This is a genomic window from Halorubrum wangae (assembly GCF_051194135.1).
Lineage (GTDB): Archaea > Halobacteriota > Halobacteria > Halobacteriales > Haloferacaceae > Halorubrum.
Map to the genome: position 1 here is coordinate 111,298 of NZ_JBLZNH010000004.1, position 53,735 is coordinate 165,032.

Here is a 53,735-nt window from a genome sequence, read left to right on the forward strand (position 1 = left end):
GGTGACGTTACGTGTACGCTCTGTGGCGAGTCCTGTGCAACTTGCGGGAGCTACAACTGCGATCGCCATCTCGTGGTGTGTGCGACCGGGGAGACGCGACACTGTCACACCCATACGGACCGGTGTGATTACTGTAACGACACCATCTGTACCGACCATATTGAGTCGTGTCTCGTCTGTGATGGAGGCTTCTGCGTTGACGACCGCGTTGCGTCGGCAACCGAAGACGGGACGCTCTGTCTCCCCCACGCCGGCTACTGTAAGCACTGTGACGGTCACCATCGTGCTGACTCGCTCGTGACGTGTGAGATCTGCACTGAAACAGTGTGTGAATCACACTCTGCTGTGTGTGCGATCGGTGATCGCTTGATCTGTGAAACCCATCACGCCCAGTGTAAGACATGCGGTGATCACGTCTGTACCGACCATTCCGAACCGTGTGTCTCGTGTGACGGCGCTCACTGTGAGGCGCATGTGACCACCTGTGGGGTGTGCAACGAGAGTGTCGGAACGGCTCACGTCGAGACGTGTACTGCCTGTGATGCGGAGGTCTGTCCAACTCACCAACACACATGTGGCGACTGTGATCTGTTGTACTGCACTGATGACGTGGACACCTGTACCGACTGTGGATCGACGTTTTGCGCGTCTGATCTCAGGCACTGTCAGACCTGTGAGGAATCCGTGTGTGTGGCCGATCTCGTTGAGTGTTCCGTCTGTGAGACGACCCACTGTTCCACCCACGCGACGGCGTGTGCCGACTGCGGTGACAGGCTCTGCCCCGACCACGCGACCGCCTGTGCATACGGTGACGAGGACTACTGCACCGAACACATCCACGAGTGTGCGATCGACGATGCGCCGATCTGTGCCGACCATCTCCGGTCGTGTGACGCCTGTGGCGATGCCGTCTGCCCGATCCATTCAGCTGCGTGTGCGCACTGCGAAGAGGTTCACTGTGTCGCCCACATCACTGAATGTGCGAAGTGTGACGACCAATTCTGTGACGCGCATACTACTGCGTGTCACGCCTGTGGCGATGCCGTCTGTCCGGCCCATACCCATACCTGTGACGAGTGTAATGCAGGTCTCTGTGCGAATCACGTCACTACTTGCACCGCATGTGATAGCGAGTACTGTGACAACCACATCGCCCCGTGTAGCGAGTGTGGGGATCCGCTGTGCGCGACGCATGCGGATACCTGCGAAACATGTGCGTCGGTCCTCTGTGGCACCCACTCAACGACCTGTTCGATCTGTGAAAGCCACTCCTGTGAGACCCATACCGCTCGGTGTCACGAGTGCAGTGACGCCGTTTGTGAAACGCATACGGTGGACTGTGAGGGATGTCTCGGGACCGTCTGTACCGACCACGGCGTGGAGTGTGCAGCCTGTGGCGACCGCTTCGGGGAGAGCCATATCGCAGCATGTACGATCTGTGGCACACAGCTGTGTCAAGCTCACCGAGAGACCTGTGAGACATGCGGTGAGAGTCTCTGTACGGAGCATGCAGTTGCCTGCGATCATGGAGGAGATACACACTGTGCGGACCACCTGGAGCCCTGTGACGTCTGTCCTGATGCGTCCGATCAACGCGGCGGCATCTGTCAACGGCACCGGTTACAGTGTATTGTCGATGAGAAGACGCTCTGTTGGTCTCACACTGAACTCGGTCCGATCAGCGGTGACCCGATCTGTCAGGACCACATGGTGCAGTGCTCGTTCTGTCACCAGTCCTATGCACCACATGCAATTGAAGAAGGTACCTGCAAGACGTGTCACGAGTTGGCCGAAAGTGAGACTGCACCGCCAGACCACATCGGCGATGAGTTCCGCACCGCTCGGGTAGCCGCCAACGACGACTACATCGTGATTTACGGCGCCCGGTTGTTCGGTTCGGACCAGCTCATCGTGCTTGAGCGCGGCGATAACGACGAGATCCTGCATCGAAACGTCAGCATGATAGAGCGGCTCCGGAGGTGGCTCAAATGAGCGATCAGACGGGCCCGTCGTGGTATACGCCCGGCGATATCCCAGCTTCCATTGAAGCCGCCACAACCGACTCGGAGGTCTATCTCGAGCACATCATCGACGTGTTGCAGGCACACGAGATCGATGCCCCACGGAGCCGTATCCGAACGCTGGTTGAGTCGACCCGCGAGCGGATCACCGAGCGCAACGCCACACGCAGAAAACGTGATGACACTCTCGCGGAGCCACGATCGGTGCAGGCTCGCGTCTTCGACGTCAGTGACGCTACCTATCTGGGGCATCGAGATCTCGCGACGATCCTCGGCATCACACTCAGTCGCTACTCAGGGAGTTTTTCCGTGGCTGATCCGGACGCCGACAGTGTCATCGACCTGCTGTGGAACAAACAACATACGACTGTCGGCTTACATGTGGTGCCGCGCCCGACACGAGAGCCACTCGCTGTTGAGCACGTAAACTCGCTCATCGAAGGAAACACCGAGACAGGATCCGGGCGATCGCTGTCACAACTTGCGGTGGTCGGGCCGGCAAAGGTCACTGCCACGGCACGCTCGCTCGCTGCGGATCACGACATTGCCGTTGTTGACGCTGATCTCCTCCGCCGATGGTTCCACGATGTTCAACTCTCGCCGGAATTAGTAGGCCGAGTCTTAGAGGCGGAAAGTGCTGCGTACAACGAGCTCGAGCATCTCATTTCAGAACTGGAGCCGATGCCGGACGTCGTTGCAAACCGAGACCCACTAGACGTGAGCCGCCAGCTGTCCTCGATCGATGCGGACACCACGGCCGATCTGACCGGCCACATCAAACAGGCGATGCCGATCCGCGATGAGATGCCACAGCCTGGCAAGCAGGGGACGCTGTACGCTGATCCGAGCGATGATGGCGACTTCGGCGCGTTCGATCGCTTTGCGAGCAACCTCGAGGAAGATGACTCATGAACTTCGAATTTATTGACGACCCCGCGGAAGTGCCGATCGCCGGCAACCAATCAGTCACCGTCGAACGCAACCAGCCTTGGCCGTCCGCGTATCGGGGATCGCGATACAGCATCGTCATGGACGACAGTTTCGATGACCATGCTGTCTTGAAATGGAAGCACCGCGATCTCTCGATTTTTGCGGCGGCACCGAACAAGCTGCGGCAAGCGATGGTGCTTGTCGGAAAGAGCCAGGGGCTTGGGAGCTTCCGGATCACAGCGGATGGAGAGGTCCTCACGAAAGTTGAGGCGAGCGCGTACGACAACATCGATAGCGCGCCCGTCTCAGAGGGATGGGTGCCAGTGTACCTGGGGAAATGTCGCGGGGAGATTGATTTCGGAAGCGTGGATATCGATCCCAAACCACCAACAAACGGAGTGAAAGTGTGGACCAGCTTCCCGTTTAGTCACGGCGAGCGGTGGTCCGTCAGTAGTGACGGTGAGCTGGTGTGGAACTGGCGTGACTACCGATTTGCGTCGGCCTTCGATCACTCTGACCTGGTAGAGCAGTACGCAGCATACCGACCAAACCCGGGCCGCCTGTACATCACTGAACACGGTCACGTGTGGGTCAACGTGCCGCACAATGACGTGTTACCAGACAGACAAGCCGAAATCGGCGAGGCGATCACAACGTGGAAATCGAACGCCGAATCACGCGGCGACGCAACGACCCTCCGTCTGGTTAATCGACGGTTAGTCGCGACCAGCCAGAGTGAGGATCCAGCTGATGGCCACTTACCGATCCATCTTGGTCACCTTCGTGACTTCGATGACGGGGTGATTCCCAAGCCGATAGTCGACGATCAGGCGTATTTCCTCGCTGTGGGGCAGTATGAACAAGTCTGGGAATAAGATCAGGGTCAGGTAACCATGTTGTTCCAGGCGACAGACTCGGTGAAGCGTCTGAGAATGATTTGTAGTCTCGGTCACTGCGTGAGTTGTTCAAGAGCCAAAGAGAGCTCGTCGACGAGCGGTAGCGATCGATGTCAGCGACATCACTCTATATGTGAGCCTGAGCTTCTGCTATAAATCACGGGCAATGAATTTTGTCTGGTGGTGCCAATGGTATTTTGTCAGCAAGATTATCAAATCAACAAGTATCTGAGGATCAGACCGTCCAGCAGCCGCTCGAGGTCGAGGCCGGTCTCCGCGATGTTCGGTTCGATGAGATCGATGACGCCCGACTGGTCGCCGATCGTGGTGTGAACTGCCTGTGCCCAAACAATACTCACAACGAACGGACCTGTATTCTCTGAAACGTCCTCGGTCAGGTACCCGTTCGAGTCAATCGTGCTCATGTCGATTCCCCACCGCTTGATGCCGGTATCGTCAACTGCTGGCGTCCGGTACCAACGCGTCTCAGAGCTCATGCTGAAACGGCCGGATAGATTGGCGGTGTGTATTGTGGGGTATCCGTGTGCCCACCAGGCGTCGATACGGTGCGGAACAAGTCGAAGTACGTATACTCGGAGTTGTTCCCGTGATTGTCAGAGCCAAACGCGATGCCTCCCTGATTGAGGTTGTCGCCGGCCGTGTCCGTCGCTGTGAGGCTCAGGTACTGAGTCCACTCGGAGTTACCGTCGTCCCACTGATAAATCGCGATATCGCTCACCGCTTCGTCGTTAGTCTCTCGAAAAGTGACTGCGACATCGTATAGGTTTCGCTCGGTGAGGATCGTGGATGATTCAGCGAGCAGCGTTTTGGACCCACCGCTGTATTTGACGACGGCAGTGTTGCCCGTCGATGAGCCGTCATCAGCTTGTGGCCCACCCTCGAGTTTGTACGAGTTGGTGTTCGGATCCGTATCGGCCGAATCCATCCCCCACCAGAGTCTGAACAACCCACTTGAACTATCCGTCACCTGATATGCGGCAACGCGGTACGTGCAGTCGTTGGCCGGGTACGTGGGAAGCCCGTCCCCAGGACGGGAGTAGTTATAAACGGAGAAGCCGTTGCCGGCGATCTCAACCGAGAGGCTGCCGTCGGCCGCCCAGTCAGTATCGTACTCCGGGCGACTCGAGTTGCCGTCCCAGTTGATGCTGTTATTACTGAGACTGTTCTCACCCGTTCCGTCCTCGAAGTCCTCGATCGTAGTATAATCGAGGACAGGCGGTGTCGTTCTGTTCACGCCGCCGCTCGTGAGGACGATCCCGCTAGTGGTCTGGCGAAACCCCGGCATCTTAGGAACCGATGTAGCCGTCGATGGTCGGCGCCGCGTTCATGACACCGCCGGTGCTGTTGCTCATCCGGACGAGCACCGTGTTGCCCTGCCCGGCGGTGTGAGTCGTGCGGTCAGCGCTGCCGAGCGTGATCTGATTGACGACTGCCGACGCGTCCACGTCGTAGACGTCAAGCGTTACGCTCGTCGACGACCCGCCGCCCTGCTCGCGGAACTGCATCGTCGTGATGGTGACGGTACCGCCGGTCGGCGGGACAAGCCGGTGATATTCGACATCGTCCTGGCCGTCGGGGATCTCCGTGTGTCCGGGTTCGTAGTGGACGCGCTCTTGGACACCAAGGTTGTCACTCTCATCGTCGGTGACGCCGGCGCCCGCGAAGTCCGCCGGCTCAATATCAAACGTGCCGCTGGCGTCGATGAGCCCGTCGCCCGCCGTAGGGCGCGTGTGGTGGATATCCGAGCTGCCGGCGTGGTTGTTGAGCTCGGTTTGTGTCGTCAGATCTTCGACCACGATGTCGGCCTGAAGCGCGCGAACACGCCGGTCGCGTAGGTCCGATGAGGTGACTGACGTGGCGCCCGCCGGTATCCACACCTCTGCGAGGACGCATGCCACCGTGCCGTCAAGGGCTGCCGGCGCCGGTCGGAAGTACTCGAACCGGGAGAGGTTCTCGTTGTCGGGGTCGCGCGGCTCCGGCGTGCCGTTAACGACTTGGATGGTCCCCGATGTGTCGACGTAGATGACATCGCGGCGCGGATCCGTCCCGTTCGCGCCGTCGATACCGATGGTCTGGGAGGTGATCGTGTGGGTCGTCCCTTGGATGTAGGCGTCGCCGGCCGCCACCGACAGCGTGTCGGTGCTCCCGAGTGCTCCCGTGTTGACCGAAACAGCGAGGTCGCCCCCGTCCGGGTCGAGCACACCGACGCCGTCGCCGCGATACTGCTGCTGGTTCTCGTCGAGTGCTGCGCCGCCGGTGCCATCGCCGATGGTGAAGCTAGTCATGCCTGGAGTGTGTTAGGGTTGATTCAGTTGCGCCGTCTCGCGACGCAAGTCGACAATCGTGTCGATGACGCCGCTGCCACTGTCGTTCACTTCCAGCGTCGCGCGCGCCTCGCCTTGCGCCTCTCGCAGCCGGGTCTGTTCGACCGGGAGTTCCGGCGCGCCGTCGCCAGTGTCGAACTCGTCGATAGTGTAGTGATATCCGGGGAGAACGACCTGCGGAATGATCTCGACCGACCCCGACAAGTCGTCCTCGGCCAATCGATCTGTGAGTTCGCTATCGGCCCGCGCCTGGCAGTCCGCGTCCGTCGTGAGCGTCGCGTCGTCGATGCGGACGAGCACCTCGTTACCGAGACGGTCGATCTCGTCCTGGTCGGCCGCACGGGCAAAGGCTCGCGAGCCGTCGCTGGTCTCGCCACCGTAGACTTCCACGGCGTTCGCGTAGTCCGTTGCATCGAGGCTGCTGTCCCAGTCGGTCGACGCCCAGTCACCACTCTTGACGTGTTCCTCAGGCACGTAGGACTCGACGCGCGGTCCGGTCTGCTGATGGCTAACCGTGAAGCGCATCCCCGCCAATTCATGCAGGTCTTGGAGGACCTCCATCGGCGTCCCGTCGGGACTGTACTCCGAGAGTGACGTCGGCGAGTCGGGCACTAGGACCGTCGCATCGAAGCGCGTGTACTGATTCCACACGCTGGCGATCGCCTCGTACGCGTAACCGCTGAACGGTCCCGCGGACATAGCGCCTCGGGTGAGTGTGCGCGCCGGGCCGGAGATCTCGATGGTCGCGGTGTCACCGGTCGTTGGGCCGGGCAGACCGAGGATCCGACCACGGAACAGCCGCTCGCCGCGGAATTCCAGCACGGCGTGGCCGAGGATGAAGTCCTCCAGTCGGTCGAACGGCGGAATCTCGGTCGTCAGCGTCGACACGGCCGAGTGTTCCAGCGTGACGTCGACCGACAGCAACGCGGTCGTGAGGATCTGCCGGCCGTTGGGCGCCCGCAAGCGGAGGCGATACTGGCTCTCCGGGACGGCGCCGTAGGTGCCGGGGAGCGTGCCACCGTACGTTGCCGGACGCGTCGCGCCGTAGATAAACGTGAGACTCGCGTCGGGCATGAACTCAGGAAGTCCTCCAGCTTAGTCGAGCGAGTGCAGGTAGTCGATACCCCCACTGCCGACGACGGCCAACCCGACACCGCGGCCCTGGTGGGTGGTGTCCGCGTCCGGCGACGAGATACTCGCTAGCTCCGTGTCGCGTGTCCCAGGGTCCGTCGACGTATCGGTCGAGTAGATGCGCGTCGGATGAACGCCCGTTCCGCCGCCGTCGTAGTCGGCTTCGATGATGTACCACGTGTCGAGTGTAAGGCTGACGCTTGTCGACCCGAGCGTGCGTGAGACGCCGTCGTCGTCCGTCGACAGCAGCGTAAGTTCGTTATTCGGCACGTCGACCCGGGCCCGGTTGTCGCCGGTGTAGTCGTCGACGTCTTTTCCGAACGCCATATCGATGCGGTCGTTCCCTGATTCGGCGTAGACAGCCACCGCGACCGTGTCGCCCGACTCCGGATAGTAGTCCAGCCCATCACCCGGCAGCGAGTAGTCCGTCGTTCGCGTGGACTTGTCCCAGAAGGCGGCCGTGCTGGCCTCGAACGCAGGTGTGGTGTACGTGAACTCGGAGTCACCGCCACGCCAGTTGTCCTTGATCGAGTTCTCGAAGTCCTCGACGAGGCGGGTGGTCGCCCCCGAGAACGAGGTCACGATCGACGTGGAAAACGAGACGATGGCGTCGGCATCATCCACGTAGGCGCGGAACTCGCCGGCGTTAGTGTTGCGCCACAGTCGCGTCTGCGTCAGGTCCTCTTCGGGCGGGTCCGCCGATAACACGGGGACGATGCCGAGGCCGCCGACGTCCGACACGCGGGTGTCGTTGAGGTCGCCCGGGTCGAGTTCGTCGCTGCCGGTCGTCTCCGGCGGAATCCATACCTCCGCGAGCGGGACACCGTCCAGCGCCTGTGCGCTCGGCGGTGCCGGTACCGGATTCTGGAACCGGTCGTTGGGCGTGAGTTCCGGCACGGTCTCGGCTGGCTCGCCCTGGATAAAGCCGGCCTGCCCGCGATGATCGACGTAGACGAGGTCGCGCCGCGGGTTGTTCGGCGCGCCATCCGGGAGCGTGAGCGTCGCCTGCGGGAAATCGACGCGTGCCCCGTCGACGCGGACCGTTCCCGAGTTGACGGTCACGTCGATGCTCGAGCTCGACGACGCGAGCGTGACGCCACCGCCCGAGAGCCAGCCATACCCTTCGCCGAGGCGGAAGAGGGCGTTCAACGGCAGTGCAGTTGCTCCGTCGTCCAGACTGAGTCGCTGTGGCATGAATGTGAATTATAACCCGTTGACCTCGCGGGCGGCCCGCACCGCGGTCCGAGTCGTGAACGCGCTCGCCGGCGCGATCGTCGTCGTTTCAAGCGTAAGTGTGGCGCGCGTCGTCTGGTCGGCCGGTTGCGGGCTGGCGGCCTCACCGCCCGTCACGACCGCCCAGCGCGGCTCGTGCAGTGAGTCACGGCCGGGTGGCGCCTCGCCTGCCGGCGCGCCGGCATCACTCGTCGATTCAAGTGGACCGATGCGGACGAGTTGCGTGCCATCCGGGCCGCCGTGCTGCTCGCGATACCGGACCGTGTCGCCAGGGACGTCGCCGTAGACGACGACGTCGTCAGACCGGACGAGGAGCTTCCGGGCGCGCCGGAAGCGCTCGACGTGTTCGCTGACGCGGAAGCCCCGACCCGTCTGCGGCTGGAAAACGAACGTGTAAGTGACCTCCCGACCGGGCTGGATCGGCGACGGGCGCGTGTCCGTGGTGAGCGCCTCGGCACGGATGTTCGCGCCCAGGCTGCCGTCGACTGTGAGATACCACGGGACGTTGCTGTTCGTGTAGGTCGGATCGCCCTTGCCGTAGCGATGGTGCCCGTGGCGGACGAAGCCGTGTCGATAGGTCATGAATTAGCGTGTGAGCAGGCGTTCGAGCTGGCGGTCGAGTTCCTCGGCGACAGTCTGTGCGTCGGCGCCCTGCGCATCGATCTGGATGGCGTTCTCCTCGATGATGACCGTCTCGCCGCCGCCGTCGTCCAGTTCGGCAAGCGTGTCGGCCATCATCTCCGGCAGGCGGTCAAGCGGCATGACGGCCTCTCGGCCGTGGAGTTCCGCGGGCATCCCCGACTGTGGCGCGTCGACGATCCCGCCGGAGGCGAAGCCGGTTGAGGTGGTGGGGCCGCCGACGTAGCCACTACTAACGCTTCCACCGCCACCGCTGCCATCGCCACCGCCGTCACCGCCGTCATCATCGTCGCCGCCACCACCACTGCTACCGCCGCCGAAGTCGATGTCCGGCACATCGGGCACGTCAGGGATAGAGCCGATCTTGTCGATCGCCGCCCCCGCTTTGTCGATGATGTCCTGAATCGCTGAGGTTGCACCCGACACGTCGATACTATTCAGTACGCTTTCGATCCCGTCGACGATGCTGTCGAACGCACCTGTGACGAGCGACTTCCCGGTGTTTTCCAGCCAGTTGGCGACTGCGTTGATGAGGTCTGGGAAGAACGAGTTGCCGATGAGCCAGTCGTAGAAGGCGTTGAAGATGCTCTTCGCCGCGTCGATAATGATGTTCAACGCTCCCGAGAGGAGCTGTTTCCCATCGGTTTTCGCCCAGTCGACGATGCGATTCCACGTGCGCTGGAAGAAGTCCTTGATGTTGGTCCAGGCGCCTTCCCAGTCGCCACTGATGAGGTCCAGGATAACGTTGACCGTCGTCAGCAGTAGGTCGAGTCCTGTCTCACTAATGAGATTGATCGTCCCGAGGACGCCGTCGAAGATGCGGATGAGGTCGTCGCCGAACACCTTCCACGCGGACTGAATGAGATCGAGCGTCGGCTTGATGATGTTGTTCCACAGCGAGTTGAACGCCGTCCGTGCGTTCGCGAGGATGCCGTTCGACCCCGAGAGGTTAGCCTTCCAGATACGCCTGATCGCGTTGAGGCGCTCCCGGATATTGGTGAGGACGACCCCCATCACGCGCCTGATGACATCTCGGATCATCCGGAAGGTCTGGCGTCCCTCCGTCAACATTTGGTAGATGCTGCGACCGAACTCCGATCTCGCGTTCCTCGCGGGCTGGATGATCTGCTCCTTGAACGACTGCATCGTCGTTCGAGCGATGTCAGTGATGACGTTCAACGCCGTTCGGACCGTCCGCTTGATCTCGTTCCAATTGCGCTTGAACGCTTCGACGATGAGTCCTAGCGGACCGGGGATGATAACCGTCGCGAGCGTGGCCAGCGTCTCCCGCGGATTCTGTTTGATGAATCCAGTCAGGTCGCGGATGGTGTCTTTGACACGGCCGCTGTGTCGATCCCAGATCTTCGACGCCGTCAGCAGTGCGCCTCGAACGGTGGCCCCGATGGCCCGGATACCCGCGACAAACTGGCCGGAGATGTAGCGGATAATCCCGCTGAGGTTGGTCTGAGCTTTGGTGACGAACCCGCGGATGGTGTTGCCGACACGGCCAAGCGCGCCGTTCGTGGCGGAGTCGAGTGTTCGGAATGTCTTGGTGAGCTCTGTTTGGATCGCGCCGAAGACGTGCGTCGTCGCCTCGCGCATGCCGCCGATGTCGGCGACCCACGCCCCGACGAGCGTCGAGACCGCGATGACGAGAGCTCCCAGCGGGCCGAGCAGCGCCGAGACGGCGCCGGCGATCGCTGTGATCGCGGGTACGGCGACGACGAAGGCCGAGCCGAGCAGCCCGGCCGCGACGGCGCCGCGCCGCAGTGGCTCGGGGAGTTGGTTGAATCGCTCGACCGCCCGACCTAGGGCCCCGATGATGTCCGCAACTGCCGGGACGAGCACCTGCGTGACGGTGTTCCCCAGGCGCAGCAGCGGTGGGAGTGCCGAAAAAGTCGCGCCCAGCAGGAGGCGAAACTCGTCGCGGGCCACACGGAACGACTCGACGAGGAGGTCGAACGCGGCCGGCCCCTGTGTCGCGAGGAACGACGTTAGGTGCTCGAACACCGGAAGCGCGCGGCGGGCGAGGTCGAACAGTGCACCCGTGATCTGCGGGATGACGCGCATCGCCGTCTGTCCCATCGACCGGAGAGTCTGCGCGAACTGATCGAGCGGGCCGAGACTGTTGACGACTGACTGTACCAGCCCCGGCAGGGCGTTCAAGACGTCACGTATCAACGGAACAAACTGCTGGCCCAGCGGCGCGATGATGTTGGCAATCCGCGTCCGGAGTTGGGCGAACCGCTTGGCGAGTGCCTCTGTCGGCTTTTCGATATCGTCCATCCTGGTGGCGAGCTGGCGGCCGTAGGCGAGGAACCCGCTCGCGACGACGGTGCCGAATGCGGCCGCCAGCGCCCCTGCGCCGACGGCGACGGCGCCGATCGTCGCGACGAGCGGCCCGAGCGTGAGCGACAGCGCGCCCAGCGCTGGGATGAGCGACGCCGACATGACTGCCGACCACGTCGCCGACGACCCCGCCGCCGCCGAGGACGCTGACGAGTAACCGACAACCCCAGCCGTCGCGGCGACCGCCTTCCTTCCAGTCTGGTTGAGTTGGTCACCGAGGTTGTCGACGCGGTTACTCGCCAGCGTCGCCGGCGCGACCAAATCCGACATCTGCTCGGCGACGCGACCGAGCCGGGCGGACAGCCCCGTCGCGTCGTCGCCGGCACTCTCCATCGACTCGCCGGCGCGCTTGACAGCGGCGCGAAACTTCTGGTCGCCCTCGAGGACGATCTCGGCGAGGATCTCACCCTGCGCCATCTACGACCACCCTCCTGGCGGGTTGGCAGCGCCGGTGCCGCCGCTGTCCGACTTGTCCTGCTGGATCTGATTGTATGCCTCGTACATATATCGTCGTTCCGCAGACCCGCGGGGCGGGAGGTCGTGAGGGAGACACCCCCAGAACTGGCAGAACTGCGCGAATGCCTTGCCGTCCTTACTCCTGCCGAAACTTCTGGGCGTTGCGCGCCTCCTCTTCGTAGCGGAAGAACACCTCCGATAGGAGCTCCTGTCGCGTGCCCGACCGGAGGCGATGGCCGGTCCGGAAGCGATCGTCGTCGAAGGTCTCCTCGGTGGTGACGTCCGCGAGGAACGCAAACAGCCAGCGCTCGAACTGGGCGAGCGAGTCGAAGAACTCGCTGTCGAAGGTGACGTCATCGATGTCGTCGACGTCGGCGGCCTGCTCGTCGAGCGCGGCCATCAGCCGGAAGCCATCGGTCATGATGTCCTGCTCCTGGTCGGAGAGCTCGCGACACTCGATGGGCACCGTCGGCACGTCATCGGTGTGTGCCCACAGATCGGCCGTCCACGTCTGGTCGAGCGCCGCCTGCATCGCCGCCTCGGCCTCGGACAACTCCTCGGTGTCCAGCTCGGCGCCCGGACCGGTGCGACCCTCGATGGCGTCAAGCGTCTCGCGCTTCGCGCGGGCAGACAAGTGTCGCCAGTGGCCCTCGCCGTGGTCACCCGCAAGGTCGGCGAGTGCCTCGTCCAGGATATCGCTCTGTTCCTCGCGGTCGAGGTCGCTCCAGGCGTCGGCGTCCTGCATTGGGTCGGCAGTGTCGCCGTCGACAGCGGTACTCTCGGACATGGATTACAGCGAGCCTCCGGCGTCAAGGCGGACCGGACGCCGCCGGCTGTGAATGACGAACTCGCGGGTCGAGTAGTCCTCCGTCGCAACCTCGCCGGAGTCGACGACGATCACGTAGTCGTCGGTGGCAACTTCCCACTTGACGGTGCCGGCGTCGCGGTCAGCCTCGGTGTCGTAGACGGTGATCGACACCGCGTCGTTCGCGTTGCCGGTCTCGTCGCTGTCGACGTGGCCGCGGAGTTCGTAGGTGTTCGTGTCGATAAGTCCCAGCGTCTCCAGCTGTGCCGTGCCGGTGACGATGTCCGCCGAGAAGGAGAGCTCCCACGCCTCGCTGGTCGCGGTCTTGTCGCGGTGGAACGCCTCGTGGTGACGGGCATCCGTCACCTCTGTCTCAGCGGACATCTCGACAGTGTCCTTGGTCTTCCCGACGAGGTTCCACGTCGGGCTCGATGCGGTGTGATCGTCCGTATGTTCGATCTCGATGATGTCGCCAACGATGCTGTCTGGCATGGATGTGTGTGGGTGTGAGGATGGGTCTGCGTGCGGTCAGTGAGCGAGACGGCGAACGGAGGCGTTATTCGAGTAGGCGAGCCTCTTTCGTGATGGTGAGCTGCAGGTTGCCGACGAGTTCGCGACCGATGTTGGTCTCCAACTCGAATGCGTCGGCCTGGTCGATGCTGGTATGCTCGACGGTGCCGCCGAGCGTCCGGTCGGCATCCAGCGCCGACTCGACGGCAGCCATCTCCTCTAGTGTCGACAGGAGCATCTCTTCGGGTTCGAGCGCGTCACCCTGCTGAAAGACGGCAATATCCGTGTCGATGCGGTGGAGTTCGTGTGAACGTGACGACTCGACGGCGTCGCGCCGCCGCGAGAACGACAGCACCATCGCGTGTGGGTACTCGATCCCGCTGGGGCGCTTTTGCCCGAGGATGATCCACGGGTCGCGCTGGCTGTTGGTCGCCCAGTCGACGGCAGCGGCTTCCAGCGTCGCCGTGAGTCCGTCGAGTGTCTCTCGATACCACGGCCCCCACTCGATGCTCATCTGTCGAACACCCCGCAGCGTTCGAGCACGCACTCGCCGATGGTGCCGGCCTGTGCCTGTGTCTGAGTGACCGGCTCGGTCACGAAGTCGTGGGGTTCGGTGCCGTAGTGATAGATCGACCAGTAGATGGATTCGAACCCGCCGGGGTAGCCGTTCCGGCGCGCCCACCGCGCCAGCGAGTTCTGACTCGCGTCATATGGCCCGGGGGCGTGCGGCTCCGCCCCCTCGAGCAGTGGCTTGATGTAGTCGACGCCGCGCTTCCCACCGGCGACGACGCGTCCCGGTCCCGGGCCCTCAGTGTCGATAGTGCGGACTGTGGACTTGGCCGTGCCCGACGAGGTGGGGATCTCGCGTTTAATGTTGCCGACGAGGTCCTCACCCAGCGCCCGGAGGATCGCACTCCGGTGGCGCGGCCAGTTCTCGTCAATCCGCTCGAATTTCTGCTGGAGGTCCTCATCGAGACGGAATCCGCCGCTGATGCCGGCCATCTTAGATCACTCCGGCCGTCCGCCCGGACTCGCGGTGGGCTTTGAGCATCCCCCGCACCTCGCTGGTCATGGTCGACGGGAGTTGGACCGTCACATCGACGTCGTCCTGCTGGACGATGACGCCCTCGCGCATCTGCGCGAGTCCCGACAGCGTGTGGTTGACGAGTTTCTTCTCAGCTTCGGCGACATCGGCAGGCGGCGTCTGATACCCCCAGTCGAGATCGACCACCACGTTGTCGTAGCCACCTGGCCAGTGCTCGGGATCGCCGTCGGCGGCGGCGAGGCGAACGAGCTGGCCGTCGCGGACGAGGTACTGGTCGGCCGGGAGCGCCTCGCCGTCGACGCGCACCTCCGACACCGTGCGGATGGGCGTCGGCAGCGAGAGGAAGCGTGTGCTCGTCGGCCCGACATCCAGGGCGATCGTATCGCCGGGGTGGTCCTCGAAGTCGCGGCCGACGTACTCGTCGATTCGGGCCTTCGCTTCGACCTGCCGCGCCTCCAAGAAGGTGCGCCACTCGGTCGGGTCGTCAAAGCTATCGGACAAACCGAACGTGTCGGGGTCCTGCTGGACGTATGCCTCCAGTGCCTCGGGTTCGGCGTACACCGTCGCGCCACTACTGGTCGTGGGCATCGGGTTAGTTCAGGTCATTGACGACCTGTACCGTGAAGTAGTCGTCCTGCGGAGCGATCTCAACCGAGCCGTCCGAGTAGTTGACATGGAACTCGGCGTTGTGCGAGCCAGACTGACTCAGGTCGCCCGCCGCGAACGTGTAACTCACCGTGTCCGCGTCAACGACCGTCGCGGCCGCGCCCGAGACGGCGATCGAGCCGTCCGGCGCTTCCACGTAGAGATCGATCCCCGAGACAGTCGTCAGGTCGGCATCGACATCATCGAGCGTCTGCGTCCACGTCGCGTGGTCGTCATCGACCTTGCGGGTATGATCCGGCATCACTCCTTACCTCGGGCGGCGTCGATCACGTCCAGCGCTCCGGTGCGGTCCTTCCCGTCGGCTTCAGCGTCGTAGAGGGCGTCCAAGGCGGCGGCGTCGTACTCGGCGTCGGCCAATGCGGCTGTGAGCTCGTCGATGGTGTACTCGCCGGGGTCGAACGGTGGTGTCTCCGCACCCTGTCGATAGGCTGTTGCCTCGTCGACGTCGGAGGGGCGGAGTGCCCAGTTTGACCCCACCAGCGACTCCGCGCGCTCCGCGGAGAGCCCGGTCAGAAACGGCTCGTCGGGCGTGAGTCGCGGACCGTCGACCTCGCGCCAGCCTGCCGCATCTTCGCGGAGGCGGATGACGTGCGGCTCGACCGAGTCACCCATTCACGACCGCCCCCGCACCTCGATGTCGACCGTCTCCGTCGAGACGTCAGTGGCGTCGGCCACCTCTGCGAGCGGGCCGGCGCTGGCATCCTCCTCGAACAGCAACACCGTATCGGTGTCGTGGTCATACCGAACCACGTAGCCCGACTCCGTAGCGGGCGAGAGTACCGAGACGGACTCGATGTGGTCCAGCCCTGCATCGGCCGGTGTGAGCGGCTCACCGCCGCCGGTGTAGGAGCTGTCGAAGGCACCGGTCAGACGCTCGCGGCGCTGGTGGCCGCCGTCCCAGTCACTCTCGTCGCGGGTCCATGAGATTCCCATGTCAGGTCACCTCAGGGGGCCGCGATGTTCGAGGCGGTGACCACGCCAGTCTTCTCCATGACCTCGTAGTCGATCTTCGCGAGCATGTTGTAGATGGTCTCGATGTCGTTGAGGACGTTCCGCTCGGCGTCCTCGGTGCGCTTGACGCGCAGCGAGTCCTGCACGATGTACAGGAGGTTCTCCATGCTCGTGAGCATCGCGCGGTCGTCGGGCCACCCCAGCGGCGTCGCGATCTCGAAGCCGTAGGGCGTCGGTTCGTCGCCGTTCATCAGCATGGCATCACCGCCGTCCGTCGAACGGTCGGTCAGGTACTCCTGGTAGGCGTCCTTCTGCTCGTAGGAGGTCAGGAAAACCAGGTTCTGCGTCTTCTTGTACCGCTCGGGCATCGTGGTGCGCATCTGTTCGAACAGCGACTTGTCGATCGAGGCGCCGCTGTGGTCGTAGGTGCCCGGGTCCGAGGAGTCGTCACACACCTTGAGCCAGCCGTCCTCGATGGCGGAAAAGCCCGAGGTGGTGGTGTCGCCGACGGAGGCGAGGATCTCGAGGTCGCGGCCGAACTGTCGGACGAACAGCTGCCGGATGGTCTGCTCGGGGTTGGCGATAATCTCGTTGTTCGCTTCCCAGGTCTGCTCGAACGGCAGCGAGACCTTGGTGGTCGAGAACGGGACGTCCTGCGAGTCGATGTTCTGAAGCGAGACGCTGTTGCCCTCGCCGACCTGCTGGAACAGCTCCGTGCCGACGCCCAGCCGCGGGATGTTCCCCGACTCAGCCGTGGGCGTGAGCTGGTTGGCACGCTGGAGGACGCTCGACTGGTTTTCGACATTGAGCATGAACTCCTCAAACTGCTCGGGGTCGAGCTGCGAGCCCGCCGCGAAGTCGCTCTCGGAGACCTTTTCGAGCGCGGTCGCGTTCTGCTGGCGTGCGGACATCAGCTACCACCCCGCCGGTGCGAAAGGGCTGTTGGCCCACGTGCTCTCTTTCTCGTCAGCGCTCTCGCCGGGGTCGGCCTGCTGGCTGACGCCCTGCGCGTTCGCCATCTGTTCAACCTGCTCGCCCATCTGGGCGATGGCGCCCGCGAGTTCGTCGACTTTCTCCTCGGTGGACGGACCGTCGTCGATGTCGCCGTCGTCAGTCGTCTTTTCCTCGGTCTCGGCGTCGGCGTCACCGTCGTCGAGCTGTGCTTCGATGTCGTCGAGCCGCTCGGTGATCTCACCCAGCGTCTCCTCGATGTTGTCGCTCATTGTCGTAGTCTCTGTCGTAGAATTTGAATCGTCGTTGTCTGCGTCAGACGGGTCGGTAGTCGAGTTGTCTGTGGTGTCGGTCCCGGCGTCGGACTCCACTGGGCCTCCAGCACTGGATTCGACGTCCCGGCCGTAGGCCCCGATGGAGAACTCGTCGGTACGATCATCCGTGAACCGGCGTCGGCCGTGATCGACGTCCGACCGGTTCAGCAGGTCCAGCGCGGCGTCATGAACGGCCTTCGCGCTCTCGACATTCTCCGCCGAGAGCGTCCGACCGTCCTTGGTGGTGGACGCATCGGTCGGTTCGTCACGCCCGCCACCCAGCCACGACCGTGCCTTGCCGAGAAATCCCGACGGCGCGTCAGCCTCCGTAGCCTTGTGGGTCTGAAGGAACTCCGCGAGTCGCTTGGCGTCATCTGGGTCGTGCCCGCGCGCCTCCAGGTAGAGTCGTGCCTGGACGATGTTTTCTGTTAGGGCGGGCGCCGCTTTCGCGAGCCCCTTCGTCTCAGCATGCACGGCCAGTGGCACGGCGGGCCTGTCCACGGTCGATGTCTCCATGATGCGCCCCGACGTGATCTCCCGAGCGCGAATCTCGTCGCGGGTGACGTCCGCCTCGTCAAGCTCGGCCTGCACTTCGTCGGGAATGGAGACATCGTCAGGGAGTTCGCCGGCCTCGTAGACGCGGCCCTTCGCCGTGCCGCCGATAGAGAACCCGCCAAGGACGCCGTCGGCGACCAACTCCCAGAGCTTCTCGTCATCATACCGCCAGCCCTGTATCCACGTGCCGGCGGGGAGGGTCTTGTCGCCGATCGTTTCGGGCGCGTCGAGCTGGCGGTCCTCGACGAGGTTCATTGCGTCCCGTGGGAAGACGGCATGCATGACACCCGGGAGCGCATCGCCGGATTCAACGCGCTGCGTCCAGTTCTCCCGGAGGTCGCTGATGGTGTCGGCGCGGAGGAAATCTCCTTGATGGTCCAGTTTGTCAGGGGCTAAAACCGCCCCGCGGGCGATCTGCTCGGTGTCATCTTTTTCGAGGACTTCAACCCGCTTCTCGAAGTCACCGTCCTCGGACGATGCATCTCTTGGTAGTGCTGTTTCTGACATGGCTCTCGTAAATTACAACTTCCACACAGGCGCCGAACCGCAACGGCAGTTGGCCCGTTCGCTAATGGGCAGCCGCGGGTCGCCCGGCCAGCGGGCAGCGTGCCCATCCACCTCGAAGCTCGCGCCGACCGGGACGACCTGGCCATCCGCTTCGCGATGCGAGGTGCGTGTTCGCGTGTCGTCCTCGGCTAACCACCGCTTCCCCGGCACGCCGGCGTCTTGGAACGAGGACACCTGCCCGCGGCCGGCCGCCGCCGTTCCCTCAGTTCGGGCCGCCCGTTCGGCTTCCCACGACTCCATTTGGGGAAACACTTCTTTCGAGAGGATGCGCTCGATCTCGGGTTGGCCGAGGCCGTCGTCCCACGCCTCCCGCAGCGCCGTCGCGATGTCGTCGGTCATGCGCTGGCCGACCTCGTCGCTGGCGTCGACGGCGTACTCGTAGAGCTCCCGCGTGACGCGATCGCTCACTCTCGGGCCGACGTCGAGGTCGTACCGGCGGATCGCGGCCGCGCGGCCAGCCTCGGCGCCGTCCTGATACAGCGTGTCGAACGCCGCCGTGACGGCGTCGCGATGCTCGTCGAGCACGCGGGCGATAGTGCGCCGAGTCGCCGCTTCGCTTGCCCGGGCGATGTCACCCGTGCGGAGCCCACCGAGGATGTCAGCGTGCCACCGCCGAAGGACGGTGACAAACTCCTCGATGAAGGTCTCGATAACGGACCGCTCTTTCGGCGAGTCCTTCGCCAAGAGTACTGAGCGGCCGCCGTCGGGGCAGCAGCGACACATCAGTCGTCGGCGTCAGCGCTGACACGGTCCGTAATGCTGTAGCCGTAGGCCTTGGCCCGCTCAGCACGCCGTGCTGCCGCCACGTCACCAGCCTCGCCGCCACCTGACGACGGTCCGCCGGCGCCGCCCGCACCGGACATCTGGGATAACTCGGCGATGAGCATGTTGCCCTCCGGCCCTTCCAGCGGGTCGAGCCCCACCTTCTCGCGTGCCTCATTGACGGTGAGGACGCCCGCCGTGCCTTCGATCTCCAACTTCGCGATCTCGGCCTGTCGCTTCTCGTTTTCGGCGCCACGCAAGCGGAACTCGATTGCCCAGTCGTCGACGTCGAGCATCGTCTGATGGACGAGACTGCGTAGCCGCGCGGCGAACTTCTCCTGTTTGGGCTGGATCGTCTCGCTGGCGAAGTGGCGGCGCTGGGCGTCGGCGTTCGCCCGATTGATCTTCTTCGTGCGGCTGTAGATGACCGGTGGAACGCTGTGAGCTTTGGCGATGTCATGCTCATTTTCGCGCCGATACTCGATAAACGAGGCATCCTCTTCGACCCCGACCGTCAGCGGCTCGATACGGAGCGAGACGTCGTGGGCGTCCTCGAATGACGAGGCGATGCCGGAGACCGCCTCCAGAATTACGCCCCGATGCGACTCGTCGTTGTCCTTGAGCTCGGCGAACTTCTCTTCGAGTTCCGTCCACGCTTGGTCGGTGAGCTCCCCGCCTTCGACGATGACGGCGAAGCGCGGGACAGCATCGTTCTCGAAGAATCTCCTATTGTAGGTGCGCGAGGCGACGTCGCCAGTCAGCGTCTCCATCGCGGGGATGATATCCGGGATGCCGTAGTGCGGAGCGAGCGCCGAGTAGTTGCGGATGACGAGCAACTCGTTGGCGGGCGTGTCGACGCCGGCCATCGAGTCAGCGACGGTGCCGTCCTCGGAGTCGACGAACGTCTGGTCGTCACCGTAACGGTCGCCGGCCGCGCCGTAGTAGCCCTCAATAATGTTCGTGCCGGGGTCGATCTGGATGTAGCCCGCCCGATCCGTCCGCTTCCGAATTGAGTGGGCAGGAACGTGCGCTATCCCGGTCGGCTCGCCCGTCATGTCGTTGACGAGGATCTCGATCGCGAGCCAGCCGATGCCCTCGTAGTCGTCCCACGCCGTCTCTAGCACCTCGGCGGGGGTCGCGGGGAGCCGATCCGGGCCGAGCTGCCACGTCGAATCAGCGCCGAACCAAAAGTCGCGGACGGTGTCCTCGCCGGGCGGGGTGTCGCTGTCGGCGTCCTCCGCCGGGACGAGATCGAAGCCATGCCCGGCGACGGCCTGGGACTTCGCGTGGACACAGGCGGCGTGTGTCTCCGATCGCTCCTGAAGGAGTGCGAGGTTCGAGGGGTTGTATGGCGGGTCGTAGTAATCGGGCTCGCCGTGCGGGTCGTCGAGGTCGTGCTGCTGGCTGCCCTCTGCCTTCTCGATGTTCGTACTGGTGCGGTCCCCGCCGAAGCCGTCGTCGTTGAGCGCGTCCCAGGCGTCGCCGCCGTCGCTGCCGCCGACGGTGCCGATCACCTCAGAGTCTTCGGGTACGCTGGCGTCGAGCGTGGGATCGGGAGTGCCATCGTCAGGCATCTACTTACTCACCTCGCTGGTGTCACAGTTGCGATGCTGACCACGCGCCTTCGCGAGCGGGTTGTCGAGTGGTTCCCCGCATTCTGAGCAACTGTGTTCGGTCTGGATCATGAGTCAGAAACTCCGGGCGAACGAGCTGCCGCCACCGTCGCCGGAGCGGACCGACTCGGTGAAGACGGCATAGCGCAACGCGTCGAGTGCGTGATCGTCGACGTCGCTCCCGCCGACATCGTCCTCCTTGTATGAGAGGAATTCCTGAATCAGCGGGACGCACGACTCGGCGACGAGCAGGCCTGGCCGCCCATCGTCCGTCTCCAGGCGCTCGCGGACGTGGTCGATCCCCCCATCGATGTCCTTCTCGGCCTTGACCGCCGGCCAGCCCGCCTTGCGGAACGCGTCGATGTCCGCCGGCGCGTGCTCGCAGTAAACCTTCCCATTGGGCCGGCCGACCAGCCAGTCAAGCGCGGTACCCTTGTTAGGGTCCGCCGGGTCACCGACGTGGATGCCCGACTGATAGAGCATGTCGACGACAACGAGCTGGCCGTGTGGGGTGCGCCCAATATCTAGTAGGACGCGCGGATCCTTCCACCCGGCGTCGTATCCGTACATGCGCCAGTCGTCGACACGGTCGTGCGCCTCGCCGTCGGGGATGACGTGCTGCTGACGTGTGATGCCCTCGTACACCAGCCCTTCGGCCGCTGCGAACCCACCGTGAAGGCCCTGATCCTCGCGTGCCGTCCCCTTGAACTGACGCCGGATCTTATCGAGACCGTCTGGCGGGAGCAGCGTGTTGTGCTCCGTGGACGCGACGATCACCTCCATGCGGTCGGCCCACGGGAGAGGCTGCTCGTCGGCGTCGACTTGGCGCTCGGTAATGTCGTAGAACTGGTTAAACCCGTTGCCCGTTGACGTCCACAGTGTCGTGTTCGGGCCGATTTCGGTTCGCTGCCGCGTGATCAGCATCTCGTGGAGGTCATAGAGGTCGGTGTTCGGCGGGTAGTGGCCGACCTCGTCACACCAGATTCGACAGTACTCGCCCCCGGCGAACCGGTTCCACTTGTCCGCGCCACCGAGCCACGCGACATGCCCCGTGACGTACACGAGGCGCTTGTCGTTCGAGTGCCACGTGTCGACGATCGGGCTGTTTTCCGGGTCGCCGTCCTTAAACGGATTCGTATCTTGGCCGGGGAGGATCTTGAAAAAGACCGAGTACGTCGTCGACTTCCCCTTCTGGTAGTCCTGAGCGAGGACGAGGCTTTCACCGACGCCCTCGGTATCGGCGATGGCCCCGCGGTGGATCCATTGTCCGCCACAGCGGGACTTCCCACCGCCGTAGCCCGTGCGAAGGACGACGAGATCGACATCACCCGCCTCGAGCGTATCGCGGACGTGCGCCTGGTAGTTCGTCCACTGGTACTCGACGGTGGTCGATGCAGCTGCGCTCATTCGGTATCCTCGTCAGGGTTCCATGGCGTCTCGACGATCTCCTCGTCGAAGGTGACCTCAACCGGCCCGCCACCGTCGCCAGTGACCTCTCGCGTCTCTGTCGGCCCGTGATCAGTACGATCGAGAATGTTCGTCGTCAGCTGGCGGACCTCGCGGAGTAACTTCACGAACTGATCGTGGTCCTCGGCCTCGTCGAGACGGCCGAAGACGCCGTCGAGGCGCGACTGGAGCTTGGCGGTCGTCGCGTCGGCCATCTCGTCGAGCCGTTCCTGAGCCTTCTTTTGGACTTGCTCCGCGGACCCACCGTGGAAGCGGCAGACGTTCCCACCTGGGACCGCCGGCTGCTTGCATCGGTCACCCGTTGACTTCGCGGTCGCAGTACACCGGTCTGAATCCGCCTTGGGGTCTGCGTCCGCCGTGGGGTCGTCGCTCATGGTGTAGAATAGATCAGACAGTCAGCGCACGTCGCAAATCGCCATTACTCCTCGTCGTTAGAGTCGACCTGGACCTCTTTGTACGCCTGAAGAAGTGCTGCGTAGTCGGAGAGTTCGAGCCCGTTGTACGCGCCGAGAACACCAAGCGCCAGCCCGCCGAGGACCGTCGGGTCACCACCGCGGGAGATGGAGTACAACCCGATTCCGATCACGCCAACGTTGACGATGATCGCGCGGATGATCTTGAGCGTCTTCAGCATCGGGAGTCTCTCACCATCATCCTGGAGGGTGGTTTTGTACTCGTCGACAACTCCGTCGCGACAGTACCACGGTCGCGAGTGTTGCGCAGTCATCATGAGACATCCATGAGGGACTGGCAGTCACACTGTCGCTCGGAGTCGAGTCGGCACCGCCACTCAGGGCAGCGATTTGGACGGTACGTCGACGGTCGTGGGACGGCGTTGTCTGTGTAGCTCATGGGCTATGGTACTCGCGGAGACGAGGTGTGTCGGCGAGGTCAGATGTATTTGATTCGATCTGGAGTGGAAACGGAGGGGTGTGTCAGTGTGTCGCAAGGCCGTGCGGGGAGTCGAACCCCGGACAGGATGGCCCCGTAGAGGGCTTGGATCTCGCCACTCCCAATAGAGGCGTCTGTCACCTCCACAGGCACGGCAAGGCGGCCGGACTTGACAAGGGTCGAACCACAGGAACGATCGACACGAGGCTCCTCACGCTTGGGACGTGGCATATCACAGTGGGGAGTGCCGGCCGCTCGTGAGTCGGTGCTCTCCCTCGGGCGCTTGTGATCCCCGAAGAAAGCGGAGAGATCACGCCGTTGGGAGATGAACCAGCGCGGATTCGAACCGCGGCACGCGACGGCGTCAGTGTCGCGTACTCCCACCGAGCTACTGGTCCAACCGCTCAGCATCGGACTCCGCCACACGGTACTCGAGGCCGTTGACGTCCACGATCAGGAGGCCATCGGGCCCGGAGACGTCGCCAGCAGGAACGAAGTCGACGGCGTCTCCGACGAGATGTTGGTCCCCGAACGCGAACTGGACTCGGTCGTATTGCGAGAGGCTCATACTGTTGCCTCCCGCCGCCCCTCCTGATCAGCGTCGGTCCGGTTGATTGCGGCGACGATCGCCGCCTCAGTCGCGGCGCCGAGGCAGTCGTCCACGTGGTTGCCGTCGAGGCGGTGCTGGAGGGCGTGCTGCGCGAAGTCCTCGCGGGAAATGGTGACGCCCTTGAACTCGAGCGTCCGAATGGTCGCCTGAATGATCTCGCGAAAGCGCTCGTAGGAGATGTCTTTCTCAGCATCGTCCCAGATGCGATCGTAAGGCGACTCGGTGCCACACCGGTCGCAGAACACACCCTTCTCCTCACTCACAGAACGAGCGGGCCCGTAGCCGATCTCAGTGGTCTCCCGTCGGCGCTCGTACACTGACTCGAACTCCCGACCGAGCCCCTCTCGTGTCGGCTCGATTCGCTCCACGCGGATGATTCTGTGACAGGAGTTGCACACGTCGGATGCATCGAGCAGGTGCTCGTGGTAAGCGGGTGTCTCAGGCATGGTTGCAACAGACTCCTCGGCGGCCGTCTCTCCGGCCCGGTCGTCTCGACCTCCGCATGCGAGGCGTGAGGCCGCCGGTCGCCCGGTGTCGTCACCCGACCCTTGCTTGGCTGTACGCTTAAGTCATCGTGAGATTCCCATTTTGGGAGTTGGATTTCGCTAAGGTTCACCCAGATTTTAGCGCGGAAATTTGGTACAAAACTTCGGTAGCTCTCAAGTAGTATGCTGCATACAGGGCGCGAGTCTTGCAGGAGTCGGTTAAGCAGAAGGCATGGAGATGATTCTGAAAAAATATAACCCATGCGGAGACCTGATGGGTGTATGTCTGACCCGCCGCTCAATATTGCATACTGGGCCTCCCTATATCCCGTCTATACGGACTATGCTGACGAATACGAGCAGGCGATGAACGCCACTCGCCTAGTAGATCGAGCAGAACGGTTCTGGGACTGGAAGGGACTGAACAGAAGTATCCCATTCGAAACAATTGCCCCCGTACTCAAGCAACTCGATCGAGATGACTACATTACTCTGGAGCCACAAGAGGCGATTGAAACGCTATCAGACCATTTACTCGAAGAAGAGGTCGTCGAATCGAGCAGCGTCGTCACGTCAGCTTTTCTGCTCCATCTGATGGCAAGTGGGCCGGACCAGTATTCGGTGACATTCCCGATTTACGACCGCAGAGTGTGGAATGCGTACATCTATCTCTGGAGAATCCGGGGAAAAGGCCAACAGCTGTACAGACAGGCGAGCCAGAGTTCAGCTCAGTACGCCGAATTCTGTCATCGATTCGAACAAACCTGTCCCGATGGGGTGGCTCGTGAGTACGAACGCGCACTCTTCATGTTTGGTGGGTTCGTGATGAAGATCCCACCAAAAGACGCCCCCACACCGATCGAACGAATTGATGAGGTCATCAATCATCAAGAAGAGGCGCTAAATCGTATGCAAAACACACGAAACAATTCGCTAATCGATCGCAGTAGAATACTCAATGTAGGTCAATAGAGACATTCGATCATCTGATGAATGTAAGCTCTGTATGCAGCACGGTAGATCTGAGTAAAATCTAGTAGTTCTACAAGCGACTGCTGGATGCGGGGCCCGTCCCAGTCAAGGCCCGTGAATGCCGATGCCCGAACGGCGTTTCCTGATTGATCGAAGTGGAATACAATATGCAGGGTACTGAAAATCACGCCTACAGGCCAACTATTCAATTATTTTTCACCCATACCGCTAACTACCAGCCCTCTCATATTTCCCTTAATGCGTGATACCGTGAAGGAATCGGAGTGGGAGATACTCGATCCTTGGTGGACCACTTTCGCGAACCGAACGATGCCGCATGGCATTAGCGTGCGCAACACGGTTCTGAATACAGCACGGCTGGCGCAGGTGTGGCGGGAGCTTGACGCGTGGTGGGATGTTTATACTGAGACAGGCCACGAGACGGCCATTGCGATACGTGACCTTATCGAAGCGTCGAACGAGCGCTGGGCTACCGGACGAGGTCCATTCAATACTGATCCGCTTGCGACCGACGTCGCGACGGAGCGGTCGCTTCTCGGACCACTCCAACCCACTAACGAGCTTCAGTGGTCGTACTGGCTCGCGGAACTCCTACGCGTACCTGCGTTCGCAGAGCGAGTATTCGGACGCACGTTCTCCGACGAGCACATCAGGGTAGCTCGCGAGGAAAGCTACGACCGGGAAAACACAGATGGCAGCCGTCGAGCTGACATTGTGCTCCGACAAAGTGGAATTGGTGCCTCGATTGAGGTCAAGCTGCTCGACACCAATTACAGAAAAACCGCGGAGACGGCTGGGCTTGTCGAAGATGACGCCCCGCATCTTGAGTGGTCCCACTCTCTTGTCCTGCCGAAGTCACAGCGGGGGGCGCTCGTGGCTGGCGTCGATGTCCCAATTGAGCCGGTCGATTGTGGTTTCGAATATCTCATGTGGGACAAATCACAGCCAGTTCAAGTCATCTACTGGCGAGATATCACGACTGCGGCACGGCAGCTGCTTCGAGACGGTCTCATTAAGGACGACCAGTGGAACGCAGCGGCATATTTGTTCTGTGGGCTCGTCGAACAGCGACTACTGAATTTTCAACCGTTACCTGTGATCCAACGCATGGCTGACGCAGAACGGGTCACGGACACCACTCGTCCGATTCAATTAGGGGCGACACTGGACGAACAGCTAACACACTTGAAGCTAACAGTGGACACATGACCGAGGACTTCCTGACGATGGGGTTGCGCAAGGACCGCTATCTGAAGGCGATAGAGCTGCTTGAGCAGTTCGACGAGGAGATCAAGGCGACCATCCGAGACATCGGCCAACGGATGATGAAATGCCAGCCCGATTTATTCATAGAGGGTGTCGAGGGGGACGTGAGACTCAGACGGAAGCCATTCTCGTCCAAGAGCTGGGCCCGCGTGGACTACGAGATGGATCCCAACCGGACCCCCGCCGGTCAACAGCAGCACCTGAACGTCCACCTATACTGGATCTCTCCCACCGAATACGACCGTCACGACGTGGATGGGGCACTTCGAGCGTTCGGATACAAAATCAAGGGCGCGTCCACAGAAACGGACACCGAGGTGATTCAAGCGATGGGTGACAATTCGATGCTCGACACGGCTCCTGACCCGTTCGGTGACAACACAGTATTCTATCGCCACGTGAGCTCAAAGACAGAAATCGAGGAGACTGCGGAGGCGATGATCAACCATTTTGAAACTTTCGGCAATCGCTACAGCGGAGAGTAGAAAGGGTACGCGAGTGTCGTGGTATGGTCGCGCGTGTCCCGTAATTACGTGAGCACTTTCTGAATACATCCTCTGTACTGCAGCACGCGGGTTCTGACAGCAACTCGGTAGCTCACAGAAGCCTTGTTGCATACAAGGCGCGAATCTCCGAGAGAACTGTAGTAGAATCCGCGATTAGCAGTTACCTGAAATATCAAGACCAATAGAGATATATCCACATATAATGACTGCTTCTTATGAGTGATAATGTAAATCGTCGGACAGTCCTCGCTGCCACGGTCACGATGATTCTGGGAGCAGGCTGTATGGGGAATCCAGACAATGAGGCTGTGGATGTTATTGTACACAACCTCGATAGTACTCGCTATCGAACTATCGTCTCGGTGATTGGTGACGACATTGGCGGTCATGCGGGGACACAATCTCTCTCTCCGGGGTTAGAGGCGACTTTTGAAGAGTTAATCCCGACTATCGACTACGCTCCCGATTTTGTCATTGAGATTGTGCTCAACGGTGAAGTGAAATATTCAGAAACAAAGCAGTTGGATGACGGCTTTGAGCCTCGGTTCACGATCAGAGACGGTGAGATCACGATGGGCCGCTAAAGCGAATCGTAGAGGTAACTGATGTAGAGGCCCGTCGATAGCCCATCTAATTCAGCACAAACCAACCGAAACGGAAAATTCGCAGTGATAACTACATCCTCTGTATCTCGCACGTCATTTTTGACATTATATCGGTAAGTGGCGCTCGAAGTCGGTATGTGGGTTGCCTGTATTGACCGCAACCGGGTCAGGACCTATTACCGGGTGAAGGATTCAATAGAGCCAGTATGTAATATTGTAAGGAAACAACTTTCAGAGAATGGTCAGATCGTGTTTCGATAAATTAGCGAGTAGTAGAAAACCCGAGTTACCCGTCAAAACCCCATTCTGACTGGGAGGGATCAGTAGGTCGCGGCGAGCACGAGACAAGCTTCGCATCGTGGAGTTGGCGAAGCGCTCGGTGGATAGATGTCTCCGGACGAGCCATGCGATGGGTCAGTTGACGAAGGGTTCGCGACCCGTCGGTGTTTCGGAGCTCCAGAAAGACGAGCGACGCCGTCGGCGGGAGGTCGGCGAGTCGTTCACGAGTGCGCCGATCAAGATCGCCGAGCGTGGTGTCAGTCATCGTCACCTCCGTTTGCGTACCCCAGCGGGTTCGCGCTGGGATTCGACCCGTTGTCGCAGTGATCACGATGGTCGGTGAAGCCGGCGTGAACGTAGTAGGCCTCGCCGCAGAACGGGCACCGCCGTGGTGTGCGGTGGTGTGAATACACCGGATCCCAGAGCGCTCCACGGCCGTAGGCGTACTCGTCCAGGAGGGTGGCAGCTGCAACGCCGCCAACGAGGTTCGTGGCGAGTTCAGACTCAGATAGATCAGTGGTGTCGTTCATAGGTCTCGTGCCCCGTGCGCAGTTCATGCTGCATCGCAAGCCCGGCGATCATCCCGTTGCGCTGACAGTCGCGACAATGGTAGATCATCGTGCCCATCTTAGATCACCTCGATTCGATCGGCCGCCGTGTCAACGACGTGGTCGGTCTCCTCGAGGTCGACGAGAACGCGCGTCGCGAGGGTCTCCTCGTCCAGCTGGACATCGTGTGTGCCGCGGACGATCCCCGGCGTCTCGGTGCCGTCGACACGGGGGAGGCCGACCGCTATCCCGGCCAGCCCCGTATCGTCCCTGTAGCCGTCCGTGCTGTCCGTCTCGTCCGTACCGTGTGTGTTGTGCATCTGATCTGAGCCGTTGAACTTGTTCATCAACGGATTCGGCCGCGTTGAACCGCCGCGAGCGCCGTCGATCACGTCGCTTCGCGTCGCTTCAGCGAACGTACCCGTTGCTAACGCGTCCTTGCTTACACCACCTCCCACAACCGAAGTTTAGACGACAACAACGGGGGTGGTTTTGGGGGATGGAAGATCATCGTCAGCGACCCCCCTCAGCGGCAGTTCCGTTGATGAACTTGTTCAACGCCTCCGTATCCTCGTGAAGTCGATCAAAGTCGACGATGAGGCCACGTCCTGGAGCATCCTTATCGACCGACGTCTGGGCGGCAGCATCGAGCGCCCACGGATAGCCGTCATCGTGGAGTGAGCCGTCCTCGCCATCTCCGTTGACGATATCGTCGATGAGGTCGTACGCGTAGCGCTCAGAGACGTTCGCGACGCCGGCGATCTCCTTCGGCTTCACGACCGTCCCCTTCATCCCGGAATCCTTCTGGGAGGCGTAGGTGACGATCGCGGCGACCTTCTGCTCCTTGTTGGTCTTCTCGGTGCCGATGTCGCCGATCATCTCGAGGCGCTGCTCGAGGTCGTCAACGCGCTCCTGGAGCTCGCGGTGCTCCTCGATCGCGGCCTGGACACCGTCGACGATGGTCTCGTAGTCTTCGGGCTCGCCGGGGGCGAGCGCCCAGACAAGCTGCTTGAACGCAGCGTGATCCAGCGCCTCGGATGCCTCGCTCATCGCGACGACACCCCCAGTGACCGCTTCGCAACGACGAACGGGTCAGGCGCGACGCTGCCGCAGGTGACACACTCGATGGCACCGTCGGCGAGCTCACGCCCGGCGATAGCGCCACAATGGCGGCATGGCTCGTCGCGGTCAACGATCCCCGTCATGGGAGACGCACCTCCGCGTCGGCGCCGTCACCGACATGATACACCTGCCCTCGCCGGTCAAGTGAGTCGAGCTGCTCGACAACGCGCTCTTGGTCGATGCCGAGTTCAAGCGTGGCGCTCTCAATGAGTTCGGCACGGGTGACGGCGCCGTCGGTCCGCCGGGCGATTTCCTTGAGAGTCGTCCGAACCTGTCCGGCGTAGACGACCGCCATCTCACGCGCTCACCCCCGTTTCCGCGGCTACTTGTGGGGTCGCTATTGCGGAATACGGTGTAACACTCTGACTTTCGACAGAAATCTGAGACCCTACGTCCGGTGATCCGGCGTTGGATTGTTCAGATTTTTGATAGAGCCAGGGCAGGGATTTGAACCCCGGAAGTCTCGATTACAAGTCGAGTGCATGAACCGCCCATGCTCCCCTGGCGCACGCTGGGTTACTCGGGCCTCATATGAGTGCGTGTCGCTTTCGGCGAGGCTGACGCCTGTCGGTTTCTCAGAAAAGCGCGCCGGTCATTCGGGCTCAGTCGAACTCGCCCGCCGGTCCGTCGTCGGGCTCGTCTGCCGCGGAATCGGGTAGCGATTTCGTCAGTTCGACGCGGTGGAGGTCGTATCCCCGCTCCGCATAAAAGGCGCGTGCCCGCTCGTTGTCGGCGAGCGCCTCCAGCGCGACGCGTTCGGCGCCTGCCGCCGCGAGTTCGCCTTCGGCCGCGTCCAGCAGGTCGGCACCGATCCCCTCTCCGCGGCGGTCGGGGATCACGAAGAGGTTACTCACCGTACCGCGGACGCAGTCGCGCTCGTACCCCTCCCGATCGAGCGCGAAGCCGACGAAGCCGACCGGGTCCCCGTCGGCCTCGCGGGCGACGAGTAGCTCCCCGGTGACGACCGACCGAGCGACCCACTCGCGCACGGTTGCACGATTTTGCGCCGCCAGCAGCGTCGATCCGTGTCGGCGCTGTCCCGCAGCGAGCGCGACCCACAGGTCGGTGACGTCGTCGATGTCGTCGACTACCGCCGCCTCGACCGTCGGCCGCTCACCGTCGGGCATGTCGGTCGGTCGTTCGACGCCACGAAGCAAGAGGGTACCGACGGGAGAGATCCGCCCCCGACGAGGGCGAGAACTCTCGGAGCGTGGACGCGAACCTGCCGGCAGTCGGCGTCACACCTCGCGACATTCCGGACAGACGGCCTGCCCGTTCGCGCTCACCAGGTCCGGGACGAGCGCCCCGCAGCTCTCGCACACTCCCTGCGTCGTCGACTCGGGCGCCTCCGTCGTGACGGCTTCGCTCGCGGGGTTGACGCCGCCGTCGGACCCCACCAGTCCCTCGTTTCCGCGTCGCGCTCCGCGGATAGAATCCTCGTCGAGCGGCTCTCGAACGCCGTCGCCGCTACGCGGCGCACCCGCGGCGAGCGCGTCGCCGGCGGTGACGACGCCGACCGCCTCGCCGCCCTCGACCGCCACGACGCTGTCGACCCCTTCGGAGACGAGACGCTCTTCGACGGCCGCGAGCGAGTCCTCCGGCGTCACGGTCGGGAGGGGCGGTGACATCACCGAACCGACCGTCGGACCGTCGTCGCCGGGGGTCCAGCCGTCCGCGTCGAGGAGCGCCCCGAGTGCGCTCCGGCAGTCGAGCCGTCCGACCGGCTCGCCACCCCGGAGGACGACGAGACAGGTGGTCCCCTCGTCGACCAGCAGACTGGCCGCGTCCGCCAGCGGGTCCGACTCGCTCACGCCGAGGAACTCGCGATGCATCACGTCACGAACCGTGGTGTCTGTTCGCATAACACGTGGATCTGCAGGGACAGCCTAAAAGATGCCCCCGGTACCGTTATACCGACTCCGAGCGTAGCCAAGCGATCGGTTCCGAAACGAGGGGGTTCGAGGCGAGAGCAAGGCCCGCGCCGGACCGATCCGGACGCGAAAAGGAGGGTTCAAACCCTCCGGCGTTCGAGCGAACGTATGACCATTCCCTCGTTCGTGATCGGGATCGCGGGAGGGACCGGCGCGGGGAAGACGACCGTCTCCCGGCTCGTCACCCGCGACCTCGGTGACAGCGTCACCCGCATCCCGCTGGACAACTACTACGAGGACCTCTCGCATTTGGACTTCGAGGAGCGACAGTCGGTCAACTACGACCACCCCTCGGCGTTCGAGTGGGAACTCCTCCGCGAGCACCTCGAAGCGCTGCTGGAGGGCCAGACGGTCCAGATGCCGCAGTACGATTTCGAGATCCACAACCGGAAGGCGGAGCGCGTGACGGTGGAGCCCACCGACGTCATCGTGCTCGAAGGGATCCTCGCGCTGTACGACGAGGAGATAAACGACATGATGGATCTCCGGCTGTTCGTCGAAACCGACGCCGACGTCCGCATCCTCCGCCGGATCCGTCGAGACGTCATCGAACGCGGCCGCGACCTGGAAGGGGTCATCGACCAGTACCTCTCGACGGTGAAGCCGATGCACGAGCAGTTCATCGAACCCTCGAAGAAGCACGCTGACGTGATCATCCCCGAGGGCGCCAACAGCGTCGCCGTGAACCTCCTCGAAGAGAAACTCCGCGCCGAGGTCGAGGGTGAAGCGGTCCGGAGCTGGGAACGCGGCAGCTTAGAGGAGGAACTCGGGGAGAAGCGCTCGCTCGATATGGACGACGACGATTGAATCAGCCGGTGCAGTAGGTGCACCCACCCGAGTACCGCTCGTGCACCGGTACCCGCGCGGATTTATAAGCGAACGCCGCGGTCGTTCGGACTGAGGATCACTGTCGTCTGTCAAGAACCCTCGATATCAGCGCCGCCGACTCGCCACCCGCTCTTCCGCCGTTTCCGTGCTGACGACCTCGTAGAGGATCGCTCGCCCGCCGTCTTCTTTGGGACGCAACACCCGTCCGAGCCGCTGGGTAAACTCTCGCTCGCTCCCCGACCCCGAGAGTACGACCGCCACGTTCGCGTCCGGCACGTCGACGCCCTCGTCGAGGACGTTCGCGGCGACGACCCGGCCGTACGTCCCGTCGCGGAAGCGTTCCAGTATCTCGCGGCGCTCCTCCACTCCCGTCTCGGCGGTGATAGCGGGCAGGAGGAAGCGTTCGGAGAGCCGGTAGACGAGATCGGTGTGAGCGGTGAACACGATCACGCGGTCCTCCCGGTGACGGTCGAGGATCGACTCCAAGCGATCGACCTTCCGACGCGCGTTCATCATGATCTCGCGGGCCTCCTGTTTCGCCAGGAGGGCCTCGCGGGCGGCCGGGTCGTTGCCCGAGCGTTTGACCAGTTCCCGGTAGTCGCTCCCGCTCGTGAACGTGATCCCCGCGTCGCGGACGTACTCGACGAAGGTGCCCTGCTTCTGGTCGTACCGCTCGCGCTCGTCGGGGGTCAGTTCGACCTCGATTCGCCGGATGTCGTAGGGGGCGAGGTGGTCCCCGGCGAGGTCGTCGACGTCGAGCGCGTAGACGCGGTCGCCGATCAGTTCTGCGACCGTCTCGTGAGCGCCGTCGGGCCGCTCGAAGGTGGCGGTCAGCCCCAGTCGCGCGGGCGCTGCAAGCAGTCGCGCGACGTCGCGGTACCCCTCCCCGCCGAGGTGGTGGACCTCGTCGAAGATCACGAATTCGAAGGCGTCGCCCACGCCGTCGGCTTTCAGGTACGCCGAGTCGTACGTCGACACCGTGATCGCCTCGCGGCGCTGCTCGCCCCCGCCGAACCGACCGATCGGAACGTCGAACTCGCGCTCTAACTCCCGCTGCCACTGGTCGAGGAGGTCGACCGTGGGGACGACCACGAGCGTCGGGACGCCTAGTTCGACCATCGCGCGGATCGCGATCACGGTCTTGCCAGCCCCGGTGGGGAGTTCGAGCACCCCTCGGTCGCCTGCGTCGCGCCACGCGTCGAGCGCCGTCCGCTGGTACTCCCGCAGGTCGTAGTCGGTCCCGAGCGCGTTCGGAAGCCCGGCCTCGCGCGCGGCGCGGTCGCTCGCGTCCAACACGCGGTCCTCGACGCTCGCGCCCGCGACTTCCAGCGCCCGCCGGATGTCGGCGTAGCGGTAGGCGGGAGCCCGGCCGGTCCCCGATCGGGGATCGAACTCGACCCCCGGCAGCGGCGGGAGCGACGCCTCGGCGTCGGCCGACCCGTCCCCGTCGACAACAGACCCCGCAGCGTCGACGCGGATGGTACCGTTTTCGTAGGTCAGCCGGACGTTCATCGCCGGACGTTGCCGACCGACTTACAAAGGGGCACCGCCTCCGCCCGCTATGCGCACTGACGAACTCGACCCCGAACTCGCTGCCGTCGTCGAGGAGGTCGACGCGCTCGGGCTCCCCGAGTGGCACGAACTCTCGGTCGACGCCGCGCGACGCGTCGAAGATGAGGTGTTCTCCGGCGATCGGACGCCCGCCGTCGCCGACGTTCGGAACCTCACGTTCGACGGCCCCCACGGCGAGGTCCCGGTGCGCGTGTACCGACCGAAGCCTGCGGTCGAGGCCGCCAGCGGCGGCGCCGACGGCGTCCGCACCCTCGTCCACTTCCACGGGGGCGGTTGGACGCTCGGCACGCTCGACTCCATCGACGGACCGTGCCGCGAACTGGCGACTCGCGCCGACGCGGTCGTCGTTTCCGTGGACTATCGGCTCGCGCCCGACCACCCGTTCCCCGTCGCGGTCGACGAGGCGGCCGCGACCGTCGCGTGGGTCGCGGAGACCGCCTCGGCCTTCGGCGGCGACCCGAGTCGAGTGGGCGTGTCCGGCACCAGCGCGGGGGCGACGCTCGCGCTCGCCGCGTGTCTGCACGGACGCGAGATAGAGCCCGCCGCAGCCGAAATCGCCGCTCAGTTCCTCCTGTATCCGATCGCTGGCGACGACTTCGAGACCGAGTCGTACCGCGAGAACGCCGACGGCCCCCTGCTCACCCGCGCCGACATGCGATGGTTCTTCGACCGGTACCTCCGGAGTCCGGTGGACGCGCACAACCCGTTCGCGGTGCCGCTCCGCGCGAGCGACCTCGGTGGACTCCCACCCGCGACGGTCGTCACCGCCGGGTTCGACCCGCTTCGAGACGACGGCGTCGCGCTCGCGAAGCGGTTCGCGGACGAGGGAACGCCGGTCGAACACCGGCACTACCCGGCCATGGCCCACGGGTTCTGCAGCCTCAGCGACCGCGTCGCCGACGCGGAGGAGGCACTCTCGGCGGTCGCGGACGACGTTCGCGAGCGACTGTAGCGGGTCGGTCGCCTCGCGTCGCCCGGCGACGCCTCCAAGTGGATCGCCGAGAAATGATCTGTATGACACTTATCGGCTCCGCGGTAACCTTCGTCGTCGGTCTGCTCGTCGGCGGACTGGCGATTTTCGTCGCCGCCGCGGTCGTTACCGGAACGCGCGACTACGGGCACGCCGTGTTCACGGCACTGTTCGGCGCCATCGTCTGGGCGCTCGCGGCCTTCTTCCTCTCGTGGCTCCCGCTGATCGGCGATTTCATGCCGCTTCTCGCCTGGGTGTGGCTGATTCGTCGGCGCTACGACGTCTCGTGGGTACACGCGGGGGTCATCGGCTTCGTCGCATGGGCCGCGGCGATATTCGTGCTCGCCGTGCTGCCGTTCGCCGGCGTGACCGACGCCGTCGGGATTCCGTTCGTCCGATCGCTCTGACTGCTCTAACCGCGCTAACCGCGCTAACCGCGCTAACCGCGTTAACTGCGCCGATTACTCCGATCGCTCATCGAGCGATCAACGCCCCGCCGATCACCCCGAGACGGTGGTTTTCACGATGCTGACCGGCGAGACGGACCGACGGGAGACGCGCTCCGTGACCGATCCGAGCATCCGCCGGTAGTTTCCGGAGCGCCTCTTCGACCCCATCACGGTCAGGTCGATGTCCTCCTCGTCGATGTACCGGAGGATCTCCTCGTGGGGAACTCCGTACACGAGAGTGGTGACGGTGTCGACGCCGGCGTCGGCGGCGTGTGCCGCCACCGCGTCGAGCGCGTCTCGGCCCCGATCCTCGAGGGTCTCCGCGGCGCCCTCCGACCCGTCGACGAACTCGTCGCCGGAGTACGCGTTGACGATGTCGCTGTCGACGACGTACAGCACGTGGAGGGTCGCGTCGTATCGGTCCGCGGCGTCGACGGCGTGATCGATAGCGCGGTCGACGCCTTCGGTTCCGTCCGTGGGGAGGAGTATTCGGTCGTACATACCGCACGATTCGGGAGGTCACCGAATAAATTGGTCGACGGTTCTCACGGGATCGGTCACCGTTTCCCGAACGATTAACACGCTGCCACGCGCCGAACTGTCCATGACCGAGGCTGCGGACCGACTGTTCGTGAACGGGGAGATCCACACGCTCGCGGCGCCCGACGAGACGTACGAGGCGGTCGCGGTCCGGGACGGCGCGATCGTCCGGCTCGACAGCACTCGCGAGGTCGAGTTCCTCGAGGGAGTCGACACCGACGTCGTCGACCTCGACGGTCGCGTCCTCCTGCCCGGATTCGTCGACGCGCACACGCACCTGACGACGGTCGGGCGCTACCTCGTCCACGCAGACCTCTCGACCGCCGATTCGCCGGACGAGGCGGTGAATCTGTTGGCTGAACGGGCCACGGAATTGGCGGACGAGCGCGCCGGGGCGGCAGGGTCGGCGACCTCCGACGACCCCGTTCTCGGCTACGGTTACGACGAGTCGACGTGGGAGGAGGAGCGGTATCTGACGCGGGCGGACCTCGACCGCGTCTCGACGGAACGGCCCGTCGCCGCGTTCCGCGAGGATATGCACGTCGCGGCCGTCAACGGGGTCGCGCTCGATCGGTTCGCCGACGCGCTCGCCGCGGCGCCGGACGAGACGGTACCGACCGACGAGAGCGGCGACCCGACCGGCGTCCTGTTGGAGAGCGCGATCGACCCGATCTACGAGGCGTTCGAGTCCGGTCCGGCCGAGACGCGGGACATCGTCGAGGCCGCGCTGGCCGACTGCGCCGCGAAGGGGATCACCGGCTTCCACGACATGGTGCGGAACTCGCACGCACCGCGAGCCTACCGAGAACTCGACGCCGAGGGGGAGCTGACCGCGCGCGTCCGGATCAACTACTGGAGCGACCACCTCGACGCGCTGCGCGAGGTCGGCCTCGGCACTGGCCACGGGAACGACATGGTCGAAGCGGGCGCGATCAAGTCGTACACGGACGGGAGCTTCGGGGGGCGGACCGCGCGGCTCTCCGAGCCGTACGCGGACGACCCGGAGGAGCGAGGCCAGTGGGTCGTCGGTCCCGAGGAACTGGCGGAGACGGTCGCGGCGGCGACCGAGGCGGGCTACCAGTTCACCGCGCACGCCATCGGCGACGAGGCCGTCGAGGCCGTTCTCGACGCTTACGAGGGAGACTCCCGGAACGATCCCGGCGAGGCGCGTCACCGGGTCGAACACGTCGAACTCGCCGACGACGCGGCGATCGAACGACTCGCCGAGTCGGGGGTCGTCGCCAGCGTCCAGCCGAACTTCCTCAAGTGGGCGGGCGAAGAGGGGCTCTACGAGGCGCGACTTGGGGACGAGCGGACCGCCGCGACGAACCGCTATCGAGACATGCTCGACGCCGGCGTGAACCTCGCGTTCGGCTCGGACGGGATGCCGATGGACCCCCTGCTCGGCGTCCATCACGCGGTGACCGCTCCCGCGGAAGCGCAGCGCCTGACCGTGACCGAGGCGCTGCGTGCGTACACCCGCGGCGCAGCGTACGCGGGCTTCGACGAGGACCGACTCGGCACGGTCGCCGTCGGCAAGCGCGCCGACCTCGTTGCGCTCGACGCCTCTCCGTGGGAGCGGTCCGACGAGATCAGCGATATCGATCCCGTGCTGACCGTCGTGGACGGCGAGGTCGTGTACGACGGGCGTTGAGCGGGCGCGTCGGCTCGCCGACGACCGCGAACGATACCGCGATCGTTCGGGTCGAGAACCCCGCAAGCGCTGCCAGGAAAGCGTAGTTATTAATCATGTAGTTCGTACGTTTGGCCATGGCAGAGATAGCTATCGAGTACGCGGCCGGCAGTCGCCTCCAGCCGGAGGCGGAGACGGCCCGACGCCTGATCGACTCGTATCTCGGCGACCGCTCGGACGTCGACGGGGTAACCCTCCGCCCCTCCGCCGACTCGGTGTTCTGCGTCAGCGTCGAAGGTGACCGGATCTGGTGTACCGATCCCCGCGAGTACATCGAATCGATGGCGGCCGTCACCGCGGCCCGACAGCGGCTCGCCGAACTCTCCTGAGCCCGCGACCCGCAGACTGACTGGCGGTGCCCGGTTCGATCAGTCGCGGTGCGCTTGCGCGTGAGTCTGAACGAACTCCCGGAGCAGTTTCCCCGCCACCGCGGCGGCCTGACCGTCGTCGCGGTCGTTTACCTCGACGACGTCGAATCCGTCGGCGCGGGGCGCGACCGCTCGGACGAGGTCACGCGCCTCGCGCGGCGCGAGTCCGAACGGCTCCATCGTCCCCGTTCCCGGCGCGAACCCGGGGTCGAGCCCGTCGACGTCGACGGAGCAATACACCGACTCGCCAGCGAAGGGATCCTCGTCTCCGCCGGTGGTCTCGTCGAGCCACTCGCGGGCCTCCGCCGGCGGCACAACCTCGACGTCGGCGGCGGCGGCGCGGTCCCACTCCTCCTCGGAACCGGTTCGTGCGCCGACGATCACGGCCCGGTCGACACCCAGGTCGTCGAGACACCGGCGTATCACGCACGCGTGACTCCACGGATTACCGTCGTAGGCGTCGCGGAGGTCGAGGTGGGCGTCGCAGACGACGAGCACGTCTGGGTCGACCGCGCTGACGCCTCCGTAGGTGACGGTGTGTTCGCCGCCGATGGTGAGGGGCACGGCGTCGTCGATGGTGACGCTGCGCAGTTCGGCCGCGAGATGGTCGAGGTACGCCTCGACGTCGTCCCACGGAGCAACGTTGCCGGCGTCGTGAACGCCCAGAGCGGAGAAGTAGCTCTCAGTGGTGTGATCGTAGTCGTCGTACGTCTCTGCGAATTGCCGGACTCGGTCCGGTCCGAACCGAGTGCCCGGCTGAAACGTGGTCGTGGCGTCGAGGGGAGCGCCGACGACCACGTAGGAAGCAGCTTCGCGGTCGGTCGTCGCTCCGGGGAACATGGCCTCGACTACCCGAGGACCTTACGCTGGCCCTCGTACTCGAGGTACTCGATGTTGTCGTCCGAGGTGAAGTCCTCGCCCTCGGGGATGCGCATCGTGAACGTCTCATAGGTGTCGAGGTCCATGACTTGGGCGTCGTTCCCGGAGACGGAGACGACCTGCCCCTGCTTTCGCTCGATGATCGGGACCCATACCTTCGCGTCGACTGGCTGGGAGAGCGAGCGCTTCTTCTCGTCGAAGACGCCCTTGCCTTCGACGCGCGCCTTTGCGCTCCCGTGTTTGCCGGGTTTCGCGGTGCTGTAGTGGTTGATCTTGCAGGGCGAGTCGTCCATCATCACGTAGCTTCCCTCCTGGAGTTCGCGAACCTGCTTCTGCTCTCTCGGCATGCGAGGTTCTTTTTCCGGCGCGGGTATAAACGGTTTGGAACGGTGCCGACGCCGGCGTTCGGGGCGGCGACCGACGCGCGGGTCACGCTGGGGCGCCACCGACCCAGTGAACGGTCACCGGCAACGGTCCGGAGCTACGGATCCATCTCGTCGACGTACTCCTCGTGCTCGTCCTCGTCGTCTACGTTTCCGTCCGGCGGCACGAACTGTCCGGTGATGAGGTAGCTGGCGACGAAGAGGCCGATGAAGCCGATGCCGACCGCCGCGGTGGTGCGCACGACGAACGGGAAGTCGACCCACCAAAGGACGCGGTCGGCGATCATCATCACGACGACGGCCGCCAGCAGCGCTTTCTGTTCGTCGGTCGGGTCGCGGACGAAGCCGACGACGTCGTCCTTGAGTTCGCCGAAGAATCCCATCTCAGGCACCTCCGTCGTCGGCGTCCTCGATGACGCGGCTCACGCGGTCGAGTCCCTCTCTGAGTTCCTTCGTCGGCAGACCGAACCCGATCCGGAACCGGTCCGGGAAGCCGAACAGCCCGCCGGGCGCGAGCACGACGCTTTCCGTCTCGACGACGGTCCGGCAGAACGACTCGGCGTCCTCGAAGCCGCCGGGCACCGTCACGAACCCGTTGACGCCGACGGGGTCGTGCCAGTCGAGTCCGTGGTGCTCGATCCAGTCGGCGACGATGGCGCGGTGCTTCTCCGCCAGTTCGCGATTCTCCGTCAAGATACGCGGCTCGCGCCGCCCGAGCGCCTGCTTGGCGACGTGCTGGCCGAACAGCGACGGCGAGATGGTGGTGTAATCCTTCCACCGCCACGCACGCTCCACGACCGCTTCGGGGCCGGCGATCCAGCCGAATCGGAGCCCAGCGAGTCCGTACGCCTTCGTGAGGCTCGTCGTCGATATCCCGTGGCGGCCGAAGCTCGCGACAGGGGGCTGCGGCTCCGCCGCGAGCAGTCGGTAGACCTCGTCACAGAGGAGGTACGCGTCGCGGTCGACGGCGACGTCGTACGCCGCCCGCATCGCCGCCTCGTCGTGATACCGCCCGGTGGGGTTGTTGGGGTTGTTCACGACGATCACGGCGGTGTCGTCGCGGGCCGCGTCGGCGATCGCGTCGGCGTCCAACTCCCACTCCGGCGGCTCCAGTTCGACGCGCGTCACGTCGCCGAAGGCGTCCGGGACCGCGTGGAGCGCCTGGTACGTGGGTGTGACCACGACCGCGTGGGATCCGGAGCCGATCGCTTCGTCGCTCGATTCGGTGTCGTCGGGGGCACCGCCGAGCCCCTGGTCGTCGCCGAGCAGCGAGAGGAACGCGAGGAAGTTCGCCTCCTGCGTACCGCAGGTGAAGAGCACCTCGTCGGCGCTCAGGCCGTAACGGTCACCGACCGACGCGCGGAACTCGGGGTCGCCGTTCGTCGGGATGACGTAGTCGAGTCGGCCGGGATCGAGTTCGAACCGACTCGCGTCGAGCGAGCGGATCCCGCTCTCGGCCAACATGATGTCGGCCTCGTGTTCGTACTCCGCGAACCAGCGTTCGAGGCCGAACGGGTCGATGCGCATACCGCAGATGAGAGTGGCGCGAGGTTAGGTGCTACGGTCTCTCGCGGGTTGCGGTCCGATTTCGGCACCCCTGGTCATCGCGCCTCGGTTGCGGAACAACTTTCACCGGCCATTGGTATGAGATGGCATGATACTCTCTCGTTCTCGGATTCTCGCCGCCTTACTGGTCGCGATGGCCGCGCTCGCGGCGGTCGTGTTGGCGGACGTCCTCCAGACCGTCGTGTTTTCGATCACCGTCGCGTACGTGTTGTACCCGCTCCGCAGACGACTCGTCGCCCGGGGGATGTCGGTACGCCTCGCCTGCGCGGCGGCGACCGTCGTCGCGTTTCTCGGCGCCGCGCTCCTCGTGATCCCGCTGCTGTACGTCCTCTATCGCCAGCGGGCGCGCCTCATCGAGATCCTCGGGCAGATACCCGAGGTCGTCGTCATCGACGGGTTTGGGTACGCCCTCCCGATCGAGATGGCGCCGCTGGTGTCGTCTGCGCGGATCGCGCTCCGGAACCTCGCGCTCGCGATCACCGCCGCGACGCCGACGCTCGCACTCGAACTCATCGTCTTCTCGTTCCTCGTGTACGGACTCCTCCTTCGTCCGGACGCGGTCGGCGACGTCGTGTTCAAGATAGTTCCCGAAGAGTTCAGCGACATCCCGGTCCGACTGCACCGCCGGACTCGAACGACCCTGTACTCGATCTACATTCTGCAGGCGGCCACGGCCGCCGCGACCTTCGTGCTCGCGTACCCGCTGTTCTCGCTCCTCGGGTATCAGTCGCCGATCCTGTTGGCGGTGATCGCGGGCGTCCTCCAGTTCATCCCGGTCGTCGGTCCAAGCGTGCTCATCGTTACGCTGGGGGTGGGCGACCTCCTGCTCGGCGAGACGGCCAGGGCGATTCTCGTGCTCGTGTTCGGCCTCGGCGTCGTGGCCTTCATCCCGGACGCGGTGATCCGGACGCAACTGGCCGACTGGACCGGAAAAATATCGCCCGGCCTCTACTTCGTCGGCTTCGTCGGCGGGATCCTCACCGTCGGTGCGATCGGCGTCATCGTCGGGCCGCTCGTGGTGTCGCTCCTCCTCGAGATCATCGAGATGATCTCCGAAGACGAGGCCGGCCCCGGGGCGACGGAGGCGGCCGCTGACTCGGCGAAGTGACGGCTCAGAAAGCGCCTCGGGCGCAGATCACCCGGACGACGGCGGAACCGGCGCGACCGACCTGCGGATTCAAGACCGTCGCACACCATGAGAGAGTATGGCAGGACCGGACCCCGCCGAACTGCGGCGGGTCGTCGACGCGTTCCCCGCGGCGACCGACGTCGAGGGCGCCGGCCGCGTCGACGACCTCCTCGACGGTACGTACGAACGACTGCGACGCGACTGGTACCCGGAGCTCGGTGAACTGACCGACGCGTACGCCGCGGGCGACATCCTCCGGGAGGACGTGCTCGAACACGTCGAGGCGGTCCCCTCGTTCCGTCTCTCCGACGGCGCGGCACCGCTTCCGACGAAGCGACGGGCGCTCGCGAGGGCCGACGAGACGACCGACGCGGTGACCGAGATCGCGGGATGGTACGCGACGCTGCGGTCGATGCTCGACGACAATCCGGACGACCTGACTCGGGTGGAGCGCCTGCTCCACGACTTCGGCTACGTCCTCGCGCACGGGCTGTTTCTCGGCGCGCGGTCGCCTGAACGCGTCGTTCGGCGGCTCAGGCTTGTCTACCGCTCCGTGGGCGTCGACATCGACGAGACGGAGAGCGAGGCCGGCGCGGAGCGAACGGAGTTCACCTGTCCGTACCGCACCGTGGGCGCGCGGTTGTACGGCGAGAAGTGGGTGTGCCACGAGAAGCTCGACCGCGTCGACGATGGCTACGTGACGTATCTCGCGGGGCGGGGGATCGACTATCAGCGGCCGCGGGACTGCGACGGTAGCGAGCGGTGTTACTCCACCGTCGCGCGCGACGGCCCTGAGCAGTGGTGGCCGAAGACCCCGCCCGCTGCGGTCCGTGCCCGATCGTGACCCGTCCTCGCCGGCATCCGCGAGCGAGACCGAACTCGTCGCGGCGGCGTTCGGGAGATCCGTCGCCGGCGGCGAGCGACGAGAAGTCCGCGGCGCACCGCATACAGCGCGGCTACGCCGCCTGGGCGCGGACGTACGACTGGTTCGCGCGTGCGACCGCCTCGGTCGGGGGCGTGCGCGCGGGTTGCGTCCGGGCGCTCGACCTCGATCCGGGCGACACGGTCGTCGAGTTCGGCTGCGGCCCCGGCGTCAACGTCTCGGCGCTCCGCGAGGCTGTGGGCCCGACTGGGCGCGTCGTGGGCGTCGACCTCACCGGCGCGATGCTCGACCGAGCGCGAGGGCTCGCGCAGCGTCGCGGGTGGCAGAACGTCGAATTCGTGCGCGGCGACGCGACCGACGCGCCGATCCGTTCAGCCGACGCGGTGCTCGCGACGTTCGTCACGTCGCTGTTTCCGGACCCGTACACGGTCGTGAGCGACTGGTGTGAGCTGGCCGATACCGTGGTTATCGCTGCGTTCGCGCCCCGAGGGAGCCGTCCCGCGAACGCCGCCCTCGCCGCGTTCGCCCGCCTGAACAGGCGGCTGTTCGACGTCGAAGGCAGCGATCCGCTCGACCGACTCGACGAGCGGACGGCGGCCGCGAGGCGGGCACTGGAGGAGCGCGCGGAGACGGTGACGGAGGAGCGGTACCTGTTCGGCACGATAACGACGTGCGCCGGACACGGGTTCGCGGACGGCAGAAACGGGTGAGCCGCGGGGCGGAACGCAACGTTTAGCGCGCCCCCGGACGCAGTGGCGGGCATGCGCTTCTTCGAGACGCTGGCGGCCCGTATCGAGTCGACGGACAGCGTCGTCTCGGTCGGGCTCGACCCGGATCCGAACCGACTCCCCGAGTTCGTCGCCGACGCCGACCTGCCCCGCTGGGCGTTCAACCGACGGATCATCGACGCGACGCACGAGCACGCCGCCTGCTACAAGCCGAACGCCGCCTTCTACGAGGACGCCGACGGCTGGCGCGCGCTCCGGGAGACGATCGCTTACGCCCACGGGAAGGACGTCCCAGTCCTCCTCGACGCCAAGCGCGCCGACATCGGCAACACGACTCGGCAGTACGCCGCGGCCCTCGACCACGCCGACGCGATCACGGTGAACCCGTACCTCGGCCGCGACTCCCTCCAGCCGTTCCTCGACCGCGCCGAGAAAGGAGTCTTCGTCCTCTGCCGAACGTCGAACCCCGGTGGGAGTGACCTCCAGGACCTCGAACTCGCCTCCGGCGAACCCCTCTACGAGCGCGTCGCGGCGCTCGCGGACGTGTGGAATGCGAACGACAACGTCGGGCTCGTCGTCGGTGCGACCGCCCCCGAGGAGCTGGCCGAGGTCCGCGAGATCGTCCCCGAGATCCCCTTCCTCGTTCCCGGCGTGGGCGCGCAGGGCGGCGACGCGGAAGCCGCAGTCGAGCACGGCCTCGCCGCCCGTCCCGACGCCGCGGTCGACGTGGGACTCGTCAACTCCTCTCGCGGGATCATCTTCGCCGGCGAGGAGTCGAGCCGTCCCGACGACGAGGCGACCTACTTCGGCGCTGCCGGCGACGCCGCGAAGCGTCTCAAGAAGCGGCTCAATCGGCACCGGTAGGCGATTCGAACCGAGCCACAGCCGGCATCCCCGCTACTGCTGGTCTCCGCTACTGCTGACGGCCCTGTACACAGGCCGTGCAGGCGCCTACAGCGTCGTTCCAGTGGTCGTCGCAGACGGCGCGCCCGCACCGGGAACAGGCGTGACGGGCCGTCGCCGCCTCGCACACCTGACAGAGTCCGGAAACGCTCATATCCCTTCTTCGGTCGCGTGCCTTATCAGGACCCGGGTCGACCCGAGCGTATGCGCCAGTTCGTCGTCGTCGGTCACGAGGCGTCCACCGATCCGGACGAGATTTCCCTGTCGGACCTCCCCGGTGCGGGCCGACTCGACCTGCTCTGTCGGTGCGTCGCGACCGGCGTCTTCCTCTCGCACGGGATCCGCGAGTCCGTGCGGGTGCACCTCGTCATCGCGGACGATCTCACGGTCACCTTCGATTCGGACAGCCTTCGCCACCTCCACCCGGACGAGCGCAACGTCGCCGCGCGGGTGCGCGACGCGCTCGCCGCGAAGGCGGACGCCATCGGTCACATGCCCGCCGACGTCTCACCGGGCGTCGAACTCCGGCGGATGGGGCTCGAAGCGACGCTCGACCGACTGCTCGACGACGGAGGGGCAGGGACGCCAGCCGACCCGACGCTCGTGCAGCTTCACGAGGACGGCGACCCCCTCGTCGACGCCGCGCCCCCCGAGAATCCCGTGTTCGTGCTCTCGGATCACCGTGATTTCACCGAGGCCGAAGCGTCGCTGCTCGCGGAGCGCGCAGAGCGTCGCGTCCGCGTCGGCCCCGAACTACTCCACGCCGACCACACCGTGTCCGTCGTCCACAACTGGGTGGACACCGACGGCTACGAGTCCTACTGAACGCCGGACGGCGAGCACCAATCGAACGCGACGAGGGGGTCCGTTTCCGCCTTTCGGAAAGGTTAAAAGAACGAATGGCCTTCTGTCACATGCGGGCCGGTGGGGTAGCTTGGTATCCTTCGGCCTTCGGGTGGCCGTAACCACGATTCAAATTCGTGCCGGCCCACTTCTCCCGCATTCGGTTTTCTCAGAGTCGTTACGGCCGGAGTTCTGAAAGTCCCGCTTCGACGTGAGCGCCGAAACGGACTCGTGGCACACGAAGGAGAGAAGCGACGCGAGCGTTCGAGGGACTGAACTGCGGCTCTGAGACTGGTCCGTCGCTCGTGGCGTCCATCGGTCGGAGAGCGGACGTCTCGAAAAACGGGACCGCGGTGCGAGGACGCCGCCTACCGTCGTCTGGTCCGAAGCGGCGAGCGGTTCATTCGGATTCCAGTTCGGGCTCGAGATACACCTTCCGAACGTCCGGGGCCGCCTCCTTGAGAGCGGCTTCGATCTCGGAGATCCGGGCGTCTATCTGCTCGGTTTCGAGGCCGGGATCGAACGCCACGTCGCCCGCGACGAGCACGTTCTCGGGGCCGAAGTAGACGGTCCGAAAGTCTATTATCTCCGTCACGTCGTCCGATTGGTTGATGATGTTCCGAAGCCGCTGTTCCTCGGACATCGGGAGGCTTTCGCCCAACAGCAGCCGCTTGTTCTCCCACGCCAACGCGATGGCGAACCCCATCAACATGAGCCCGATAAGCAGGGCGGCCGTCGCGTCGTATATCGCGTTGCCGGTGACGTCGGTGAGGAACACGCCCACGAGTGCCAGGACCAACCCGATCAGCGCGATGGTATCCTCGGTGAACGCCGTGAGCGTCGTCACGTTCGACGTCTTTCGGAACGCCTCGACCAATCCGCTCCAGCCGTGATCGTCGATGTCGGCGCGCATCCCGGCGTACGCCTTCGAGAATGCCCATCCCTCGAACAGTATTCCGCCGAGGAGGACGGTGTAGTTCACCCAGATTCCGGGGAAGGTGACCCCGAACTGGGTGACCTGCCCGGCCAGTGCGGCCGTCTCGTGGTGGAGGACGGCGGTGTACCCGTGTTTCGCGCTCTCCCATCCCGCGATGCCGAACAGCAACACCGAGACGAGGAAGCTGTAGAAGAACTGGGCTTTCCCGTACCCGAACGGATGGGCGCGCGACGCCGACTTGTTCCCGTATCGGATGCCGATCAGCAGGAACACCTGATTGCCGGTGTCGGAGATGGAGTGATACGTCTCGGAGAGCATCGCGGGACTCTGCGTGAGCACGAAGCCAACGAATTTCAGGACGGCGATAGCCCCGTTCGCAACGAGAGCAGCGAGCACGACCGACTTACTACTTGCCACAGATCACACGTGCGAGCGTCCGACGGAAATAGTTTATTTCGACGCGTAGCCCGGTCCGGCCTGCCCCTGTCGTCGCCCCGCGTGTCCGAAACCCTCCTTTGGCAAGGTTCAAGTCCACTGCTGGCCGGGTGTAACACAAATGAAGCTCTTCGCCTCGGCGTCAGACCGGCGGCGGGGGATCCTCGCGGTCGTCGCCGTCGCGATCGGGTTCGTCGGACTCTACTTCTTCGTCCGGGAGTACGCGGCGTTCATCACGGACGCCGAGGCCCTGCGGGTGTGGCTCCGCCAGTTCGGCGTCCTCGCGCCCCTCGTGTTCATCGCCATCCAGACGCTTCAAGTGATCATCGCTCCGATTCCGGGACAGGTTGTCGCCCTCGTCGCGGGCTACCTCTTCGGGCCGTTCTGGGGCACCGTCTACAGCCTCACGGGGGTGCTCCTCGGGAGCGCAATCGCCTTCTCGCTCGCGAAGCGATACGGTCGCTCGTTCGTCGAGGACGTCCTTCACGAGGACGTGGTCTCCCGCTTCGACGAGTTCGTCGACACCGTCGGCGTGCCCGGTCTGTTTGCGTTCGTCATCATCCCTGGACTCCCCGACGACGCCATCTGCTTTTTGAGCGGCCTCACGAAGTGGAGGCTCCCCACGTTCATCGCCGTGATCAGCGTGGGTCGCCTCCCCGCCTACGTGTTCACGGTATACGCTGGCGGTGAACTCGCGAATGGGCGGTTCTTCTCCGGCATTGCGCTCATCCTCGCCGTCGTCCTCGCCTCCGTGGTCGGCTACTACAAGCAGGAAGCGATCCGCGATATCGTCGCGCGGATGGAGTCGCGGTTCTCCTTTTAAATAGACGCCCGCGCGTTCGGGGTCATCCCCAGGTCCACCGTCGGTCGAGCACGAAACGATACAGTCCACTGAGGAAGATGGCGATCGCGTTGGAGACGAGGTACATGATCCCGCCCCATTCGACGAGCGCGTAGAGAACGCTCAACTGGATCGGGATCGCGGTCCCGCGGATGAGGTTCGTCTTCGCAAGCCCGGTGAGGTACTCCATCGTGCCCGTGTTCTGACTCGCCTGAAACGTCCACGCGTTGTTGAACACGTACGACAGGATGATCGTGATCTCGATGGCGACCGTCGCGCCGATGAGGTAGTTGATCCCGGCGGCGTCGACGAACAGCCAGAGCAGCGCCATCTGGATGCCGGCTGTGAGTGCACCGACGACGACGAACCGGCGAAGTTGAACGGCGATCGGTCCGCTGGTAAAATCGCGGAGAATCGCCCGGATCATCACCGATAACCAAGCGCCTCAAGCCGGGCCTCGAGGTCCTCGTCGACCTCCTCGCTCCCGTCGACGTCGGTTTTCCGGTCGCGAAGCTCTGCGACGTGCTCGGCGGCGACGGGCGCGAACCGCTCGACGACGGCCAACTCCTCGTCGGTCGGGTCCGCCGAGAGGTCCTCCTGCTGAGTCGGGTCCGAGGGGCGGTGGTACAGCTCCGTCTCCCCGGTATCCGCGTTCTCGATGTAGGTCCACTCCGCGTCCCGAACGCTCACGAGGAGGTCGCCGTCGTCCAATGACCGCGGAATCGGTTGTTCGGTCACTTCCTCGCCCCGAACAGTCACGGAGACGACGGGGTCCTGATCGGGGTCCTCGTCGCCCCGGACCGCGGGGGCCACCGACTTCCCTCGCCACTCCGGCGGCGACTCGACGCCGAGCAGGTCGGCGACGGTCGGCGGAATCGCGTCGAGTCCGACGTGCTCGGAGACCCGACCGCCGTCTTCGCCCGGCACGTTCACGATGAACGGCACGTGGATCAGCTCGTCGTACAGCTTCGGATAGTGCGCGAGGTGCCCGTGCTCTTGGAACTCCTCGCCGTGGTCGCCGGCGACCACGATGGCGGTCTCGTCGGCGACGCCGGCCGCCTCCAGCGATTCGAGAACCCGCCCCACGCTCGCGTCGACCTGCCGTACGGTCGCCTGGTACAGCGTTCGCAGGTCTCTGAGAGTCCGCTCACCGACCTCCAGCCCGAGGCTCGTGCGGGTGTGCGCGTGGAGCATCCGGTGGGTCCCGATAATCCCGTCCGACACCTCACGGATGTACCGCGGGGCAGGGACGTACGGCGTGTGCGTGTCCATGTAGTGAGTCCACAGGAAGAATGGACCGTCCGTTTCCTCGACGAACTCGGTCGCGGCGTCCTCGACGTCGAACATTCGCGACGCGTCGAGGAACGGGCGCTCGTCGCTCCGGCCACGGAGCTTGGAGCCGAGGCGTCGGAACGGCGAGGCCAGGAGCTGGATCCACGCCTCGACCGTCGGGTGCGCGGCGAGGTAGCGGCTGTATACGCTGGAGCCGACGCTGGTGACGAACGACTCGTACTCGTCGAACCCCGCGGGATACCCCCAGTGGGAGGTGAGGAAGCCGTTGGCGGCGTTGAAGCCGCCGGTGGCGATTCCCGCGTCGGAGAGCACGGAGGCGAGCGTCCGTGAGTCGGTCACGCCGATGTCGCCGTTCCGGGTGAAGACGGGCTCTGATGCGAGGATCGAGGGGAACGAGAACGGAGTCCAGTTCCCCGTGGCGAATGCCCTGTCGAAGGTCGTCCCGTCGGCGGCGAGGTCGTCGAGCACGGGCGAACTCCGATCGTCGTCGTACGGACCGATCGCGTCCGCTCGTAGCGAGTCGATCGTGACGAGGACGACGTTCGTAACCTCGCGCTTCGCGCGGGGCGACTGCGATTCCTCCGCCGTGGACGAGTTTTCGGCCGGCTCGTCCGGGTGTGACGTGTCCGAGTCCATATTATGCGATGGGTGTCTCCGACGCCGCGATACCGCGAAACGACCCGAGCGATCGGGGCGTGCGCCCGGTGCGGTCCGAACGGGACGCAGTCGCCCGTCGAGAGAGACGGCCCGACAGAGCCCTCCACCTCATCGAGCCGCGCGTCAGAAACACGAGTGTGCCCTGAATGCCGCTTGCCACCGGCTTGAGGATTTCGATCTCAGAGACGGCGGCGAGCGTAGCTATTTGCCGGGCGCGCACGAACAACGTTGTATGAACGACACGGCGACCGAAGCCGTTCGGGGCGTCGACGCCCTCGACGCGGACGTCCCGGACGACGAGATCCCCGACTCGGTGCCGGCCGAGTCGCGGGCAGTGGAGACGAACGGCGTCCGACTCCACGTCGTCGAGGCGGGTCCGGCCGACGGGAAACTGCTCGTGTTGCTCCACGGCTTCCCCGAGTTCTGGTACGGCTGGCACGAGACGATCGCGACGCTCGCCGACGCGGGGTACCGCGTCGTCGTCCCGGACCAGCGCGGCTACAACCTCTCGGAGAAGCCGCCGGCCGTGCGCGACTATCGGATCGGCGAACTCGCCAGAGACATCGTCGGCATCGTCGACGCTTACGGACGGGAGACGGCCGCCGTCGCCGGCCACGACTGGGGTGCGGCCGTCGGCTGGTGGCTCGCGCTCCACCACGCAGACCGCGTCTCCGAGTTCGTCGCGGTCAACGTCCCGCATCCGACCGTCTTCGAGGAGGCGCTCCGGACCTCGTGGGACCAGCGGCTCAAGAGCTGGTACATGCTCGCGTTCCAGCTCCCGAAGCTTCCGGAGGTCGTCGCCAGCGCGGGCAACTGGCGGCTGGCCGTCCGCGGGCTCCGTGAGTCCAGTTCCCCCGGCACGTTCGGCGACGAGGACATCCGACGCTACCGCCGCGCGTGGAATCGAGAGGGCGCCTTCGAGGCGATGGTGAACTGGTACCGGGCGATGGTCCGCGACCGTCCGACGCCAGAGCGCACCCTCGTCGAGGTTCCGACACTGGTGATCTGGGGTGCAAGGGATAGATTTCTCACGAAGCGGATGGCGGGCCGAAGCGTCGACCACTGCGCCGAGGGTCGGCTCCTGACGCTCGACACCGCGACCCACTGGGTCGTCCACGAGGAGCCACATCGCGTCGCGACGGCGATTGCCGACCACGCCGACCCCCTTCCACCGGGCGCTCGGGAGTGAGCGCCGAATCCGTTTAGTACCGACGGCCACCACGATGTGATATGACGCTCGACACGTACGCGGCCGCCGTCGACGATCTCGACCCCGAACCGGGCGAGGTGGAGACGGCCGAACTCGTCGTCACCGACGACGTGCTCGTCAAAGCGTTCGTCCTCGGTCCGAACGCCGCGGTCGACCCGCACGAGCACGTCGACGCGACCAACGTCTTCCACGTTCTCGAGGGCGAGCCGACCGTCGTGAGAGACGACACCGAGGAGACGCTCTCGGCGCCCGCGGTGGTCCTGAACGAGCGCGGCGCGGTCCACGGTGCTCGAAACGACGCGGACGAGCGAGCCGTGCTCACGGCGAGCCTCTGCCCCCTCCCCTGATGGACGGCGAGATCGATCCCGACGACCTGGCTGAACTCCTCGACCGTGAGACCGACGGCGGCCTCCGGATCGTCGACATCCGCGACCGGCGGGCATTCGACCGCGGCCACCTCCCGGGCAGCGAGTGTATCCCGTTCCCGGAGCTGACGACTCGCGTGGGAGAACTCGACGAAGCCTCGCGGATCGTCACCGTCTGCCCCCACGGGATCTCCAGCCGACAGGCCGCCCAACTGATCGGGAGCTACGCCGGCATCGACGACGCCCGCGTCGAGAGCCTTCGCGGGGGCATCGAGGCGTGGCAGCGCGACGTCGACGAACTGGTGGCGACGGCGGCGGACGAACGAGACGTCGAGGTCGACGAGGGCCCCGAGGCCCCGTTCTGATCAGCGGTCGCGCGAGCGTCTGCCAAACGTTCCGGCGGCCACGAACAGCGCGACAACCGCAGCGACACCCCCGAACCCGGGCGCGCTGTCGTCGGTTACACCGCCGTCGGGAGCGCCGTCGTCACCGGCGAGCGGGCCGGTCCCCGAGACAGTGACGGTCGTCGAGACCTCGTCGTCCGGGCCGACGACGCTGACGGTCACCGTCCGTTCGCCGTCGATCCAGTCCGAACCGCCCGACTCACCGAGCGTGACGGTCCGCGCTATGTTCGCCTCTTCGCCGGCGTCGAGTCTGACGGGGGCCGTCGCGACCGTCTCGCCGTCGACGCGGAACGCCACCTCGGACCCGGCCGGGAGTCCGGCACCGTTGCCGACGGTCGCGACGACGCGAACCGACTCGCCGGCGGTCACGCGGTTCGCATCGACTGAGACGCCGCGGACCGACGGCGGCGCCGGCTCCGAGACGACGACCCGGAGGCGCTCGCCACCGATCCCGACCGTGTACTCTCCCGGTTCCGAGAACGTGCGTTCGACGCGTACCGCGGTCTCCGCCCCCGGATCGACCGAGCCGTTCCGTGTCGCGACCGGTTCTCCGTCGACAGTCAGCGAGAGGGCGTACTCCCCCGCGACGCCGCCCGTGTTCGTGACGCCGACGGTCAGCGCGAGCGTCTCGTTCGTCACGAGTTCGACCGGGTCGCGATCGACCGTGCGGTCGCGGTATTCGCCCGTCGCTCGAACGCCGTCGGCGGGGAGGGTGTAACCGACCTGCGCCGGCGCCTCGCCGAAGGCCTCGGCGTGTGTCGAGCGATCCCACGTCTCGGCCGTCTCGCGCGTGGTCGTCAGTCGCTCGGCCTCGTCGCGGACTGCGGCCGCGGTTTCGGCGTCGGCCCCGCTGGCCGCGGCCGCCTCGACCGCGTCGAGGATGTCCTCGTTCGAGACGGGTTCCGACGCCGCGTTCAACTCGCGAAGGACCGTCGCGAGCGAGGCGCCACCGTCGGTCGCAACCCGGAGCCGACGGTCGATTTCGCCGGCCACGAGCGTCCCCTTCGTGTAGTCGGCGTTGCCCTCCCACGTGCCGGGGTCGGCGAGCACCGACGAGGCGTCGGGGGCACGCTCGCCGCGGGCCAGGGTTCGCTCGAATTCGTCGAAGTCGGCGTCGCCGCGGGCGAGCGCGAACAGCGCGGCGTAGTAGGTTGCGCTCGCTTCGGTGAACCAGGCGCCGCTCGCCTCGGTGCGGTAGGCCTGCCGCGTGTGAACGTACTCGTGGGTCCAGACGTCGCTGGCAGTCCCCGCCGGCTCGACGTCTCGGACCCACAGGTCGGCATCGCCGATCTGAAGCCCGCGGACGCCCCACTCCTCGTCATCCGTGGGCGCGGCGACGGCGAACACCGTCTCATCGCGCGCGCCGACCGGCAGCGCGGCCGACGCCGACTCGAAGACGTCAAACACCTCCTCGGGAGTCGCCTCAAGATCGGCCGCTTCGGGGACGATCAGGCGGTAGCGCTGGCCGCCGGCCTCCCGGACGTGCTCCTCGTACGGCCCGAGAAACGCCACGGCCTGCGAGGCGACACCCTCGCCGTCGACGGCGTTTTCGCGCGTCAGTCGGACTTGCCCGTCGTACCGCCCAGTGTACGACCAGCTCGCGCTCGTCCGCGGTGTCCGGACCAGCGCCCAATCGCCGGCGTCGACGAAGCGGTAGGAACCGCTGGCGCCGAGCGGTCCCGCCTCGGTGACGGTGTCGTTGGCATCCATTGCATAGGTGAGCGTGGGGTTCGCCGTCGCGCCGTCCCACTCCCACGCCGAGGCGTCGGGGTCGTCGGTGTCGGCCGGGTCGAATCCGTCGGCCTCGACCGCGGCGTCGTTCGCGCTGAGGAGGACCACCCGGAAGTTCGTCACCCGGTCCGGGATGTCCGCCCGCATCGTGACGCCGACCGTTCCGTGCTCTTCGACGTCGAACAGCTCGTTTCGCAGACGGATCGTGTCCTCCTCCACCTGTTTCGTGTCACCGGTCCCGCTGCCCGCGGAGTCGTCGGGGGCAACTGATCCGCGGAAAGGAGTCTCTCCGAGCGTCGTGCGCTCGTCGGAGAGGGTGGTGTCCGCTCCGGGGGTCGCCGCCTCGCCAGCGAGCGACGCGTCTCCGGCGACCCCCGGTGCGGCAACCCCGAGCGCGGTGACAAGCAGCAACGCGGCGACCAGCGCGACGACGGATCGACTCCCACGATCCGAACCCGACCGTGTCATGGATCGACAGCCGTTCGACGCGGATAAAGGCCTGTTCCTCGGAGCGGCGGTCATCGAGGCCGCCCTCGGGGAGAACGAGCGTCGGCTGCCGGAATCCCTGCATGCCGTTCAAAAAAGGGTCGACGAGAGGGGGGGAGAGGGAGTGTGCGACGTCCCTCCACTCGGGGATTGCACGTTCAAAGTATAGTTATAGACCGCCTAGCATCGAGATACGGTCG

At 64.9% G+C, this 53,735-nt stretch carries 62 protein-coding genes and 3 tRNA genes (1 of these 65 running past the window's edge); 22 read left to right on the forward strand and 43 right to left on the reverse strand.

Annotated features, from left to right (window positions below; genetic code table 11):
- The 3 genes in view from ACNS84_RS12865 to ACNS84_RS12875 are tightly spaced (each overlapping or abutting the next) and all read left to right on the forward strand, a layout consistent with a single transcriptional unit that may run on beyond the window.
- Positions 1-1,992 carry the 3' portion of a hypothetical protein gene (locus tag ACNS84_RS12865; RefSeq protein ID WP_435075273.1) on the forward strand. 1,413 nt of this gene lie to the left of the window's left edge, so 1,992 of the gene's 3,405 nt are visible here — the last part of the coding sequence; the start codon falls outside the window, past its left edge; the stop codon is at positions 1,990-1,992.
- A complete protein-coding gene (locus ACNS84_RS12870; RefSeq protein WP_435075274.1) occupies positions 1,989-2,933 on the forward strand; it encodes a hypothetical protein in 945 nt (314 codons plus the stop codon). The genes ACNS84_RS12865 and ACNS84_RS12870 overlap by 4 nt, the downstream gene beginning before the upstream one ends.
- Positions 2,930-3,826 carry a hypothetical protein gene (locus ACNS84_RS12875; protein ID WP_435075275.1) on the forward strand — a complete coding sequence of 299 codons (897 nt, stop codon included), beginning with the start codon at positions 2,930-2,932 and terminating at the stop codon, positions 3,824-3,826. Before ACNS84_RS12870 ends, ACNS84_RS12875 begins: the two co-directional genes overlap by 4 nt.
- Before the next feature lie 233 nt (positions 3,827-4,059).
- On the opposite strand, the gene ACNS84_RS12880 is transcribed toward ACNS84_RS12875, so the two are convergent.
- From ACNS84_RS12880 to ACNS84_RS13000, 25 genes are all read right to left on the reverse strand, one after another.
- Positions 4,060-4,272: a hypothetical protein gene (locus ACNS84_RS12880; protein WP_435075276.1), complete on the reverse strand. Its 213-nt coding sequence runs from the start codon at positions 4,270-4,272 to the stop codon at positions 4,060-4,062.
- A 68-nt stretch (positions 4,273-4,340) separates the two neighbouring features.
- A complete protein-coding gene (locus ACNS84_RS12885) occupies positions 4,341-5,102 on the reverse strand; it encodes a hypothetical protein (RefSeq protein WP_435075277.1) in 762 nt (253 codons plus the stop codon).
- Positions 5,103-5,154: 52 nt separating this feature from the next.
- The gene (locus ACNS84_RS12890) at positions 5,155-6,153 is read right to left on the reverse strand and encodes a hypothetical protein (RefSeq protein ID WP_435075278.1); all 999 of its coding nucleotides are present in this window, start codon (positions 6,151-6,153) and stop codon (positions 5,155-5,157) included.
- A 12-nt stretch (positions 6,154-6,165) separates the two neighbouring features.
- Positions 6,166-7,266: a hypothetical protein gene (locus ACNS84_RS12895; RefSeq protein ID WP_435075279.1), complete on the reverse strand. Its 1,101-nt coding sequence runs from the start codon at positions 7,264-7,266 to the stop codon at positions 6,166-6,168.
- Between the two features lie 21 nt (positions 7,267-7,287).
- Positions 7,288-8,517 carry a hypothetical protein gene (locus ACNS84_RS12900; protein ID WP_435075280.1) on the reverse strand — a complete coding sequence of 410 codons (1,230 nt, stop codon included), beginning with the start codon at positions 8,515-8,517 and terminating at the stop codon, positions 7,288-7,290.
- A 9-nt stretch (positions 8,518-8,526) separates the two neighbouring features.
- A complete protein-coding gene (locus tag ACNS84_RS12905) occupies positions 8,527-9,138 on the reverse strand; it encodes a hypothetical protein (protein ID WP_435075281.1) in 612 nt (203 codons plus the stop codon).
- 3 nt (positions 9,139-9,141) lie between these two features.
- A complete protein-coding gene (locus ACNS84_RS12910) occupies positions 9,142-11,961 on the reverse strand; it encodes a phage tail protein (protein WP_435075282.1) in 2,820 nt (939 codons plus the stop codon).
- A 175-nt stretch (positions 11,962-12,136) separates the two neighbouring features.
- Positions 12,137-12,787 carry a hypothetical protein gene (locus tag ACNS84_RS12915; RefSeq protein WP_435075283.1) on the reverse strand — a complete coding sequence of 217 codons (651 nt, stop codon included), beginning with the start codon at positions 12,785-12,787 and terminating at the stop codon, positions 12,137-12,139.
- 3 nt (positions 12,788-12,790) lie between these two features.
- The gene (locus ACNS84_RS12920) at positions 12,791-13,297 is read right to left on the reverse strand and encodes a hypothetical protein (protein ID WP_435075284.1); all 507 of its coding nucleotides are present in this window, start codon (positions 13,295-13,297) and stop codon (positions 12,791-12,793) included.
- 64 nt (positions 13,298-13,361) lie between these two features.
- Positions 13,362-13,829, reverse strand: coding sequence for a hypothetical protein (locus ACNS84_RS12925; protein WP_435075285.1), 468 nt, complete (start codon positions 13,827-13,829; stop codon positions 13,362-13,364).
- Complete coding sequence (locus ACNS84_RS12930; RefSeq protein ID WP_435075286.1) at positions 13,826-14,317, reverse strand: hypothetical protein; 492 nt, start codon at positions 14,315-14,317, stop codon at positions 13,826-13,828. The genes ACNS84_RS12925 and ACNS84_RS12930 overlap by 4 nt, the downstream gene beginning before the upstream one ends.
- Position 14,318: 1 nt before the next feature.
- Complete coding sequence (locus ACNS84_RS12935) at positions 14,319-14,948, reverse strand: hypothetical protein (protein ID WP_435075287.1); 630 nt, start codon at positions 14,946-14,948, stop codon at positions 14,319-14,321.
- 4 nt (positions 14,949-14,952) lie between these two features.
- Complete coding sequence (locus tag ACNS84_RS12940; protein ID WP_435075288.1) at positions 14,953-15,267, reverse strand: hypothetical protein; 315 nt, start codon at positions 15,265-15,267, stop codon at positions 14,953-14,955.
- Positions 15,267-15,638 carry a hypothetical protein gene (locus tag ACNS84_RS12945; RefSeq protein ID WP_435075289.1) on the reverse strand — a complete coding sequence of 124 codons (372 nt, stop codon included), beginning with the start codon at positions 15,636-15,638 and terminating at the stop codon, positions 15,267-15,269. Before ACNS84_RS12945 ends, ACNS84_RS12940 begins: the two co-directional genes overlap by 1 nt.
- Positions 15,639-15,959, reverse strand: coding sequence for a hypothetical protein (locus tag ACNS84_RS12950; protein WP_435075290.1), 321 nt, complete (start codon positions 15,957-15,959; stop codon positions 15,639-15,641). It abuts the gene before it with no gap.
- Positions 15,960-15,970: 11 nt separating this feature from the next.
- Positions 15,971-16,888 (reverse strand): hypothetical protein, encoded by a 918-nt coding sequence (locus ACNS84_RS12955; RefSeq protein ID WP_435075291.1) that lies wholly within the window; start codon positions 16,886-16,888, stop codon positions 15,971-15,973.
- A 3-nt stretch (positions 16,889-16,891) separates the two neighbouring features.
- A complete protein-coding gene (locus ACNS84_RS12960; RefSeq protein WP_435075292.1) occupies positions 16,892-18,304 on the reverse strand; it encodes an XkdF-like putative serine protease domain-containing protein in 1,413 nt (470 codons plus the stop codon).
- 12 nt (positions 18,305-18,316) lie between these two features.
- Positions 18,317-19,048 carry a phage minor head protein gene (locus tag ACNS84_RS12965; protein WP_435075293.1) on the reverse strand — a complete coding sequence of 244 codons (732 nt, stop codon included), beginning with the start codon at positions 19,046-19,048 and terminating at the stop codon, positions 18,317-18,319.
- Between the two features lie 38 nt (positions 19,049-19,086).
- Positions 19,087-20,700 carry a phage portal protein gene (locus ACNS84_RS12970; protein WP_435075294.1) on the reverse strand — a complete coding sequence of 538 codons (1,614 nt, stop codon included), beginning with the start codon at positions 20,698-20,700 and terminating at the stop codon, positions 19,087-19,089.
- Between the two features lie 114 nt (positions 20,701-20,814).
- A complete protein-coding gene (locus ACNS84_RS12975; protein ID WP_435075295.1) occupies positions 20,815-22,146 on the reverse strand; it encodes a terminase large subunit domain-containing protein in 1,332 nt (443 codons plus the stop codon).
- Entirely contained in the window at positions 22,143-22,580 is a 438-nt protein-coding gene (locus ACNS84_RS12980; RefSeq protein ID WP_435075296.1) for a hypothetical protein, read from the reverse strand. Before ACNS84_RS12980 ends, ACNS84_RS12975 begins: the two co-directional genes overlap by 4 nt.
- 44 nt (positions 22,581-22,624) lie before the next feature.
- Positions 22,625-22,933 carry a hypothetical protein gene (locus ACNS84_RS12985; RefSeq protein WP_435075297.1) on the reverse strand — a complete coding sequence of 103 codons (309 nt, stop codon included), beginning with the start codon at positions 22,931-22,933 and terminating at the stop codon, positions 22,625-22,627.
- Positions 22,934-23,423: 490 nt separating this feature from the next.
- Positions 23,424-23,495, reverse strand: a tRNA-Gln gene (locus ACNS84_RS12990).
- Positions 23,486-23,665, reverse strand: coding sequence for a hypothetical protein (locus ACNS84_RS12995; RefSeq protein ID WP_435075298.1), 180 nt, complete (start codon positions 23,663-23,665; stop codon positions 23,486-23,488). Before ACNS84_RS12995 ends, ACNS84_RS12990 begins: the two co-directional genes overlap by 10 nt.
- Entirely contained in the window at positions 23,662-24,153 is a 492-nt protein-coding gene (locus ACNS84_RS13000) for a peptide ABC transporter substrate-binding protein (protein ID WP_435075299.1), read from the reverse strand. The genes ACNS84_RS12995 and ACNS84_RS13000 overlap by 4 nt, the downstream gene beginning before the upstream one ends.
- 321 nt (positions 24,154-24,474) lie before the next feature.
- Between ACNS84_RS13000 and ACNS84_RS13005 the strand changes: the two genes are divergently transcribed.
- The 4 genes from ACNS84_RS13005 to ACNS84_RS13020 all read left to right on the forward strand — a co-directional run bounded on the left by ACNS84_RS13005 (position 24,475) and on the right by ACNS84_RS13020 (position 27,541).
- Positions 24,475-25,164, forward strand: coding sequence for a hypothetical protein (locus ACNS84_RS13005; RefSeq protein WP_435075300.1), 690 nt, complete (start codon positions 24,475-24,477; stop codon positions 25,162-25,164).
- A 258-nt stretch (positions 25,165-25,422) separates the two neighbouring features.
- Positions 25,423-26,394, forward strand: a complete 972-nt coding sequence (locus ACNS84_RS13010) for a hypothetical protein (protein WP_435075301.1) — start codon at positions 25,423-25,425, stop codon at positions 26,392-26,394.
- Positions 26,391-26,936 carry a hypothetical protein gene (locus tag ACNS84_RS13015; protein ID WP_435075302.1) on the forward strand — a complete coding sequence of 182 codons (546 nt, stop codon included), beginning with the start codon at positions 26,391-26,393 and terminating at the stop codon, positions 26,934-26,936. Before ACNS84_RS13010 ends, ACNS84_RS13015 begins: the two co-directional genes overlap by 4 nt.
- A gap of 305 nt (positions 26,937-27,241) precedes the next feature.
- Complete coding sequence (locus ACNS84_RS13020; RefSeq protein ID WP_435075303.1) at positions 27,242-27,541, forward strand: hypothetical protein; 300 nt, start codon at positions 27,242-27,244, stop codon at positions 27,539-27,541.
- Between the two features lie 557 nt (positions 27,542-28,098).
- Here ACNS84_RS13020 and ACNS84_RS13025 read toward each other — a convergent pair.
- The 8 genes from ACNS84_RS13025 to ACNS84_RS13060 all read right to left on the reverse strand — a co-directional run bounded on the left by ACNS84_RS13025 (position 28,099) and on the right by ACNS84_RS13060 (position 31,373).
- Positions 28,099-28,371, reverse strand: a complete 273-nt coding sequence (locus ACNS84_RS13025) for a hypothetical protein (RefSeq protein WP_435075304.1) — start codon at positions 28,369-28,371, stop codon at positions 28,099-28,101.
- A 98-nt stretch (positions 28,372-28,469) separates the two neighbouring features.
- On the reverse strand, positions 28,470-28,709 hold the full coding sequence (locus tag ACNS84_RS13030) for a hypothetical protein (RefSeq protein ID WP_435075305.1): 240 nt from the start codon (positions 28,707-28,709) through the stop codon (positions 28,470-28,472).
- Positions 28,710-28,902: 193 nt separating this feature from the next.
- Entirely contained in the window at positions 28,903-29,439 is a 537-nt protein-coding gene (locus tag ACNS84_RS13035) for a hypothetical protein (protein ID WP_435075306.1), read from the reverse strand.
- Complete coding sequence (locus ACNS84_RS13040) at positions 29,436-29,594, reverse strand: hypothetical protein (protein ID WP_435075307.1); 159 nt, start codon at positions 29,592-29,594, stop codon at positions 29,436-29,438. The genes ACNS84_RS13035 and ACNS84_RS13040 overlap by 4 nt, the downstream gene beginning before the upstream one ends.
- Positions 29,591-29,806 (reverse strand): hypothetical protein, encoded by a 216-nt coding sequence (locus tag ACNS84_RS13045; protein WP_435075308.1) that lies wholly within the window; start codon positions 29,804-29,806, stop codon positions 29,591-29,593. Before ACNS84_RS13045 ends, ACNS84_RS13040 begins: the two co-directional genes overlap by 4 nt.
- 137 nt (positions 29,807-29,943) lie before the next feature.
- A tRNA-Thr gene (locus ACNS84_RS13050) sits at positions 29,944-30,017 on the reverse strand.
- A gap of 96 nt (positions 30,018-30,113) precedes the next feature.
- The gene (locus ACNS84_RS13055; RefSeq protein WP_435075309.1) at positions 30,114-30,638 is read right to left on the reverse strand and encodes a GNAT family N-acetyltransferase; all 525 of its coding nucleotides are present in this window, start codon (positions 30,636-30,638) and stop codon (positions 30,114-30,116) included.
- A gap of 111 nt (positions 30,639-30,749) precedes the next feature.
- Positions 30,750-31,373 (reverse strand): CBS domain-containing protein, encoded by a 624-nt coding sequence (locus tag ACNS84_RS13060; RefSeq protein ID WP_435075310.1) that lies wholly within the window; start codon positions 31,371-31,373, stop codon positions 30,750-30,752.
- Positions 31,374-31,550: 177 nt separating this feature from the next.
- Between ACNS84_RS13060 and udk the strand changes: the two genes are divergently transcribed.
- Positions 31,551-32,249 (forward strand): uridine kinase, encoded by a 699-nt coding sequence (udk, locus tag ACNS84_RS13065; protein ID WP_435075311.1) that lies wholly within the window; start codon positions 31,551-31,553, stop codon positions 32,247-32,249.
- Between the two features lie 126 nt (positions 32,250-32,375).
- Here the strand turns inward: udk and ACNS84_RS13070 are convergent, their stop codons facing one another.
- Complete coding sequence (locus tag ACNS84_RS13070; protein WP_435075312.1) at positions 32,376-33,782, reverse strand: DEAD/DEAH box helicase family protein; 1,407 nt, start codon at positions 33,780-33,782, stop codon at positions 32,376-32,378.
- A 49-nt stretch (positions 33,783-33,831) separates the two neighbouring features.
- On the opposite strand from ACNS84_RS13070, the gene lipP1 reads away from it, so the two are divergent.
- Entirely contained in the window at positions 33,832-34,794 is a 963-nt protein-coding gene (lipP1, locus tag ACNS84_RS13075) for a LipP1 family hormone-sensitive lipase (protein ID WP_435075313.1), read from the forward strand.
- A gap of 62 nt (positions 34,795-34,856) precedes the next feature.
- Positions 34,857-35,219 carry a hypothetical protein gene (locus ACNS84_RS13080; protein WP_435075314.1) on the forward strand — a complete coding sequence of 121 codons (363 nt, stop codon included), beginning with the start codon at positions 34,857-34,859 and terminating at the stop codon, positions 35,217-35,219.
- Positions 35,220-35,312: 93 nt separating this feature from the next.
- Here ACNS84_RS13080 and ACNS84_RS13085 read toward each other — a convergent pair whose 3' ends face one another.
- The gene (locus ACNS84_RS13085) at positions 35,313-35,762 is read right to left on the reverse strand and encodes a universal stress protein (protein WP_435075315.1); all 450 of its coding nucleotides are present in this window, start codon (positions 35,760-35,762) and stop codon (positions 35,313-35,315) included.
- A gap of 103 nt (positions 35,763-35,865) precedes the next feature.
- Here ACNS84_RS13085 and ACNS84_RS13090 point away from each other — a divergent pair, with 103 nt between their 5' ends.
- Positions 35,866-37,455, forward strand: a complete 1,590-nt coding sequence (locus ACNS84_RS13090) for an amidohydrolase (RefSeq protein ID WP_435075316.1) — start codon at positions 35,866-35,868, stop codon at positions 37,453-37,455.
- A 116-nt stretch (positions 37,456-37,571) separates the two neighbouring features.
- On the forward strand, positions 37,572-37,823 hold the full coding sequence (locus ACNS84_RS13095) for a SelT/SelW/SelH family protein (RefSeq protein WP_435075317.1): 252 nt from the start codon (positions 37,572-37,574) through the stop codon (positions 37,821-37,823).
- Between the two features lie 39 nt (positions 37,824-37,862).
- Here ACNS84_RS13095 and speB read toward each other — a convergent pair whose 3' ends face one another.
- The 4 genes from speB to ACNS84_RS13115 all read right to left on the reverse strand — a co-directional run bounded on the left by speB (position 37,863) and on the right by ACNS84_RS13115 (position 40,651).
- Positions 37,863-38,702, reverse strand: coding sequence for an agmatinase (speB, locus tag ACNS84_RS13100; protein ID WP_435075318.1), 840 nt, complete (start codon positions 38,700-38,702; stop codon positions 37,863-37,865).
- 8 nt (positions 38,703-38,710) lie between these two features.
- Complete coding sequence (locus ACNS84_RS13105) at positions 38,711-39,088, reverse strand: translation initiation factor IF-5A (protein WP_435075319.1); 378 nt, start codon at positions 39,086-39,088, stop codon at positions 38,711-38,713.
- A 134-nt stretch (positions 39,089-39,222) separates the two neighbouring features.
- Entirely contained in the window at positions 39,223-39,507 is a 285-nt protein-coding gene (locus ACNS84_RS13110; protein WP_435075320.1) for a hypothetical protein, read from the reverse strand.
- 1 nt (position 39,508) lies between these two features.
- Positions 39,509-40,651: an aminotransferase class I/II-fold pyridoxal phosphate-dependent enzyme gene (locus tag ACNS84_RS13115; protein WP_435075321.1), complete on the reverse strand. Its 1,143-nt coding sequence runs from the start codon at positions 40,649-40,651 to the stop codon at positions 39,509-39,511.
- Positions 40,652-40,778: 127 nt separating this feature from the next.
- Between ACNS84_RS13115 and ACNS84_RS13120 the strand changes: the two genes are divergently transcribed.
- The 6 genes from ACNS84_RS13120 to ACNS84_RS13145 all read left to right on the forward strand — a co-directional run bounded on the left by ACNS84_RS13120 (position 40,779) and on the right by ACNS84_RS13145 (position 45,324).
- A complete protein-coding gene (locus ACNS84_RS13120; RefSeq protein ID WP_435075322.1) occupies positions 40,779-41,798 on the forward strand; it encodes an AI-2E family transporter in 1,020 nt (339 codons plus the stop codon).
- 97 nt (positions 41,799-41,895) lie between these two features.
- A complete protein-coding gene (locus ACNS84_RS13125) occupies positions 41,896-42,663 on the forward strand; it encodes a hypothetical protein (RefSeq protein WP_435075323.1) in 768 nt (255 codons plus the stop codon).
- On the forward strand, positions 42,621-43,412 hold the full coding sequence (locus tag ACNS84_RS13130) for a class I SAM-dependent methyltransferase (RefSeq protein WP_435075324.1): 792 nt from the start codon (positions 42,621-42,623) through the stop codon (positions 43,410-43,412). The genes ACNS84_RS13125 and ACNS84_RS13130 overlap by 43 nt, the downstream gene beginning before the upstream one ends.
- Positions 43,413-43,463: 51 nt before the next feature.
- Complete coding sequence (pyrF, locus tag ACNS84_RS13135; RefSeq protein ID WP_435075325.1) at positions 43,464-44,294, forward strand: orotidine-5'-phosphate decarboxylase; 831 nt, start codon at positions 43,464-43,466, stop codon at positions 44,292-44,294.
- Positions 44,295-44,537: 243 nt separating this feature from the next.
- On the forward strand, positions 44,538-45,158 hold the full coding sequence (gene trmY / locus ACNS84_RS13140; RefSeq protein ID WP_435075326.1) for a tRNA (pseudouridine(54)-N(1))-methyltransferase TrmY: 621 nt from the start codon (positions 44,538-44,540) through the stop codon (positions 45,156-45,158).
- A 93-nt stretch (positions 45,159-45,251) separates the two neighbouring features.
- Positions 45,252-45,324, forward strand: a tRNA-Pro gene (locus ACNS84_RS13145).
- A gap of 252 nt (positions 45,325-45,576) precedes the next feature.
- Here ACNS84_RS13145 and ACNS84_RS13150 read toward each other — a convergent pair.
- On the reverse strand, positions 45,577-46,530 hold the full coding sequence (locus ACNS84_RS13150; RefSeq protein ID WP_435075327.1) for a cation diffusion facilitator family transporter: 954 nt from the start codon (positions 46,528-46,530) through the stop codon (positions 45,577-45,579).
- 139 nt (positions 46,531-46,669) lie between these two features.
- Here ACNS84_RS13150 and ACNS84_RS13155 point away from each other — a divergent pair, with 139 nt between their 5' ends.
- Positions 46,670-47,371: a TVP38/TMEM64 family protein gene (locus ACNS84_RS13155; protein WP_435075328.1), complete on the forward strand. Its 702-nt coding sequence runs from the start codon at positions 46,670-46,672 to the stop codon at positions 47,369-47,371.
- 22 nt (positions 47,372-47,393) lie between these two features.
- Here the strand turns inward: ACNS84_RS13155 and ACNS84_RS13160 are convergent, their stop codons facing one another.
- Together ACNS84_RS13160 and ACNS84_RS13165 are read right to left on the reverse strand one after the other, a co-directional pair.
- On the reverse strand, positions 47,394-47,816 hold the full coding sequence (locus ACNS84_RS13160; RefSeq protein WP_435075329.1) for a GtrA family protein: 423 nt from the start codon (positions 47,814-47,816) through the stop codon (positions 47,394-47,396).
- A complete protein-coding gene (locus tag ACNS84_RS13165) occupies positions 47,816-49,318 on the reverse strand; it encodes a sulfatase (protein ID WP_435075330.1) in 1,503 nt (500 codons plus the stop codon). The genes ACNS84_RS13160 and ACNS84_RS13165 overlap by 1 nt, the downstream gene beginning before the upstream one ends.
- Positions 49,319-49,571: 253 nt before the next feature.
- On the opposite strand from ACNS84_RS13165, the gene ACNS84_RS13170 reads away from it, so the two are divergent.
- The 3 genes from ACNS84_RS13170 to ACNS84_RS13180 are packed head-to-tail and all read left to right on the forward strand — an operon-like array spanning position 49,572 to position 51,279.
- The gene (locus tag ACNS84_RS13170; RefSeq protein ID WP_435075331.1) at positions 49,572-50,528 is read left to right on the forward strand and encodes an alpha/beta fold hydrolase; all 957 of its coding nucleotides are present in this window, start codon (positions 49,572-49,574) and stop codon (positions 50,526-50,528) included.
- A 41-nt stretch (positions 50,529-50,569) separates the two neighbouring features.
- Complete coding sequence (locus ACNS84_RS13175) at positions 50,570-50,896, forward strand: cupin domain-containing protein (RefSeq protein WP_435075332.1); 327 nt, start codon at positions 50,570-50,572, stop codon at positions 50,894-50,896.
- Positions 50,896-51,279 (forward strand): rhodanese-like domain-containing protein, encoded by a 384-nt coding sequence (locus tag ACNS84_RS13180; RefSeq protein ID WP_435075333.1) that lies wholly within the window; start codon positions 50,896-50,898, stop codon positions 51,277-51,279. The genes ACNS84_RS13175 and ACNS84_RS13180 overlap by 1 nt, the downstream gene beginning before the upstream one ends.
- On the opposite strand, the gene ACNS84_RS13185 is transcribed toward ACNS84_RS13180, so the two are convergent.
- Entirely contained in the window at positions 51,280-53,517 is a 2,238-nt protein-coding gene (locus ACNS84_RS13185) for a PGF-CTERM sorting domain-containing protein (protein WP_435075334.1), read from the reverse strand.
- Between the last annotated feature and the right edge of the window lie 218 nt (positions 53,518-53,735).

What these genes read in the sequence shown, in the direction of transcription:
- ACNS84_RS13025 (WP_435075304.1), bottom strand. Translation starts at nt 28,371, where the DNA reads ATGAACGACACCACTGATCTATCTGAGTCTGAACTCGCCACGAACCTC.
- ACNS84_RS13090 (WP_435075316.1), top strand. Translation starts at nt 35,866, where the DNA reads ATGACCGAGGCTGCGGACCGACTGTTCGTGAACGGGGAGATCCACACG.
- ACNS84_RS13125 (WP_435075323.1), top strand. Translation starts at nt 41,896, where the DNA reads ATGGCAGGACCGGACCCCGCCGAACTGCGGCGGGTCGTCGACGCGTTC.
- ACNS84_RS12980 (WP_435075296.1), bottom strand. Translation starts at nt 22,580, where the DNA reads ATGAGCGACGACCCCACGGCGGACGCAGACCCCAAGGCGGATTCAGAC.
- ACNS84_RS13160 (WP_435075329.1), bottom strand. Translation starts at nt 47,816, where the DNA reads ATGATCCGGGCGATTCTCCGCGATTTTACCAGCGGACCGATCGCCGTT.
- ACNS84_RS13035 (WP_435075306.1), bottom strand. Translation starts at nt 29,439, where the DNA reads ATGAGCGAGGCATCCGAGGCGCTGGATCACGCTGCGTTCAAGCAGCTT.
- ACNS84_RS12890 (WP_435075278.1), bottom strand. Translation starts at nt 6,153, where the DNA reads ATGACTAGCTTCACCATCGGCGATGGCACCGGCGGCGCAGCACTCGAC.
- ACNS84_RS12905 (WP_435075281.1), bottom strand. Translation starts at nt 9,138, where the DNA reads ATGACCTATCGACACGGCTTCGTCCGCCACGGGCACCATCGCTACGGC.
- ACNS84_RS12930 (WP_435075286.1), bottom strand. Translation starts at nt 14,317, where the DNA reads ATGGCCGGCATCAGCGGCGGATTCCGTCTCGATGAGGACCTCCAGCAG.
- trmY (WP_435075326.1), top strand. Translation starts at nt 44,538, where the DNA reads ATGCGCCAGTTCGTCGTCGTCGGTCACGAGGCGTCCACCGATCCGGAC.
- ACNS84_RS12925 (WP_435075285.1), bottom strand. Translation starts at nt 13,829, where the DNA reads ATGAGCATCGAGTGGGGGCCGTGGTATCGAGAGACACTCGACGGACTC.
- ACNS84_RS13170 (WP_435075331.1), top strand. Translation starts at nt 49,572, where the DNA reads ATGAACGACACGGCGACCGAAGCCGTTCGGGGCGTCGACGCCCTCGAC.
- ACNS84_RS12900 (WP_435075280.1), bottom strand. Translation starts at nt 8,517, where the DNA reads ATGCCACAGCGACTCAGTCTGGACGACGGAGCAACTGCACTGCCGTTG.
- speB (WP_435075318.1), bottom strand. Translation starts at nt 38,702, where the DNA reads ATGTTCCCCGGAGCGACGACCGACCGCGAAGCTGCTTCCTACGTGGTC.
- ACNS84_RS13045 (WP_435075308.1), bottom strand. Translation starts at nt 29,806, where the DNA reads ATGGCGGTCGTCTACGCCGGACAGGTTCGGACGACTCTCAAGGAAATC.
- ACNS84_RS13080 (WP_435075314.1), top strand. Translation starts at nt 34,857, where the DNA reads ATGACACTTATCGGCTCCGCGGTAACCTTCGTCGTCGGTCTGCTCGTC.
- ACNS84_RS13070 (WP_435075312.1), bottom strand. Translation starts at nt 33,782, where the DNA reads ATGAACGTCCGGCTGACCTACGAAAACGGTACCATCCGCGTCGACGCT.
- ACNS84_RS12875 (WP_435075275.1), top strand. Translation starts at nt 2,930, where the DNA reads ATGAACTTCGAATTTATTGACGACCCCGCGGAAGTGCCGATCGCCGGC.
- ACNS84_RS13180 (WP_435075333.1), top strand. Translation starts at nt 50,896, where the DNA reads ATGGACGGCGAGATCGATCCCGACGACCTGGCTGAACTCCTCGACCGT.
- ACNS84_RS13005 (WP_435075300.1), top strand. Translation starts at nt 24,475, where the DNA reads ATGTCTGACCCGCCGCTCAATATTGCATACTGGGCCTCCCTATATCCC.
- ACNS84_RS13000 (WP_435075299.1), bottom strand. Translation starts at nt 24,153, where the DNA reads ATGCCTGAGACACCCGCTTACCACGAGCACCTGCTCGATGCATCCGAC.
- ACNS84_RS12985 (WP_435075297.1), bottom strand. Translation starts at nt 22,933, where the DNA reads ATGACTGCGCAACACTCGCGACCGTGGTACTGTCGCGACGGAGTTGTC.
- ACNS84_RS13015 (WP_435075302.1), top strand. Translation starts at nt 26,391, where the DNA reads ATGACCGAGGACTTCCTGACGATGGGGTTGCGCAAGGACCGCTATCTG.
- ACNS84_RS13030 (WP_435075305.1), bottom strand. Translation starts at nt 28,709, where the DNA reads ATGCACAACACACACGGTACGGACGAGACGGACAGCACGGACGGCTAC.
- ACNS84_RS13055 (WP_435075309.1), bottom strand. Translation starts at nt 30,638, where the DNA reads ATGCCCGACGGTGAGCGGCCGACGGTCGAGGCGGCGGTAGTCGACGAC.
- ACNS84_RS13175 (WP_435075332.1), top strand. Translation starts at nt 50,570, where the DNA reads ATGACGCTCGACACGTACGCGGCCGCCGTCGACGATCTCGACCCCGAA.
- ACNS84_RS13120 (WP_435075322.1), top strand. Translation starts at nt 40,779, where the DNA reads ATGATACTCTCTCGTTCTCGGATTCTCGCCGCCTTACTGGTCGCGATG.
- ACNS84_RS12895 (WP_435075279.1), bottom strand. Translation starts at nt 7,266, where the DNA reads ATGCCCGACGCGAGTCTCACGTTTATCTACGGCGCGACGCGTCCGGCA.
- ACNS84_RS12960 (WP_435075292.1), bottom strand. Translation starts at nt 18,304, where the DNA reads ATGTCAGAAACAGCACTACCAAGAGATGCATCGTCCGAGGACGGTGAC.
- pyrF (WP_435075325.1), top strand. Translation starts at nt 43,464, where the DNA reads ATGCGCTTCTTCGAGACGCTGGCGGCCCGTATCGAGTCGACGGACAGC.
- ACNS84_RS13010 (WP_435075301.1), top strand. Translation starts at nt 25,423, where the DNA reads ATGCGTGATACCGTGAAGGAATCGGAGTGGGAGATACTCGATCCTTGG.
- ACNS84_RS12940 (WP_435075288.1), bottom strand. Translation starts at nt 15,267, where the DNA reads ATGCCGGATCATACCCGCAAGGTCGATGACGACCACGCGACGTGGACG.
- ACNS84_RS13020 (WP_435075303.1), top strand. Translation starts at nt 27,242, where the DNA reads ATGGGGAATCCAGACAATGAGGCTGTGGATGTTATTGTACACAACCTC.
- ACNS84_RS13040 (WP_435075307.1), bottom strand. Translation starts at nt 29,594, where the DNA reads ATGACGGGGATCGTTGACCGCGACGAGCCATGCCGCCATTGTGGCGCT.
- ACNS84_RS12970 (WP_435075294.1), bottom strand. Translation starts at nt 20,700, where the DNA reads ATGCCTGACGATGGCACTCCCGATCCCACGCTCGACGCCAGCGTACCC.
- ACNS84_RS13165 (WP_435075330.1), bottom strand. Translation starts at nt 49,318, where the DNA reads ATGGACTCGGACACGTCACACCCGGACGAGCCGGCCGAAAACTCGTCC.
- ACNS84_RS12950 (WP_435075290.1), bottom strand. Translation starts at nt 15,959, where the DNA reads ATGGGAATCTCATGGACCCGCGACGAGAGTGACTGGGACGGCGGCCAC.
- ACNS84_RS12935 (WP_435075287.1), bottom strand. Translation starts at nt 14,948, where the DNA reads ATGCCCACGACCAGTAGTGGCGCGACGGTGTACGCCGAACCCGAGGCA.
- udk (WP_435075311.1), top strand. Translation starts at nt 31,551, where the DNA reads ATGACCATTCCCTCGTTCGTGATCGGGATCGCGGGAGGGACCGGCGCG.
- ACNS84_RS12870 (WP_435075274.1), top strand. Translation starts at nt 1,989, where the DNA reads ATGAGCGATCAGACGGGCCCGTCGTGGTATACGCCCGGCGATATCCCA.
- ACNS84_RS12910 (WP_435075282.1), bottom strand. Translation starts at nt 11,961, where the DNA reads ATGGCGCAGGGTGAGATCCTCGCCGAGATCGTCCTCGAGGGCGACCAG.
- ACNS84_RS12920 (WP_435075284.1), bottom strand. Translation starts at nt 13,297, where the DNA reads ATGCCAGACAGCATCGTTGGCGACATCATCGAGATCGAACATACGGAC.
- ACNS84_RS12955 (WP_435075291.1), bottom strand. Translation starts at nt 16,888, where the DNA reads ATGTCCGCACGCCAGCAGAACGCGACCGCGCTCGAAAAGGTCTCCGAG.
- lipP1 (WP_435075313.1), top strand. Translation starts at nt 33,832, where the DNA reads ATGCGCACTGACGAACTCGACCCCGAACTCGCTGCCGTCGTCGAGGAG.
- ACNS84_RS13095 (WP_435075317.1), top strand. Translation starts at nt 37,572, where the DNA reads ATGGCAGAGATAGCTATCGAGTACGCGGCCGGCAGTCGCCTCCAGCCG.
- ACNS84_RS13110 (WP_435075320.1), bottom strand. Translation starts at nt 39,507, where the DNA reads ATGGGATTCTTCGGCGAACTCAAGGACGACGTCGTCGGCTTCGTCCGC.
- ACNS84_RS12975 (WP_435075295.1), bottom strand. Translation starts at nt 22,146, where the DNA reads ATGAGCGCAGCTGCATCGACCACCGTCGAGTACCAGTGGACGAACTAC.
- ACNS84_RS13085 (WP_435075315.1), bottom strand. Translation starts at nt 35,762, where the DNA reads ATGTACGACCGAATACTCCTCCCCACGGACGGAACCGAAGGCGTCGAC.
- ACNS84_RS13105 (WP_435075319.1), bottom strand. Translation starts at nt 39,088, where the DNA reads ATGCCGAGAGAGCAGAAGCAGGTTCGCGAACTCCAGGAGGGAAGCTAC.
- ACNS84_RS12995 (WP_435075298.1), bottom strand. Translation starts at nt 23,665, where the DNA reads ATGAGCCTCTCGCAATACGACCGAGTCCAGTTCGCGTTCGGGGACCAA.
- ACNS84_RS13060 (WP_435075310.1), bottom strand. Translation starts at nt 31,373, where the DNA reads ATGCGAACAGACACCACGGTTCGTGACGTGATGCATCGCGAGTTCCTC.
- ACNS84_RS13115 (WP_435075321.1), bottom strand. Translation starts at nt 40,651, where the DNA reads ATGCGCATCGACCCGTTCGGCCTCGAACGCTGGTTCGCGGAGTACGAA.
- ACNS84_RS12915 (WP_435075283.1), bottom strand. Translation starts at nt 12,787, where the DNA reads ATGTCCGAGAGTACCGCTGTCGACGGCGACACTGCCGACCCAATGCAG.
- ACNS84_RS13155 (WP_435075328.1), top strand. Translation starts at nt 46,670, where the DNA reads ATGAAGCTCTTCGCCTCGGCGTCAGACCGGCGGCGGGGGATCCTCGCG.
- ACNS84_RS12945 (WP_435075289.1), bottom strand. Translation starts at nt 15,638, where the DNA reads ATGGGTGACTCGGTCGAGCCGCACGTCATCCGCCTCCGCGAAGATGCG.
- ACNS84_RS12880 (WP_435075276.1), bottom strand. Translation starts at nt 4,272, where the DNA reads ATGAGCACGATTGACTCGAACGGGTACCTGACCGAGGACGTTTCAGAG.
- ACNS84_RS13185 (WP_435075334.1), bottom strand. Translation starts at nt 53,517, where the DNA reads ATGACACGGTCGGGTTCGGATCGTGGGAGTCGATCCGTCGTCGCGCTG.